Here is a 46,301-nt window from a genome sequence, read left to right as displayed (position 1 = left end):
GTTCAATTATCAATGTTCCTTTTGCTTGTCGCTCTCGCGACAGCCATATTACTATATCATAGTTATTTGGCTTTGTCAACAACTTTTTTAACTTTTTTTAAAAACTTTGTTGTTTGTGTCACATCTCAGTGACAGCTTGTATATACTATCATATACTTTATTGTTTGTCAACAACTTTTTTAACTTTTTTTTTAAAAACTTTGTTGTTCGTTTGTCGTTTCTTAGCGACAACTCGTATATACTAACATATGCATTATTGTTTGTCAACAGTTTTTTAAACTTTTTTTTGATTTTGCAAAATTGCATATTTTAGAGATAAATATAACTCCACTTAACCAATAGTGGAGTTATATTTATTAACGGAGAAGGAGGGATTTGAACCCTCGCGCCGCGCAAACGACCTACACCCTTAGCAGGGGCGCCTCTTCAGCCACTTGAGTACTTCTCCATGCCTGAATATAATACATATTCAATTACACTTTTACAGTGCATTAGTTATTATAATATAGTAAGTTTTATTTGTCAAATACATTTTTTCATTATGATAGCTTTTCTTCTATTGTCTTAACTATCATTGATTTAACAAGCTCTGCTATCTCCGTTGTTTTCATATCTTTATAATCTTCATAATATAAAGGCTTTAAATAGTGTATCTGAACTTTAACTGTTTTAGTATCCTTTATATCAAATGGTTTAAAAGAATCTATTAATGCCACCGGAACTATTGGTGCTTTTGCTTTGTACGCACTTTTAAATGATCCCCCTTTAAAGTTTCCCGGTACGTTTCCGTTTTTACTTCTGGTACCTTCAGGGAATATTATATAATTACGCCCCTGTTTAATCCCCTCTGTCATTTCTTTTATAATTTGCATTCCCTGTCTTGGGTCATCTCTATCTATTGCTTTTGCGTCTAATGCCTTTATTGTTTGTTTAAGTAACGGAACATTTGCTAAATCATTTCGTATTACAAATGACGTAGGATTTTTATGAGTATCACAAATTAACAGCACGTCAAACAATCCCTGATGATTTGGCGTAAGTATATAGCCATTTTCATTAGGTATGTTTTCAAGCCCTGAACACTCAATTTCAACATGGGCATATCTGTTTACCTTTTTACACACGTTTCTTACTATATTATATCTTTCTTCTATTGTATATTTATTTTCATTTCCTGCTTTTCCTATTTCGTGAAATAACCATGGAACTTTATAGAATCTCCTTGTAAAAAGATAAGCTATTCTATTCATTTTCATTATATTATTACCTCTTAGATATGTTTTATTCCTTATATTTTTCTATAGCTGTTTCATATAAGTTGTTTCCTTCGCTGTCAATTACAACTATTACAGGAAAATCTTCTACATATAATTTTCTAATAGCTTCTGTTCCTAAATCATCATATGCTATTACTTCACTTTTCTTTATACATTTTGATAATATTGCTCCGGCTCCTCCTATGGCAGCAAAATATACACTTCCATTTCTTACTATGGCGTCTCTGACTGCCTGAGATCTTTTTCCTTTTCCTATCATTCCCTTTAATCCTAAATCTAACAGTTTTGGAGCATATTTATCCATTCTGCTGGCAGTAGTCGGTCCTGCTGAACCTATTGGTCTGCCTTCCCTGGCAGGGGATGGTCCCATATAGTATATTATATTGTTAGCCATTTCTATTGGTAATTGCTGATTTTTTTCTAATGCCTCATACATCCTTTTATGGGCAGCATCTCTTGCAGTGTATATTGTTCCTGTTATATAAACATAATCTCCTGCTCTTAATGATTTTGCATCTTCATTGCTTATTGGAGCCTGTATTTTCTTATCCATATTATCTCCTTATATCTATATATTGTGATTTGTTATTAGTTTCTTCCTATTATAATGTGTAATTACATTATTCTATATATTGTGCTTTTGTTATAATGTTCTTGATACATGTCTGTTTACATGACAACATATATTTACTGCTACAGGAAGACCTGCAATATGGGTAGGATAGGTTTCCACATTAACTGCCAAAGCTGTCTGGGTACCACCTAATCCTCCCGGTCCTATTCCTAATTTATTTATTTTTTCTAACAATTCTTCCTCCATATCCTTTACATATGGTATGTGGGAAGATGAATCTGCAGGACGTGCTAATGCTTTTTTGGCTAAAATAGCACATTTTTCAAATGTTCCACCTATTCCTACACCTACAACCATAGGAGGGCAGGCGTTCGGTCCTGCATCCTTTACAGCTGTAATTACAGCATCCTTTACACCTTCTATTCCATCAGCAGGTTTTAACATAAACACACGGCTCATGTTTTCACTTCCAAATCCCTTTGGTGCCAATGTTATTTTTATATTTTCTCCGGGAACAATGCTGTAATGTATTACTGCCGGTGTATTATCTTTAGTATTTTCTCTTATTATAGGGTCGCTTACTACTGATTTTCTTAAATACCCATCTACATAGCCTCGTCTTACACCTTCATTTATGGCATCTTCTAAATTTTCACCTTCTATATGTACATCCTGTCCTATTTCCATAAAAACCACAGCCATTCCCGTATCCTGACATATAGGTATCATATCCTCTGCAGCTATTTTCAGATTTTCATCTAACTGTTCTAAAATCTGACTTCCAAGAGGCGATTTTTCATTTTTTCGTGCATTATTAAATACATTTAACATATCCGGTGCAAGATAATGATTTGCTTCTATACACATTTCTTTTATATTATTGATTATTTCATCAGTATTTATAATTCTCATATATATTCCTCTCTTTTTAACGCATTAAAGGCGACTTATTTCAGCCGCCTTTTTTTAATAATTTTCAGAATCTTCTTCTGTCTGTTCACTTTCTTCTGATTCTTCGAGCATTGCTGCCTGTGCGTCAGCTTCAGTTACACTTTCTTTTACCTTTGTAATGCTTGCTACAACAATATCATTGTCATTTCCCGTATTCATAAGTTTTACTCCTAATGTAACCCTTCCAAGTATGGAAATATCGTCAACAAACATTCTTATGATAATACCTTCATTGGTAATCATCATAATTTCATTTCCGTTATTTACTGCTTTTGCACCTATTACCTCACCGGTTTTTTCGGTAATCTTATAGCATTTTACACCTTTTCCGCCACGGTTTTGAAGTTTAAAATCACTAAACGGTGTACGTTTACCCATTCCGTTTGCAGATACAATTAATATACATTCGCCCTGCGATTCAAGCTGCATAGATATAACTTCATCGCCTAAATTTAATTCTATGCCTCTTACACCCATTGCAGAACGTCCTGTTTCACGGACATCTGTTTCACGGAATTTTATCCCCTGACCATTCTTAGTTATTAACATAATATTGTCAGAATTATCAGATATCATCACATCTATTAACTCATCATCTTCTCTTAGTGTAATTGCCTGAATTCCGCTCTTTCTAATATTGGTATATGCGCTTACAGGTGTCTTTTTAACAATACCATTTTTTGTTGCCATTATAAGGTACTTGTCCTCTTCAAATTCACGCATCTGAACCATAGCCGATATTTTTTCTCCAGGCTGTAGCTGTAAAAGATTGACAATTGCCATTCCTCTTGCAGTTCTTCCTGCTTCAGGTATTTCGTAGCATTTAAGCTTGTAAATACGTCCTGTATTGGTAAGGAATAATATATAATCATGGGTTGAAACCATAAACATATCTTTCATGAAATCATTGTCTATAGTCTGCATTCCCTTTATACCTTTTCCACCACGGTTCTGTGACTTAAAGTTATCTACAGTCATTCTCTTTATATAACCTAAGTTAGTCATGGCTACTACTGTATCTTCTTCCGGAATTAAGTCTTCATCAGATAAATCTCCCACATTAATTCCTATTTTTGTTCTTCTTTCATCACCAAATTTATCTCTTACAATTTCCATTTCTTCTTTTATTACTGTAAGAAGCTTGTTTTCATCTGCAAGAATAGATTTTAAATAATCAATCTTTGCCATTAATTCAGCATATTCTGCTTCAAGGTCTTCTCTTGCCAAACCTGTCAACTGGCGAAGTCTCATATCCACAATAGCCTGTGACTGTGCATCTGAAAGACCAAATCTTTCAATTAAGTTATTTTTAGCATCAGCAGTTGTTCTTGAACCTCTGATTATTTTTATTACTTCATCAATATTATCAAGGGCAATTAATAAACCTTTAATAATGTGTGCTCTTTCTTCTGCCTTGTTTAATTCGAACTTTGTTCTTCTTGTTACAACATCCTTCTGATGTTTCAAATATTCATCTAACATCTGAAGAAGGTTTAATACTTTTGGTTCTCCGTCAACTAATGCTAACATAATTACACCAAAAGAATCCTGTAACTGTGTATGTTTATAAAGCTGATTTAAAATAACATTGGCATTGGCATCACGTCTAACTTCAATTACAACACGTGTACCGTCCTGGTCGGACTCATCTCTTAAATCTGTTATTCCATCAACTTTCTTTTCTTTTACAAGACTTGCAATTTTTTCTACTAATTTTGCTTTATTAACCATGTATGGAAGTTCAGTTACAATTATTCTGCTTTTTCCATTGTCCATAGTTTCAATCTCAGAAACTGCACGTGTTTTTATTTTTCCACGGCCTGTTCTGTAAGCCTGCTCAATATCTTTTCTACCTAAGATTGTAGCACCTGTAGGAAAATCAGGCCCCTTAATAATTTCCATAATTTCTTCTATGGTTGTGTCTCTGTTTTCCTGTACTTTATTGTCAATTATTTTTATAATTGCATTTATTGTTTCTGTTAAGTTATGTGGTGGTATGTTTGTAGCCATACCTACGGCAATACCGCTGGTTCCGTTTACTAAAAGATTAGGATATCTTGATGGAAGAACTGATGGTTCTTTTTCTGTTTCATCAAAGTTTGGCGTAAATTCCACAGTATCCTTGTTAATGTCTGCAACCATTTCCATGGATATTTTGCTAAGACGTGCTTCAGTGTAACGCATTGCGGCAGCACCGTCGCCATCTTCTGAGCCAAAGTTTCCGTGACCGTCAACTAAAGGATATCTTGTATTCCATTCCTGAGCCATATTAACTAAGGCACCGTAAATAGAACTGTCACCATGTGGATGATATTTACCCATGGTATCACCGACAATACGGGCACATTTTCTGTGTGGCTTGTCGGGTCCGTTATTAAGTTCAACCATTGAGTAAAGTACTCTACGCTGAACCGGCTTTAAACCATCTCTTACATCAGGTAATGCTCTTGATGCAATTACGCTCATGGCATAATCTATATAAGAGGTTTCCATAGTTTCTTTTAAGTCTACTTCATGAATTTTGTCAAATATCTTATCGTCCACTTATATTTTCCTCCTATATATCTAAGTTTTTAACAAATTTAGCATTTGCCTCAATAAATTCTCTTCTTGGCTCTACATCATCACCCATAAGAGTTGTAAATGTCTGATCCATTTCTGATAATTTTTCTTCGTCTATTTTTACCTGCTTTAAAATTCTGGTATTAGGATCCATTGTTGTTTCCCATAACTGGCTTGCATCCATTTCTCCTAAACCTTTGTAACGCTGAATTTTATTCTGATTATCACGACCGATTTCAGTAAGTATTTTATTTAACTCTTCATCACTGTACGCATAGTAATTCTTCTTATTTCTTGTAACCTGATAAAGTGGTGGCATTGCAAGGTATACATGGCCGTCCTTAATTAACTCAGGCATGAATCTGTAGAAGAATGTAAGCATAAGTGTATCAATGTGAGCACCATCTACATCGGCATCAGTCATAATAATAATCTTGTTGTATCTAAGTTTTGTTATGTCAAAATCTTCCTGTATTCCTGTACCAAAAGCTGTAATCATTGTTCTGATTTCTGCATTGTCCATAATCTTATCAATACGGGCTTTTTCCACATTAAGAATCTTACCTCTAAGTGGAAGTATAGCCTGAGTTGCTCTTGTTCTTGCCTTTTTAGCTGAGCCGCCGGCTGAATCTCCCTCCACTATGAATATTTCACAGTTTTCAGGATTCTTATCTGAACAGTCTGCAAGTTTTCCCGGAAGAGCAGCCACTGATAATGCAGTTTTTCTTGTTGCTTCTCTTGCTTTTCTTGCAGCATCTCTTGCTCTCTTTGCCAAAGCAGCCTTTTCGCATATCATTTTTGCAATAGTTGGATTCTGTTCAAGATAATAAGTTAACTGTTCACTCATTACACCTTCAACTGCAGCTCTTGCCTCACTGTTTCCAAGTTTCTGTTTTGTCTGACCTTCAAACTGCGGGTCTTCAATTTTTACACTAATAATAGCTGTAAGACCTTCTCTAAAGTCATCACCTGAAAGATTTTCTTCATTTTCTTTTAAAATCTTATTCTGTTTTGCATAGTTGTTAAATGTTTTTGTAATTGCTCTCTTAAATCCTTCAACCTGTGTACCACCTTCAGGTGTATTAATATTGTTTACAAAGCTTAAAGAATTTTCTGTATATGCATCATTATGCTGCATTGCAACTTCAACATAAACATTATTTACCGTTCCTTCACAATAAATAACATCATCATATAAAGGTGTTTTTCCTTTGTTTAAGTATGTTACAAATTCCTTTATTCCACCTTCATAATGGAAAGTTTTCTCTATTTCATCTTCTTCTCTTATATCTCTTAAAACAATTCTTAAATTTTTAGTAAGGAAAGCCGTTTCCCTAAGTCTTATTTCAAGAGTTTTATAATCATATAGTGTTTCCTCAAATATTGAATCATCAGGAAGGAATGTTACTTCTGTTCCTGTAAAATTTTCGTCACAATCTCCTATGATTTTTAATGGTTCAACTACCTTACCATATTCATAACGCTGATAATGAACTTTACCATTTCTGCAAACCTTAACTTCAAGCCATTTTGATAATGCATTTACAACTGACGCACCTACTCCGTGAAGACCACCGGATACCTTGTATCCTCCTCCACCAAACTTACCTCCGGCATGTAAAACAGTAAATACAACTTCAACAGCCGGTTTACCTGTCTTTGTGTTAATATCAGTAGGTATTCCTCTACCATCATCTCTTACTGTAATTGAATTGTCCTTATTAATCTGGACATCAATAGTATCACAGTAACCTGCCAAAGCTTCATCTACAGCATTATCCACTATTTCATAAACTAAGTGATGTAATCCTCTTGAAGATGTTGAACCGATATACATACCAGGTCTTTTTCTAACTGCCTCAAGTCCCTCTAAAACCTGAATCTGATCAGCTCCATATTCATTTTCAACGTTTGTGTTGTTACCCATTAGTAACTCCTTTCCGTTTAACTATTTTTTTAAACCATTTTTTCAGATACAGTACCTTCCGTAACCTGAAAAACCTTATTAATTTTGAATCTGTTCTCTATAAATTCATCAAGTCCCGTGCATGTAATAATAGTCTGAATATTATCAAGGCTTTTAAGAAGATGATTTTGTCTTTTTGAATCTAATTCTGATAAAACATCATCTAAAAGCAACACAGGTGTATCATTTATCAATGATTTTACTAACTCTATCTCCGCTAATTTAAGTGATAGGGCTATTGTTCTTTTTTGTCCCTGACTTCCGTAAGTTCTAATATTTTTTCCTCTGTTAAAAAACAAGACATCATCTCTGTGTGGACCAACGGAAGTGTTTTTATACTTTATGTCTTTTTCTCTATTTGTCACTATTTTCTCATATAAATCATCTGTTTCACAATTTTTCTCATATATAATTTCTATATCTTCCTGATTATCCGTCAGTTCATTGTGAATGGGTATAAGAATATTACTTATTTCTTTTATAAATTCTTCTCTTCTTTTTATAATTTCGCCACCATATTTTGCTAACTGCATATCCCAGACATCTAAGGTCTGCTTTAGTTCCGGTTTGAAATATAAATCTTTAAGAAGTTGATTTCTATGGCTTAAAACTTTGTTGTAATTTACAAGATTATACACATATATCTTGTCTAACTGACAAAGCTCCATATCTATAAACTTTCTTCTTTCAGAAGGACCGTTTTTTATGATATTTAAATCTTCAGGTGAAAAAATAATTACATTAAAAACGCCAAATAGCTCACTTGCCTTTTTTATGGGAATACCATTTATGGCAATTCCCTTTGACTTATTTTTTCTTAAATGAATATCTATCCGCTGTTCTCTTCCATTTTTGTTAATGTGAAGTTTTATGTGACCTTCATCACTGTCAAAATTAATTAACTCAAAATCCTTGTTGCTTCTATGAGATTTTGTTGTGCTACACATATATATAGCTTCTAGTATATTCGTCTTTCCCTGAGCATTGTTACCATATAAAATATTTGTCTGCTTATCTAAATCCAGCTCTAATAATTTATAATTTCTAAAATTACTTAGTTCTAATTTTGTAACTATCATTATTTTACTGTAACCAATGTTCCTTCAAATTCAAAATTATCACCGGAGTAAAGCTTCTTTCCTCTTCTGGTATCTACCTCTCCATTAACCTTAACCTGTCCATCCTGAATTACAAACTTTGCATCAACTCCTGAACCTACAAGACCTGCAAGTTTAAGAGCCTGTCCTAATTTTATATATTCATCCTTAATAGTTATTTCCATTTTAATCTTCCTTTCCGCTACTGTACAACAGGAAGCACGATATAAATGTAGCTGTTTTCCTCATCTCTAATAAAGCATGGTGCTTTAGGATTAGTAAAGAATATGCTTACCTGTTCCTGGTCTAAAACCTTCAATATATCTATAAGGAATTTAGGATTAAAACTAATCATTATATCTGAACCTTCTTTAGATATAGGAATACTTTCATCCATGGAACCTATAAATGTATTAATGGATAATTCCATTTCAGTATCTTTAATTGTTAAAAATACCGGTTTCTTGTCACCTTCTTTTATAAGAAGTGTGGCTCTGTCAATACAGTCAGCCATTTCTTTTTTATTTATGTTGATCTTTGTTTTATAATCGTTACTAATCATTTTATCAGTGTCAAAATAATTAGTTGCCTCTATTAATCTTGAAACTACAATTGTATCATCAAACTCAAACAAAATATGGTTATTTGTGAAGTATATATTAACATCATCATCAACTCCACCGTTTAATATTTTACTAATTTCATTTAATGATTTTCCCGGAACTAAAACCTTAAAATCACCGTACTCTTCTTTTAACTCAATATTTCTAATGGCAATACGGAATTTATCAAGAGCTACAACTTTTAATTTATTTCCATGAACTTCAAATAACTCACCTGTAAGGAGTTTATTTTTTTCAGCATCATTTATAGCAAAACTTGTCTGTCTGATTACTTCTTTAAGAGAAAACTGTGAAATTGTGATTTTGTTATTCTTTTCAATAACAGGAAGATACGAAAAATCCTCTGCAGATTTTACAAGAATATTAAATTTAGCATTTTCACAGGTTATATTAGCCTTTATTTCATCATTTACTTCTATTAATACATCATTATCAGGAAGCTTTCTTACAATTTCTGAAAAAATCTTTGCATCAATAGCAATACTTCCTGCTTCAATAATTTCTCCTAATACCTTTGTTTCAATACCAAGCTCCATATCGTTGGCTGTCATTTTAATTTCACCTTCAGTAGCATCAATCAAAATACATTCTAATATAGACATGGTTGTTTTAGATGATACGGCTTTCATTACAATATTAATACCTGATATCAAATCTGATTTTTTACAAACTAACTTCATAAGTACTCTCCTTCATTTAGAAAATTTAGCTATAAATATATAAATAATATTTTAATAATAATAATAAGCTGTGTTAATATGTTAAAAACTTTAGAAGTTCCTTTATAATAAAGGGAAAAACAAAATAATAACATGTTAATAACTTGAAAATAATTAACAAGATATTAACAATAACCCATGGTTTAAATGTTAAGTAATTATCATCCGTAAAAAGTTATTATCACGTTATTAACATGCTATAATCACTGTTATTAACGTAAAAACGCGAGTTATTAACAAAGTTATTAACATTAATTTGGGTTAATTTTCTTTTTAAGAACATCAATCATGTTTCTAACGTTATCATCTTCCTCAATTTCGTTCTTAATCTTTTCGTATCCAAAACTAACGGTAGCGTGATTATTCTTTTTAAGGGCTGCAGCTATAGTTGATAATTTCTCATCAGTATAAACTCTGCACAGATACATACATACCTGACGTGGATATGCAATTTCCTTGCTTTTCTTCTTAGAACAAATGTCCGCAGGAGAAATCTGGAAATGCTCTGCTACAATATTTATAATGTAATCACATGTTATTTTGTTTTCTTTATTTTCAACCTTTAATGTTTCAGCTGCAAATTCCGCAGTTATTTCAGAATCATTGTTAATCTTAGAAAAAGCTATAACATTATTAAGGGAACCTTCAAGTTCACGGACATTTGATACAAAGTGTGTGGCAATGTAATCAAGTGCCTTTAAGAAATTAACACTGAAAGTATCATCCTTGTCATCTGTAAGAATATATCCCCTTGATTCAGCATGCTTTCTAAGAATTGCCATACGGGTTTCATAGTCAGGACTTTGCATATCTACTGTAAGTCCCTGCTGGAAACGACTTTTTAGTCTGTCAGCAATATCTTCTATTTCTTCAGGTCTTCTATCTGATGTTATAACTATCTGTTTATGCTTTAAAAAGAGATTGTTAAAAATGTTAAATATCTCTTCCTGGGTTCTGTCTTTTTTTGAAATAAACTGAATATCATCTATAAGCAAAACATCAACGTTACGATATTTATTTCTGAATTCAATAATTTCTTCCTGACTTGTCTGTTTAGCACGAAGTAAATCAATAACTTCGTTGGTAAAGGATTCAGTATCTGTGTACAAAACCTTTGCTTTTTTATCCTGCTTCAAAATATAGTTTCCTATAGACTGAAGAAGGTGGGTTTTTCCAAGACCTACACCTCCGTAGATAAAAAGGGGATTATATACTTCTCCCGGAGAATCTGCAACGGCAAGGGATGTAACCTGAGCGGCTGCATTGTTACCAACTACAAAAGAATCAAAAGTATACTTTGAATCTAAGTGAGCTTCGTGTATTCTCTTTTCAAGTACTAAATCCTCATCATTTACTGCAGGAATAGATGAAACTTTCTTTTCTTCATCATCTCCCGGCAATACAATTTGTAATTCGATGTCTTCTTCAAGAACCACGGAAATGGAAATCTGAAGAAAATCGAAATATTTTTTATTAATATATTGAAGACTTGCGCTTCCGCTTCTTCCGGTAAAAACAAGAGTCACGACATTGTTTTCAAAAGATTTTACTTTTAGTGGTAAAATAAACGTTTTGAAAGAAATATCCTGTATATCATACTCCTGTTTGAAAAAATCCAATATTTCAGGCCATTTTTGTTGTAAAATGTCTATCATAAAGACCTCCTAAAATGATAAAAAGGCTCAAAAGCCCATACAGTAATATAATACACCAAAAAAGGTTCATTTTCAATAGATATAAATAATAGGAAGAAAGAAAAAAAGAAGGATATAATAGTCATATTTAACAATTAACAATTTGAGGATTATTTAATGTGATTTACATAAAATTATTTTGAATTTACATAATATCGACAGTTATCGACAAAATAAATTAAAAGTTATTAACATTAAAAAATGAAAAATCAGAAAAAATGGGCATAAAAGTTGAAAAAATCGGCAAGTTATTAACATTCTATTAACATCGCGTTGATAACTTATGTTAAGTAGAGGTAAAATTATGTAAATCAAATGTAAAATTAAATAAAATCAAAGAATTATAAAAAATCGGGGATATTGGGTAAAAGTGTGAAAAAGGGTTGAAATTAATGGAGAAATGTGGTTTAATTAATGCTTGACTACGAATATTCTTACATTTATAATTGTAATGATGTTTTACTATAGAACAGAAAAGGAGGTGCCGGATTATGAAGATGACATTTCAGCCAAAGAAAAGACAGAGATCAAAAGTTCATGGATTTAGAAAAAGAATGAGCACAGCAGGTGGTAGAAAAGTTCTTGCCAGCAGAAGAGCAAAGGGAAGAAAGAAATTATCAGCTTAGGTCGCATTCAATGTGACCTTTTTTCTTTGCCATTTAACAGGAGAAAATTATTATGAATAGTTTAAAAAAGAATTATGATTCCTTAAAAAAAAATAGTGATTTTCAAAATGTTTACGCAAACGGAAAGTCAATGGCAAATAAGTATTTAGTTATGTATGTTTTATCTAACGATTTAAGCATTAACAGATTAGGTATTTCAGTAAGTAAAAAAGTAGGAAATAGTGTAGTGAGACATCACCTGACCCGCTTAATCAGAGAAAGCTACAGATTAAATAGCAGTATGTTCAATAGTGGTTTGGACATAGTCGTGGTAGTGAGAAATACTGCCAGGGACAAATCTTATAAAGAAATCGAAAGTGCACTAATGCACTTAGGAAAAATTCAGAAGATTTTAAATAACATTTAAATTGATTATTTGAAATTAAATTTGTAACTAATTTGAAAACAGGCTTTTGACTGCATAATTTAATTGATTAGAGGATTTAATATGAAGATTTTTAAATTAATATCTAAGGCAATCAATTATACATTAATAGGAATGATAAAGTTTTACAGAAAATATTTATCTCCCATGAAGAGAACATGCCATTGCAGGTATATTCCCACATGCTCCCAGTATGCAGTAGAGGCTTTACAAAAATATGGACCATTAAAGGGGTCATATCTCGCCATTAAAAGGATACTCAGATGTAATCCTTTACATAAGGGTGGGTACGATCCAGTTCCTTAAAAGGTAGGAGGATTAATTGGATAATTTAATATTAGCTACACAGACAGGTGGTATTTTAAAACCTTTTGCATGGATTTTAGGTAAAATACTTGAAATTATTTATGATTTGTTTTCAACAATGGGAATTTATAATATTGGTTTTTGTATTATATTATTTACTATTGTTGTAAGAATGCTTATGCTTCCAATGCAGATTAAGCAGCAGAAGTTTTCAAAGCTTAATTCAGTAATGACACCTGAAATTCAGAAAATCCAGAAGAAGTATCAGGGAAAGAAAGACCAGCAATCCCAGTTGGCACAGCAGGAAGAAATTAAAGCAGTATATGATAAGTATGGAACATCTCCTACAGGAAGCTGTTTACAGTTATTAATACAGATGCCTATTCTTTTTGCACTTTACAGAGTTATTATGAACGTTCCGGCATATGTTAAGCCGGTTAAGGATTTATATTTACAGGTTCTTAACGGATTAAATGCTACACAGATGAAGCAGTTTTTCGGAATTGATGGTTTAGCATCCGGTTTATCTCAGGATAAGATAAACGGTTGTATTGATGCAATGTCAGGTTATACAAGTTCAGGTAGTGGAGTTAAACTTTCAGATGGTGTTACATTAAGTAAAATCTTAGAGGTTGCCGACAAAGGGGTAGCAGATAAGATAGAAGGAATTAATAATTTCTTTGGATTGAATTTAAGTATGTCACCTAGTGGAATGTTTAATGCAGGAATGATTTCAATTATTGTTGCACTTATTATTCCTATTTTATCAGGTTTATTCCAGTTTTTAAGTGTTCAGCTTTCACAGAAGCTTAATGGAGCTGCTATGGATTCAGCAGATAATCCAATGGCAAGTTCAATGAAGATAATGAACATTATGATGCCACTTATGTCAATATATATGTGCTGGATTTTATCAGCAGGTATTGGTCTTTACTGGATGGCAGGTTCACTTATTATGATGTTACAACAGATATTTATTAATATCCACATGAAAAAAGTAGATGTTAATGATATTATTGAGGCAAATAAGGAAAAGGCAGCTGCAAAGGCTGAAAAGCGTAAGCAGAAAGAAGGAATTTACAGAGATAAGGTTCTTGAAGCTTCAAAAACAAATACAAAGAATATTTCCGGTAATTCTAAGATAAGTGCTTCTGAGAAAGAAGAAAAAATCAGAAAAGCAAAGGAAGCTGCAGCAAATAAGCCAAATTCTATGGCATCTAAAGTGAATATGGTTAATGAGTATAATAAACGCAATGAAAAATAGAGGTAAAAATAATGGAATTTAAAGAATATAATGGAAAAAATGTTGACGAGGCAGTCACAAAAGCATGTGTAGACCTTGGTGTACCAACAGAAAAGTTACAATATGAAGTTATAGAAAAGGGAAGTAACGGATTTTTAGGAATTGGTAGTAAACCTGCTGTAATAAAGGCAAGAAAGAATGCTTCTACAGAAGGTATTATCAGAGAATTTCTTGGCAAAGTATTCGAGGCAATGGAACTTACAGTTAAGGTTGACATTGACATAAAGGAAGAAGAAAAAGAAAACATTGCAAATATTAATGTTATTGGTGATGATGTTGGAATCCTTATTGGAAAAAGAGGACAGACTCTTGATTCATTACAGTATCTTGTAAGTTTAGTTGTAAATAAAGAAAGTGACAAGTTTATAAGAGTTAAGCTTGACACAGAAAATTACAGAGAAAGAAGAAAAGCAACCCTTGAAAATCTTGCAAAGAACATTGCAATTAAGGTTAAGAGAATAAGAAAACCGGTTGCTTTAGAGCCAATGAATCCATATGAAAGAAGAATCATTCATTCAGCTCTTCAGAATGACAGATATTGTACAACAAGAAGTGAGGGAGAAGAACCTTACAGACACGTAGTTGTTGTTTTGAAAAAATAATAACATGGAATTTTAAATGCTCTTCACATAAAGTGGAGGGCATTTTTCTTTTACTAAATTGTATATATGTGATATACTTTAAATTTAGTGAAGTTTAATTTAGAAAAGGTGTATTATGAAGATAACAGAGACTATTGCAGCGATATCTTCATCTGCCGGAAATTCAGGAATAGGTATAATAAGAATTAGCGGTGATGAGGCAATAGAAGTTGCAGACAGAGTTTTTAAATCCCATAAAAATATTAGGTTAAAGGATGTAGATTCACATACGGTTCATTATGGACATATTGTTGATGGAGATAAAATTATAGATCAGGTTTTAGTTATTGTTTTAAAAAATCCACATTCTTATACCGGGGAAGATACGGTGGAAATTGATTGCCACGGCGGAATGCTTATACTTAAAAAGGTATTAGAACTGGTATTAAAGAACGGTGCTAAAGCTGCAGAACCGGGAGAATTCACAAAGAGAGCTTTTTTAAATGGAAAGCTGGATTTGTCTCAGGCAGAAGCAGTTATGGATTTAATAAATTCAAAGAATGATTTTGCCCTTGACAGTTCCATTAATCAGTTAAGGGGAAATATATCTGAGGAAATAAAGGAATTAAGAAGCAGCATAATATATCATATTGCTTTTATTGAGTCAGCATTAGATGATCCGGAGCATATCAGTTTAGATGGATATGAGGATGAAATAAATGAAATGTTAAATGATAATATTTTAAGAATAAAGAAGATGATTAAGTCCTTTGATAACGGAAAAATAATGAAGGAAGGAGTTAAAACTGTTATTCTTGGGAAGCCCAATGCAGGAAAATCATCACTTCTTAATTTAATGCTTGGTGAGGAAAGGGCTATTGTAACGGATATTGAGGGAACTACCCGTGATACTTTAGAGGAAAATATTAACCTTGGAGGAATAAGTCTTAAGATAATAGATACTGCAGGAATTAGAAATACTGATGATAAGGTGGAACAAATAGGTGTTAACAAAGCAAAGGATATGGCTAAGGATGCAGACCTTATTATTTTTGTGGCAGATGGTTCTAAAGAGTTAGATGATAATGACAGGGATATTATTAACATTATTGAAGATAAACCGGCTATTATATTAATAAATAAGTCAGATATTAACACGGTTATTGACATAGATGACTTAAAAGAAAGTTCAAAAAGGGATGTAATACTTTTTTCAGCAAAGGAAGGTCATGGAATTGATGTACTTGAAGATAAAATTGAAAAGATGTTTTACTCAGGAAAAGTAACATACAATGACCAAATTTATATAACTAATGCAAGACATAAAGAAGCACTGGATAATGCATATGATAGTTTGTGTCGTGTAAAGGAATCAGTTGACGCAGGTATGCCGGAGGATTTTTATTCAATTGATTTAATGGATGCTTACGAAAGCTTGGGACTAATAATAGGGGAAAGTGTGGAAGATGACCTTGTAAATGAAATTTTTTCTAAATTTTGTATGGGAAAATAATTATTGGAGATAAAAAAATGCCGAATGTAGTTGAAAATTATGATGTTGTAATAATTGGTGCAGGTCATGCAGGATGTGAAGCGGCCTTAGCTTCAGCAAGACTTGGACTTAATACTATTGTTTTTACTGTAAGTGTTGACAGTATTGCTTTAATGCCATGTAATCCTAACATTGGAGGAACATCTAAAGGACATCTGGTAAGAGAACTGGATGCTTTAGGTGGTGAAATGGGTAAAAATATTGACAAGACTTTTATACAGTCAAAGATGCTTAATAAATCAAAGGGACCAGCAGTTCATTCACTTAGAGCCCAGGCTGATAAGCAGGATTATACAAGAGAAATGCGCAAAACTCTTGAAAATACTGACAATTTAACAGTGCGACAAGGTGAAGTTGCGGAAATTATAGTGGAAGATGGTGTAATAAAGGGCGTAAAGACTGTATCAGGTGCAACTTATTACGCTAGATCAGTAGTTTTGGCTACAGGAGTTTATTTAAAAGCTAAGTGTATTTATGGGGATGTGTTCCAGTACACCGGCCCTAACGGACTTATGGCAGCTAATCATTTAACAGATTCTTTGATTAAGAATGGAATTAAAATGAGAAGATTTAAAACGGGAACCCCTGCAAGAGTGGATAAAAGAACTGTTGATTTTTCAAAAATGGAAGAGCAGTTTGGGGATGAAAGGGTAGTGCCGTTTTCATTTTCAACAGACCCTGAAAGTGTGCAAAAGGAACAGGTTTCGTGTTGGCTTACTTACACTAATGAGGAAACTCATAAAATTATAAAAGAAAATATTAACCGTTCACCGTTATTTTCAGGAATGATAGAGGGTACCGGCCCAAGATATTGTCCATCAATTGAGGATAAAGTAGTTAAATTTGCAGATAAAAACAGACATCAGGTATTTATAGAGCCAGAGGGACTGTATACAAATGAAATGTACTTAGGTGGAATGTCATCGTCACTGCCTGAGGATGTTCAATATGCAATGTATCATACAGTTCCCGGACTTGAAAATGCAAAAATAGTTAGAAATGCCTATGCAATAGAGTACGATTGTATAGAATATGGACAGTTGTTACCTAATTTGGAGTTTAAAAATATTAAGGGATTGTTTAGTGCAGGACAGTTTAACGGAAGTTCGGGATATGAGGAGGCAGCTGCTCAGGGAATTATTGCGGGAATTAATGCTGCACGTTTTGTTCAGAACAAGGAATCAATTATTTTGGACAGATCTCAGGCGTATATTGGAGTTTTAATTGATGATTTGGTAACTAAAGAGAGCCATGAACCTTATAGAATGATGACTTCCAGAGCAGAATACAGGTTATTGTTAAGACAGGACAATGCTGATTTGAGACTTACAAAGATTGGTTATGAAGTCGGATTGGTTTCTGAGGAAAGATATAAGTATGTTTGTGAGAAAGAAAAGTTAATTGAAGAAGAAGTTAAACGTTTGGAAAATTATAAGGTAGGTGCAGCAAGAGAAAATCAGGAGATATTAGAGAAACTTGGAACTACACCTCTTAAGACAGCTACAACTTTAGGGGAATTAATAAGAAGACCTGAGTTAAATTATGATTTAATAAAAGAGTTGGATAAAGATAGAAAAGAATTGCCTTATGATGTAATAGAACAGGTTAACATAAATATTAAATATAATGGTTATATTGAGAGACAAAAGAAGCAGGTAAAGAATTTTAAAAAATTGGAAAATAAAAAGATACCTGAAGATTTTGATTATAAAAAGGTAAAAAGTCTGCGCATAGAAGCCGTACAAAAGCTGGAGTTTTATAGACCTGTTAATATAGGACAGGCATCAAGAATTTCCGGAGTTTCACCGGCAGATATTTCGGTTTTGCTGATTTATATGGAACAAATGAACAGAAAACACTAAAATATTATGTAAACCGTAACTGTTTAATAAAAATAAAGTTATGTAAACTAATATAATTTAATGAAAATTAATGGAGGAATAGATGATTCAGGGGCGTAAATTGCTTGAACAGGGATTAAGTCAATTAAATATTCAATTTACTGATAAACAGATTGAACAATTTATGAAATATTATGACTTGTTAATAGAAAAAAATAAGGTAATGAATCTTACTGCAATTACAGATTTAAATGAAGTAATGACAAAACATTTTTTAGACAGTGTTTTAATTTCAAATGTTTTAAATATGTCTGATTTTTATACATTAGTGGATGTGGGAACAGGTGCAGGTTTTCCAGGAATCCCTATTAAAATATTATTTCCTCATTTAAAAGTTACTTTAATTGATTCTCTTAACAAAAGATTGAAATTTTTAGATGATGTTATAAGTGAACTGGAACTTGATGGAATTGAAACTGTACATGGACGTGCTGAAGATTTAGGAAATAATGATTTATACAGAGAAAAATATGATTTATGTGTTTCAAGAGCAGTGGCTAATTTATCTACTTTAAGTGAATATTGTATTCCTTTTATTAAGAAAGATGGTGTTTTTGCCAGTTATAAGGCATCAGACAGTGAAGAAGAAATAAATAATTCAAAAAACGCCATTAAAATATTAGGTGGAAGTATTAGTAAGGTATGTGAAACTGCTTTACCTGGTACAGAGGTAAAGAGAAATATAGTAATTATTAAAAAGGATAAATGTACATCAAAGAAATATCCAAGAAAAGCAGGTACTCCATCTAAGGAGCCATTATAATTGACTTATTTCTTTAATAAATGGAGGATATATGTTAGAAGAATATTTAAATAGTAGAAAACAAATGATGCTTGATAAAATAAATGAATATTCTGAATTGCTGGAACATAATAAAATTGAAAAAGAGGAAGCTTATAATAAGATAGATGAATTAAATTCTCTTATAGATGAGGCATCAGAAATATTTTCTTCAAAAGCCAGAATTGATAGTGAACATAAAAACAATGAAGTTAATAAAATTAAAGAAAAGATAGAATTAATAGAATGTGAAAATAATAATTTGAAAATTGAGATGGCAAAAGCATCAAAAGAATTAGTTGATATTCAAAATAGTATTAATGAATTCAAAAGTGATTATGTTTCACGTGAAACAAAGTATAAAAGAAGAAGACCTACAATTAAGAAGGAGGTTATGGATAAATTAAAACTTTGCAAGGACATTGTTTCTGTGGATAGCAAAAGAGCAGCAGTTGAATTAGATGAAATATTAAAATTATTATCATAAGTACATAAAATACTGAGGATATGCCCTAGGGCATATCCTTTTTTGATAATAATCCTTGTGTTATTATGTTTCACGTGAAACACAAATAAGAACAACATTTAGGTTAATATATGGCAAAATAGGCATATTTAAGGATTGTTTCACGTGAAACATTAAAAATAAGAAATATTTAGCACAAATTTGGAGATATGTTATGGAAAATCCTATTTACATATGATAAAATATATCAGCAGGAAACATAAGGAATACTAAAATTAATGAAAGGATAGAAGTCAATAGAAAATTGTGCAAATTTATTGGCTTTATATAGAGATAGGTAGGTTATATGGGTAGAATTATAGCTATTGCCAACCAAAAAGGTGGAGTTGGAAAAACAACGACATCTATTAATTTGTCTTCTTGTTTAGCAGATTTAGGAAAGAAAGTATTACTGGTTGATATTGATCCTCAGGGAAATGCAACAAGTGGGGTTGGAATTATTAAACAAAATTTAGAAAATACAGTTTATGAATTATTTCTTGATGAATGTACCATATCAGAGTGTTTAACAAAAAGCGTTGTGGATAATTTAAATGTACTTCCGTCAAATGTAAATTTGTCAGGTGCAGAAATTGATTTAATTGGAGTTGAAAACAGAGAATATATTTTGAAGAATGTTCTAGACCAGATAAAGGACTTGTATGATTATATTATAATTGATTGTCCTCCTTCATTAAATATATTAACAGTTAATGCCATGACTGCAGCTGATTCGGTAATTGTCCCTATTCAGTGTGAATATTATGCGTTAGAGGGACTGTCTCAGTTAATTCATACAATTAACCTGATTCAGGACAGACTTAATAATGACTTGGAAATTGACGGAATTGTATTTACAATGTATGATTCAAGAACAAATTTATCATCAGATGTAGTTGAAAATGTAAAAAGTAATGTACATATAAATATATATGATACAGTTATTCCAAGAAATGTAAGATTAGCAGAGGCACCAAGCTTTGGTCTTCCAATACATATGTATGATGGAAAGTCAGCAGGAGCTGTTGCATACAAGAATCTTGCTAAGGAAATAATAAAATAAAAATATTAATTATAAAGTTAAAATGATATTAATATATAAAAATCACAATAAAATTATCAAATATATATTATTATTATTATAACTAAAATGTAAAGGAAAAAGTATGGCAGTAAAAAAGAAAAGTTTAGGAAGAGGAATTGATTCGTTAATTCCTCAGACAGATACAGGTAATAAAAAAGAAAAGGTTAAGGAAAAGCCGGTTGTTAAAGAAGTAATAAAAGAGGTTGTAAAGGAAGTAAAGGTTCCTGTTCCGGCTGAAACTATGATGAAAATTTCAGATATTGAGCCTAATAGAGATCAGCCACGTAAAAATTTTGACAAAGAGGCATTAGATGAACTGGCAGATTCTATCAGACAGTTTGGAATTATTCAGCCTATAGTTGTTCAGAAAAAGGATGATTATTATGAAATAATTGCAGGAGAAAGACGATGGAGAGCTGCAAAGCTGGCTAAAATAAAGGAAGTTCCCGTTATTGTAAAGGAGTATACTCCTCAGGAGGTAATGGAAATCGCCCTTATTGAAAATATTCAGAGAAGGGATTTAAATCCTATTGAAGAGGCACTTGCATATAGGAGTCTTATTAATGAATATAATCTTAAACAGGATGAACTGGCTAAAAGAGTTTCAAAGTCAAGAGCAGCTATAGCAAATTCCATGAGATTACTTAGATTAGCTGAACCGGTTCAAAATATGCTGGTGGAAGGTCAGATTTCAATGGGACATGCAAGGGCATTGCTAGCATTAGAATTAGAGGATTTACAGGTTGATGCTGCAAATACAATTATGGAAAGAGGCTTAAGCGTAAGAGATACAGAGAAGCTTGTAAAGTCAATTTTGAATCCAAAACAGTCAAAACTTCCAATTCCTAGCAGTGAAGAGGCTATATATTCAAAACTTTCCGATAAATTAAAGGAAATTATGGGTACAAAGGTTTCAATTAATCACAAAAAAGGCGGAAAAGGTAAGATTGAGATAGAATATTACTCTCAGGAAGAATTAGAGAGATTATTGGAATTATTTAATGGTATACAAAACTAAATTAATGTTATAAACTATAACTAATCTATAATCAGAAAAGGAGTTAGAAATGAACGATTATATATATATGGGAATAATAGTCGCAATGTTTGTAATATTTATTATTCTTCATATTAAACAAAATAACAAAATAAAGAGACTTATGAACAGATATGAGAAATTTATGAAAGGAAAAAATGCTGAAAATCTTGCAGATGCAATAGAAGAGAATTTTCAGCAAATGGATAAACTGGAAATATCACATCAGAAAAATGAATTAAAGATGGAGCAGGCTCTTCAAAATATAACAACAACATTTCATAAGTTGGGAATTGTTAAGTATGATGCCTTTAAGGAAATGGGTGGTAATTTAAGTTTTGCTCTTTGTTTGTTAGATGATACAAACACCGGATTTATTTTAAACACCATGCATGGACGTGACAGTAGTTACAGTTACATAAAGGAAATTATAAAAGGTGAGGCGTACGCAACACTAGGTGAAGAAGAAAAGGAAGCTTTAGAAAAAGCAATTAATTCATAATTTAAACAAGAATGTGGTACAAAAATGCTACATTCTTTTTTTATTTTATAAAAAGTTGTAATTATATGAAAAGTGGGATGTTCAGACTATATATTATGAGAAAAAAATAATAGTAATGAACATAGACAATAAGTTTATAGGATATATTGAATAACCTCTCATAATTGGGAGATAGGGGAGTTGAAGTGTAGAAGAAAATTTTTTTAAAAAAAATGAAACTTTTTGGTACTTTGAATAGTCTAAATATTATAAAGAATAAAGGAGATAAAATTGAAAGAGAAAAAAGAAGATATAATTAGTAAACTTCTTATAAATAATTATGACAAATATTATCACATAGCATATAGTTATACACAAAATAAAAATGATGCACAGGATATAGTACAAGAAGGAGCATATAAGGCTATATATAATTCGGAAAAATTGCGTCAGGTAAAATATGCAGATACATGGATATGTAAAATTATTATAAATGAAGCAATTAGTTATATCAAAAAAAACAGGTTTAATTGGGATAAAGATATTGTAAGTGAAATGAAAGATGAAAAAGATATGTTTAAAATTGAAGACGATAAGATTGAATTGAAACAGGCGTTGGACAAATTAACAGATAAAGAAAGGGCTGTAATTGTATTAAGATATTTTGAAGAAATGAGTTTAAATGATGTTGCGTACATTTTAGGTGAAAACTTAAGTACAGTAAAAAGTAGAATATATAGGGCACTTGAAAAGTTAAAAGAGTATATGATAGTTAAATAGATTGTGATATGAAGGAGAAATTAAGATGGTAAATGATGAAATGTTAAAAAAACTAAAAGATCAATATATTGGAGTTGAAGTTCCTGATGATGAAAAAAATAAATTAAATGAAATTTTAGAGTATGCTAAGATAGATAGAAAAAGAAAAAGAAAAAAAGTTATAATTACAAGATGGATGATTTCTGTTGCTGCATTGTTGTTAGTTGTAATTATGCCAAATACAAATGAAACATTAGCATCATCTTTAAAAAATATACCTTTGGTGGGAAATATTTTTAGTGTAATAACAGTTAGAAAATATGATGAAGACAAAAATATCAAAATTAATATGGCAAAAATAGATTCTAATGGAGATATTAAAAATAAAAAAACAGTTGAAAAGTTAAACAATGATATAAAAAAATATACAAACAAGATAGTAAATCAATATAAAGTTGATTTAGGTTCAAGTGGATTTAGTGATTTATATATGGATTATAAAATTGTTATTAATAATGATAAGTGGTTTACAATAGCATTTACAATAAACGAAACCAGAGCAAGTGGATATGAATTTCATAGATATTACAATATAGATAAATCAAGTGGAAAAATTGTTAGTCTAAAAGATATATTTAAGGAAAAATCTGATTATATAAAGATTATAAGTAATGATATAAAACGACAAATGAAACAGCAAATGTTGACTAAAGACGTTGTATATTTTATTAAAGATAATGGTATTTCTACAGGATTTAAAGAAATCTCAGGTAATCAAAACTATTATATAAATAATGAGGGAAATATAGTAATAGCATTTGATGAGTACGAAGTAGGACCAGGATGTACAGGGGCACCTAAGTTTGTAATATCAAAAGATATAGTAAACAATATTTTAAATAATTAAGAAACATAAATATAAATGATGGAGATGAATAAGATGACAAGAAATGAAAAAAAACAAAGGAGAATAAGACAACTTAAAATACGTGTAATATCCACGTTATTAATATTGTGTTTAGTAATTGTAGCAGGTGGTTGCGCTTTAATAGAAAAAAATAAAGAGAGTAAAAAAGTTGTCAGAGTTAATGGTGGAGTTGTTGAAAAAACAAAGAATGTTGCAGATAACAGTGAAAATACTTCAACTGAAACAAAGGAAGAAACCAGTAAAACTGAAGAGGAAACAACAAAAGATAATAAAAGAGTAATTGATCCTAATAAACCTATGATTGCTTTAACCTTTGATGACGGACCGGGGGAGAGAACCCTGGAATTGTTGGAAACATTGGAAAAATACAATGTGAGAGCTTCATTTTTTATGTGTGGCACAAGTCTTTCCAGAAACGATATAAAGGTGGAAGAAATTTTAAAGAAAATGGATGAATTAGGATGTGACATGGGAAATCATACAATGGATCATCAGTCATTGCCAACATTATCCTCTAAAAAAATTAAATGGGAAGTGGAAGGGGTTAATGATTTAATTAAGAAACATGTAGGACATGGAGCTAAATTTGTGAGACCACCTTACGGAGCAGGAATCAGAGATAAGAAGGTAAGCAAATATGTAAAGGCACCTATGGTTTGCTGGTCTGTGGATACATTGGATTGGAAGACAAAAAGTAAAAAGGAAACAATAAGGTCTGTTATGAATGATGCTCATGATGGAGATATAGTGTTAATGCATGACATTCATGGATGGACAGTAGATGCAGTAAAAAAGATTATTCCAAAACTACTAAAAAAGGGATATCAGTTAGTTACAGTGTCTGAAATGGCAGAGGCTAAAGGCTGTAAACTGGAAAATGGAAAGCCATATTTTGAATTCTAATAGATATAAGAACCGTTATGTTAAATTAAAAACTTAGCATGGCGGTTTTTATATGCAAAAAATCAACCTGTCACAGGAGATAATTAACCTGTTGCCTAAATACTATTTACATTTATATAGTAATAAAATAAAATTCTAATTAGAAACAGAGAGGTTTAATTAGTAGGAAAGTTATATGAAGGTTATCATTGATATTGATGAAAATTGCATAGAAAACCAGGTAATAATAAAGTGTTCAAAATTTGACGAAAAAATTGCCATGCTTCAAAGAAATATAAGCAATAGTTTATCTGAAAACATTAAACTTGAGCTATATAAGGATCAGAAGGATTATTATATTGATATTGAGGACATTTTGTTTTTCCAGACAGAAGGAGACATGGTTAAGGCACATACAAGGGATGATATTTTTGACACAGGTTACAGACTTTATGAACTTGAGAAAATATTGCCATGGACATATTGCAGAATTTCAAAGTCTGCAATATTAAACGTAAAAAAGGTATATGCAATTACTAAAAATATAACTGCTTCAAGTGAAATAGAATTTAAAGACAGTCATAAACACGTATTTGTTTCACGAGGATATTTTAAACCTTTAAAAAGTAAATTAGATGAAATAAGGAGTAAAGAATAATGAAAAGAAAAAATATTTTCTGGGGAATGGCACTTATAGCTATTGCGGTAATATGGATAATTACCAAATTAGATATATTTCCCGGTGTGCAATTTGGAAAAATAGCGTTTACATTGCTGTGGGCAGCATGGCTTGTAAAGGGAATTTTAGATAGAGGGTTTTTCTCTATTTTTATGAGTATTGCCTTTCTTGGAATTGTATGGCAACATGAATTAAAAATAGAAAGTATCACTCCATGGCCGGTTGTAGGCTCGGCAATATTGTTAAGTATAGGATTTTCACTTATATTCGGAAACAAGGAAAGACGTAACTGGAAAAAGGCATGTAAAAAGGGATATGACGAAAAAGACGGATATGGAAATTTTACCTCAAGTCATGCAGAGGGAGAAAATATAGTTCACGTAACTAAATTTTCAGGAGCTGAAAAGTATATTGACTCTAAGAATTTAAAAAGTGTGGAAATTATAAATAAGTTTGGTGGTTGTGAAATTTATATGGATAAGGCAGTTCCGGCGGGCAATGAGGTTTACGTGAGAGTTGAATGTATGTGTGGCGGAGTTGAAATATATATTCCAAAAAGCTGGAAGGTTAAAAATCTTACAACAGCGACTTTAGGGGCACTGGATGAAACCGGGCACTATGAAGGAGATGCAGTAAATGATACTGTTGTTGTTTTATCAGGTACTATTAAATTAGGAGCAGTGGAAATAGTAAGGGTATAAAATCAGATGATTTTTGGTATAGAAAAAGCAGGGTTTCTACAAACTCTGCTTTTTTCAATGAAAATTTTAATATTCCACAACTGATATGAAACTTTTTAATATTTTTATTTCTTCAGGATTATTTTTTGCAATTCTTGCTGCGGCAACAATAGGAATCCAGTTTTGAACGTAACGCTTGCTTGTGCTTGTTGCTTCGCAGAATTTATCCAGATATGATTCTGCCAAATCAGGCATATTAATTTTCATCCACAAATATGTTCTGGCAACATCGGCACTGGCGTTTCCCTGGGATGCATGATTCCAGTCAAGAACACAAGCCTCACCTTCATTAATAATAATATTATGAGGTGTTAAATTACCGTGGCACAATTTCCTATGACGTGGACAGGTGTTTAACATGTCAATAAGGTCTATTTTAAGATTTTTATCCAAGTTGGAAAACTTAATATAATCTGCAAATTTTTCCTTTTGGAATGGCAGTTTATCAAGTCTGTTTTTATGAATTGATGTTTGAATTTCAATCATTTTATCTAAATATTTATCTGAATTATCAGGGTCTGACTGTATCATGGAAAACAAAGTAGTGCCCTTTATAATAGAAGATTTAAAATACCATTTTCCATCCATAACAGATACTTCTTCTATAGAAGGAACATTGATGCCTGTTGTTTCAACCATGGATGTAATAAAAGATTCCAAAAATACATCAGTTTTCTTATAATTTTTATTAAAAATCTTATAAGTATTATTTCCATCAGTATAAATACTGTTATTTCGTCTTTCGTTTACTAATTCAAGATTCATATGTTTTACCTTCTCCTAAATAAAATGTATTATTATAATGAAATTAAGAATAGTATAACATATATTGACGATGTTTGCCATAATCCTTGCAAAAATAGGAGGTTAGGGGTATAATCGAAATACCGTGAAAAGATTGTTAATAAGAGTCATTCCGTGTTAATAACACAAATAGAGAAGTGACTCGTAGGAGGAGAAATGTTAGATATAAAGTTATTGAGAAATAATTTTGATGAAGTTGCAAAGGCTTTATCTACAAGAAACGAAGATTTTGATTTAAGTCTTTTTAAGGACCTTGATGAAAAGAGAAGAAATCTTTTAAGTGAGGTTGAAGCATTAAAGGCTAAGCAGAATACTACATCTAAGTTGATTCCACAGTATAAGAAAGAGGGAAAAGATGTTGCACCTATTATGGCAGAAATGAAAGAAATTTCAGATAAGGTTAAGACATTAAACGCTGATTTAAGTAAAGCAGAAGAAGACTTAAACAACTATATGCTTACAATACCTAATATTCCTCATCCTTCTGTTCCGGCAGGAATGACAGATGAAGATAATGTAGAAATAAGAAAGTTCGGTGAGCCTACTCATTTTGATTTTGAGCCAAAGGCACATTGGGATTTAGGTGCGGATTTAGGAATACTTGATCCGGAAACAGCAGCTAAAATAAGCGGTTCAAGATTTACAGTATACAGAGATTTAGGTGCAAGACTTGAAAGAGCCATTGTAAACTTCTTCCTTGATACACACACATCAAAGCATGGTTATACAGAAGTATTTCCACCATTTATGGTTAGCCGTGAGAGCATGACAGGTACAGGACAGCTCCCTAAGTTTGAGGAAGATGCATATAAGGTACAGGGAGATGGAAAGGAATATTTCTTAGTTCCTACAGCAGAAGTTCCTGTAACTAATATGTATAGAAACCAGATTTTAGATGGCTCACAGCTTCCAATTAAGCACTGTGCATATACAGCATGTTTCAGAGCTGAAGCAGGTTCAGCAGGTAGAGACACAAGAGGACTTATAAGACAGCATCAGTTTAACAAGGTTGAGTTAGTTAAGTTCTGCAAGCCGGAAGATTCATATGATGAATTAGAGAAACTTACAAGAGATGCAGAAGATGTATTGCAGATGCTTGGACTTCCGTACAGAGTAGTTAAGATTTGTATTGGAGATTTAGGATTCACAGCTGCAATGAAGTACGATATTGAAGTTTGGATGCCAAGCTACGGCAGATATGTTGAAATTTCAAGTTGCAGTAACTTTGAAACATTCCAGGCAAGACGTGCAAACATTAAGTATAAGGATAATGCAGGTGATAAAGCTGAATTTGTTCATACATTAAACGGAAGTGGCGTTGCAGCCGGAAGAACAACAGCAGCTATTTTGGAAAATTATCAGCAGGCAGATGGAAGTATTGTAATTCCTGAAGTTTTAAGACCTTACATGGGTGGACTTGAAAAAATAGAAGCAAAATAGTATTATATATACTGGTTAAAAAATAAAATGCCGGTTATGGATTACGGGTTTTTCCATAGTCTTAAGCCGGCACTTGTTCTCATAGTTAAATGGATATAACAAGTGCCTCCTAAGCACTAGTTGTGGGTTCGATTCCCGCTGGGAACATTATAAAATGCAGCAATGGTTGTAGATTCATTGCTGCATTTTATGTTAATACATTTGTATGGAAGATAATTTCTCTGCATATTAATATACTTTTCCATTTGGACTACAAAAATTAAGATTAATTTGGAGAGGTGAAACATGATTTATGATTTTAATTTTGAAATATTAATTTGTTTAATAATTTTATCGTTGATTTTAGCTGTATTGTGTAAAAAAATATTTAATAAGAATTTTAAAGAAATAATTGCTTTATTATTAATATGCTTTTATTTTATTTTGATAATTTATAAAACTCAGTTTCCAATCTTTATTAATAATGATGTTATGGAAACTGAATTAGGTGGAATAAAATTGGGCAGGGATGTTAATTTGATTCCTTTTAAGGATTTTGCTCATATGACAAGTTTATTGAATATTGTTATGTTTATTCCGATAGGATTTTTGCAGGGATTTGTAGTAAAGAATAATTGGAAAAAGACTATTATTGTGGGATTTATTTTAAGTCTTGTAGTCGAGAGTTCACAGCTGTTAGTGAATATGTTAATAGGATATAATTTTAGAACCTTTGATGTTAATGATTTAATTTTTAATACTATTGGAGCTTTAATAGGGTACTTAATATTATTTGGAATAATATCCTTGTTGAAAAAATTCAAAAGTAGTGACAATAGAATTGTTGAGTACATTAAATCAAGAGAATAAAACACAAAATCCACAATTATACCCAGAATCTCCGCAAGTTGAAATATTACTACAATCGTAGTATAATTATCTGATATAAAACTAAATATGGAGATTGATAATGGACTATATTGTAATGGATTTAGAGTGGAATCAAAATCCATATGGAAAAAGTAATTATTATCCGGACCTGCCATTTGAAATCATAGAAATTGGTGCAGTGAGAGTTAGTGAGGACAGAGAGATACTGGATTCTTACCAACAGGTTATAAGACCAAGAGTATATAAGAAACTTCATTATAAAATTCGGGAAATAACTCATTTTACTGAAGAAGAATTGAAGGAAGGAAAGGATTTCAAGAGAGCAATTATTGAATTTCTTGACTGGTGCGGAGATGATTATATGTTCTGTACATGGGGTTCTATGGATTTAACGGAGCTCCAGAAGAATATGAAACATTACAGGTTAGAGAGAGTGCTGGATTTCCCATTATTTTTTGTGGATTTGCAGAAAATGTTTAGTTTGCGATATGACGATGGACATATGAAACGAACTCTCACAAGTGCTGTTGAATATTTGGAAATTGATGAGGATCATGAATTCCACCGGGCTTTGAGCGATGCCTATTACACGGCCAGAGTTATGCAGACTATGGACTTTGACAAATATAAGAACCGATTATCTATTGATACATTTTATTCACCTAGAATTAAGGAAGAAGAGATTTTCGTTAGGTTTGATGAGTATACCAAGTTAGTAACAAGGGAATTCCTTTCTAAAGAAGAAATGTTCGAAGATAAAGATGTAAGCGACATGAAATGTAATAAATGTGGCAAATATTTGAAAAAGGAACTGGATTGGTTTTCCGACTGTGGAAAGACTTATTATTGCTTAGGAAAATGTGCCGTGCATGGTTATGTCAGAGGAAAGATTAAGATAAAGAAAGTGGAAGATGACAGTTTCTTTGCAATTAAAATTATGAAATCCACTGACGAAGAAGGGGCGAAAAGTATTTACGACAAACAGGAATCTATTAGGGAAAAGAGACGTGAGAGAAGACAGAGGTCTCTGGATAAAGAAATCGTCATAGATGAGTTATGGGATGAAAATGAGGATGAAAATGAGGATGACGATTAAATAAAAAAGTAGCTGTATATCCGAAAAGGATAAGCAGCTACTTTTTTGTTTATTATTTAGTTTCCTTATAATTCTCCATAAGAGCTTCAAGTTCTGTTAAAAGACAATCAACTTTACCATAGAATGAATCGTTGTTCATAGGATCGTCGAATTTGTCACGGATTTCAGTTACCGCATCAATAACAGCATTAAGACGTTTCTTACCACTACCATTTAAGTAAAGCATATAACGGCTCTTTTCATTTTCCTGTGGAGTCATTTTCTTTAAAACAACCTGCATATTAGGTTTTTCTCCAATAAAACGGTATGTGATAGATGGAGAAGCATGGTTAAATAAATTCTGAAGATAGTAAATATCTCCTGTTTCATTGTAATATTTCCATGCAAATGTTTTTCTCATGGTCTGAGCTCCAATAGAGTTAAGTCCGATGCTATGTCCGGCTGCACGAAGAACTCTGTATGCCTGTTCTCTTGAAAGAGGCTTGTTAGAATTGTTATGTCCTAATATTAAGTAAGAATCCGGATCCTTACCTTCTGTGAAAGTATGGATTGTTTTCTTTAAATCTTCCGGAACTTTAAAAATGTTCTTAATGTTCTTTGTTCCAATTTCAACAGTTATTTCATCTTTGTCTCTTACATCCTTAACCTTAAATGAAAGAATGTCCTGAAGCTGAAGTCCCGTGCCCACACCAACTTCAAACATGATGTAGTACTTATAGTCAACTTCTTTAAGTGCGTTGCCAAATAGACGAAGTGTGTCTTCGTCCTTAATAGGTGCTACCCAATTCATAATATTAATACCTCCTAAATTAATAATCAGCGATTTCTATTTCGTTTATTCGCTCTTATTTTATTTAATCTTCTATGCTGCATAACAATGATTAATATTAAAATAACAACAATTACGATACCAATAATAATAGGCAGTAGAATTTTTGGTACCTTGAAGTTAGATTTCTTTGAATTATCACTGTTTGCGGCTGCAGTTTTATTTTCAGTGTCTAAAGCGGTTTTGCTTTGTACACTTTCTGAACTTAAGTTTGTGGTTCCACTTTCAGCAACAGAAGTTGTAGATGACTCGTTTGGGGTATCTGCAACGGTATTAGTGTATTTAATACCAGCTGTTCCTACAGATTTTGAACCATATTTGTAAGTAATAGTTGCAAATTTATCATTAGAAATTCCAAAGGATATTTCAGATGTTAAATCTGCAAACTTTGCTTTTTTAGGAATAACCACACAGGCGGAATCATCTATGGAAATGCTGCTATTGTCGTTACAGAAAGGTGATTTCAAAGTAACACTTTCTGTATTTTTGAAACGGGAATCGTTTTGGGCAACATTAACCTTGTGAAAATTGTCAAAGCCGTAATCAAGCAAAGCCTTGGTGTCATAGTAAACATTGTTACCATTTGAGTTAAGCACAACTGTAATAAGAGTCATGCCGTTTCTCTCGGCAGAGGTAACAAGGGTTGTCCCAGACTGATTAGTAAATCCGGTTTTTCCACCAATAATTCCATCGTAGTAAAATCCGCTGTAGCGTCTAACCATTTTATGACGCTGGTAAGAATTAAAATTTTCTTTTCTTTTGTTATTCTTTTTAATTGTATATTCTGATGTGTTAATAATGTCTCTGAAAGTCTGATATTTAAGAGCATCACGCATTATCATAGCCATGCCATATGCCGTAACATAGTGATTTGGGTCATGAAGACCGTTGGCATTGGCAAAATGAACTCCTGTGGCACCGGCTTTTTTGGCACGCTCATTCATCATTTCAGCAAATTCCTTTGTGGAGCCGGCAATGTGTTCGCCAAGTGCGGTGGCAACTTCATTGGCGGATGTAAGCATTAATGCATATAAGCAGTCCTTAACAGATAACTTTTCACCAATTTGACAACCGGCATTGGCATCACCATATTCTAATCCGTTAATGGCATTTTTTGAAAAAACTACTGTTTCATCTAATTTGCAATTCTCTATTGTTAAAAGTGCCGTCATTATTTTTGTAATGCTGGCAGGATACATTTTTTTGTTACACTTTTTATCATATAAAATAGTATCTGTGGATGCATCAATTAATATAGCAGATTCACCGTGCAAAGTAGGTGCCTTAGGCCAACTGGTGCTTGTCTTCTTAGGGGCTGCAGAAACATCTGCAATTCCTAATCCTGTGTTGGAATCAGTAATTGGGATAAAAATATTTCCCAGTACCAGCATCATAATAAGCAATGCTGATAAAACTTTTTTAAATCTATATGTAATCATTGTAATCTCCAAAATATAATCATATAAAATATATTTTACATAAAATAAAGGCAAAATGCAATTAATTTACAAAATATTTTTGATAAATCATATATTGAATAAAAAAATAATGATAAAAAAGTAGTGGAAATAAATAGTTGTATGTATATAATATTAACGTAGTAAAGGATAAACTATAGTATAAGAATAATAAAAAACAGTAACTAATGAACAGTTAATATTGTCCAATGGTTACTGTTTTTTTATTTAACCCTTGATTTTATAACCTTAAGTCTTGTAAATTCCTCACGTTCCTTTTCTTCCAAAGCATTTTCAATGGTTTTTACTAATGCTTCATAGCTTGGAATGGTTATATTCTTAAGGGCGTTGGCACGCTTTTGGGTTTTCTTGATATTGTAAGCAAGACGATAAGCGGCATTTTCAATCATGGAAAGTCTGATGGTTAAATCCTTAACCTTCTCAAAACAGGATTTTGCCATATCAAGGGATTCCGTAGTGCCATAAAAAGAATATACGGGGTTTCGGATTTCTTCCTTATGCCTTACAAGAGGGATTTCCGTACCCATAACACTTCTTGATTTTATCCTTATGTCATTCTCAGGAGTAACGTTAAAAGCAAAAGTTTCCACGTTTTTAATTCCCAGTTCAATGTTTGCCTTTTCAAGAGCGCTATAGGCTTCCTTAAAGGTCATGTCAATTTCTGTTTGAATACCTTTTGCTTTTTCGTTAAGATCCATTATTTCACGAATGAGAATATTTCTTTTTTTGTCCATTAGCTCAAATCCCTGTTTTGCAAGGGTAAGGGAACTTTTTGTGGACATCAAATTACCTTTTGTAGGTACTGTGTTTAAATTCATAATAAACCCACTCCTATTTTAGTAAGTGTATAATTACCAAAAGTGGTGTAATCACATTTAGCAATTTAATTGGAAAAACTTTAATTTTCTCCAAATGCATCATAGTATTTATCCAGTATCTTTGTGTCAATTCTATCAAGTTCTTCTTTAGGAAGAATATGAAGAAGCTTCCAGCCAAGATTTAATGTTTCAATAATATTTCTGTTTACTCCAAGACCCTGACCTACAAATTCAGTCTCAAAGGCTTTACCAAATTCAAGGTATTTCTTATCTGTTGGAGATAATTCATCTTCACCGATAACTGAAGCAAGAGCTCTGGCATCACCTACTTTGGCGTAAGCCGAAAACAGCTGGTTTGCAACATCCTGATGATCATCCCTTGTAAATCCTTCACCGATACCGTCCTTCATAAGTCTTGAAAGAGACGGAAGAACATTAATAGGAGGATAAATTCCCTGGCCATTTAATGAACGGTCTAAAGTAATCTGACCTTCCGTAATATATCCTGTAAGGTCAGAAATTGGATGAGTAATATCATCATTTGGCATTGTAAGAATCGGAATCTGGGTTACGGAACCTTTGGCACCTTTAATAATGCCGGCACGTTCATAAATTGTAGCAAGTTCACTGTACAAATATCCCGGATAACCTTTTCTTGAAGGAATTTCCCCTTTAGAAGAAGATACCTCACGCATGGCTTCTGCATAGGTTGTCATATCAGTAAGAATTACAAGAATATGCATATCTTTTTCGTAGGCAAGATATTCTGCAACTGTCAGGGCAACCTTAGGGGTAATAAGACGTTCTACAACAGGGTCATTCGCCATGTTAAGGAACATAACGGTATGTTCTAAGGCACCGGATTCCTCAAAAGACTTTTTGAAAAAGTCAGCAACGTCATTTTTTACGCCCATGGCAGCAAACACAATGGCAAACTTTTCATCACTGTCTCCTAAGGAAGACTGATTTACCAATTGGGCTGCAAGCTGGTCATGTGGAAGTCCGTTGCCGGAAAAAATAGGCAGCTTCTGTCCACGAATCAATGTGGTAAGTCCGTCTATGGCGGAAATACCGGTTCTTATATAGTTTCTGGGATATTCACGGCTTACCGGATTTAAAGGTTTGCCGTTTACATCACGCTTTTCGCCATTGATAGGTGAAAGACCGTCAATAGGGCGGCCAATACCGTTAAAAGTACGTCCTAAAATGTCAGGAGAGAGGGCAATTTCCATAGGGTGTCCTGTAAGCTTGGTATGGGTATTGGTAAGAGACATACCCTCCGAGCCTTCAAAAACCTGAATTATTGCCTTATCCTCATATATTTCAATAATACGTCCAAGACGTTTTTCCTCACCATCATTAATGGAAAATTCAACAATTTCGTCAAAAGCCGCATCCTTTACACCTTCTAATGCAACAAGCGGTCCATTAATTTCACTTAATCCTAAATATTCTATAGCCATATGGTACCCTCCTTATGCATTCTCTTCCATTATTTCTGAATAGAAGTTATTAATAGCGGTTGTATAATCATCAAACATACCTAATTTATCATTAGGAACATCATATTTTATGGCAATGACTTTTTCAAAAATCTTATTTTCCTTTAAAACTGACATTGGTATGCCGTATGAAATAAGACTTGATGCCTTGTCATATAAATAAAGTATGGTTTTCATCATAAGTAGCTGTTTTTTCAGCGGAACGCAGGTATCCTGGTCATGAAATGCATTCTGCTGTAAAAATCCCAGTCTTATAACTCTTGCAATTTCCAAAGTAAGCTTCTGGTCGTCCGGCAAAACGTCACTACCAATAAGCTTTACAATTTCCATTAAAGAACTTTCCTGATTAAGCAGGGCAAGTATTTTAGCTCTGCATTCGGTAAAATCAGGGCCTACATTTGTGTTGTACCAGTTGGCAAGTTCATCCACATATTCACTGTAGCTTGTAAGCCAGTGAATGGCCGGGAAATGTCTTGCGTAGGCAAGGGATTTGTCAAGACCCCAGAAACAACGTACGAAACGTTTGGTATTTTGTGTAACCGGTTCCGAAAAATCACCACCCTGAGGTGAAACTGCGCCAATAATACTAATGGAACCTTCAGTTCCGTTAAGGTTTTCCATATAACCGGCTCTTTCGTAGAATGCCGAAAGACGGCTGGCAAGATATGCCGGGAAACCTTCCTCAGCAGGCATTTCCTCCAAACGTCCTGATAACTCACGGAGAGCCTCAGCCCATCTGGATGTGGAATCAGCCATAATTGCAACGTGATATCCCATATCCCTGTAATATTCTGCAAGAGTAATACCTGTATAAATAGAAGCCTCTCTGGCTGCAACAGGCATATTACTTGTATTTGCAATAAGTGTTGTTCTATCCATTAAAGGATTGCCGGATTTCGGGTCGGTAAGTTCTGAAAATTCCTCAAGAACCTGAGTCATTTCATTACCACGCTCACCGCATCCGATATAAATAATAATATCTGCATCAGCCCACTTGGCAATCTGATGCTGGTTCATGGTTTTTCCGGTACCAAAACCTCCCGGAATGGCAGCAGTACCGCCTTTTGCCAATGGGAATAATGTGTCCATAATTCTCTGACCTGTAACAAGAGGCTGTGTTGTTCCATAGCGCTTTGCAATAGGTCGTGGCTGTCTGATAGGCCATTTCTGGGTAAGAGAAAGGTCTACAATAGTTCCATTTTCTTTCTTTATAGTAACGATGGTGTCGTTAATGGTATATTCACCATCTTCAGCCACATCAATAACTGTTCCTTCTATGTATGGAGGAACCATTGATTTGTGGACAATAGCCCGGGTTTCCTGAGTTTCCGCAATGATTGTACCGCCGGAAACATATTCTCCCACGGAAACCTTAATCTGAACCTTCCATTTCTTTTTAGTATCAAGGGAATCTACACTGACACCTCTTGAAATAAAGGCTCCTGACTGTTTTTCTATTTCACTTAAAGGTCTTTCAATACCATCAAAAATATTATCAAGTATGCCGGGAGCCAGTGTAACGAAAATAGCACTGTCAGTACCATACACCAATTCTCCGGGTTTAAGACCACTGGTTTCTTCGTATACCTGAATTGTAGTCATTTCTGAAGTAAGTCCGATTACCTCACCAACTAATCTTTCAGAACTAACGTAAACCATTTCGCCCATTTTAAAGTCTGTTTTTCCTTTAATATAAACGACAGGCCCGTTAATGCCATATATAATACCTGTTTTTTCCAATTGGCTGCCTCCTACAATGTAATTGCGAATTTTTCCTGTTCTTCCATAAGCTTTGTCTTAAAAGAATAGTCTATCAGAATATTTTTATCAGGAATAATGCTTCTTGTGCCTCCAAGAAAATCCTTATCATAAACCTGTATATTGCAGTTAAAATCTGATTTTAATTCATCAAGTAAAGCTGAGTCATTTGAATCAATATAAACCGTAAGCTCAGAATCACCATATTCATCTAAAACAGACTGTATCTGATGCTTAATGTTTGCAATGTATTCAGGAGTAGTTCTGTAATCAGCAATTTTTTTACGGACAATGTCAAAAACTTTAACTTTAATTTCAGACTGTTTTTTTGTTAAATCCTTTTTTATTGCCATTTGGGAAGATGCAAGCTGCTTTTTGTAATCAGACTTAACCTGATTAATTCTTGCACGCTTTGATTCCTCTGCAAGTCGTTTAGAATTGTCCTTATAGACCTCTAAATCATCGTCTAAGGATTTTTTGTAGCTGCTTAATGATTCAGCACTTTGATTATTGGCACTTTCAAGAGAAATCATTCTGAAGTGCTCCATCTTTTCTTCTATAGTCATTGGCGCCACATCCTTTCTAAAGTTTTATTCCAATAGCTTCATTAATGTAATTGGTAATGAAGTTCGGTTGTCTTCCTGAACCGTGACGGTCAGGAATTTCCACTAATAGAGGGCGTTTCCTGTTAAGCTTGATATCATCAATTATTTCAGGAATTTCAAAACTTAATTTTTCCGTAATAAGCAGAATACCGAGATGTTTGTCTTCTAAAATCTTTTCAACTGCCTGTTTTGTCTCTTTGCGACCATGTACAACTTCACCTTCAACACCGGCAAGGCGCATGCCTGTTAAAGTGTCCACATTATCGCTAATTAAATACATTTTCATATACGCCTCCAAAAACGTTATTTATGCAACGTGTGTTAAAATAAGGAAAGCAACGATAAATCCCCAAAGAGCAATACCTTCTGCAAGGGCTACAAAGATAAGGGCTTTACCGAAAATGCTTGAATCTTCGCTTAATGCACCAAGAGCTGCACTGGCTGAGCTTGCAACGGCATAACCTGAACCTATACATGAAAGTCCAATGGCAAGGCCGGCAGCAATAAGGCCGATACCACTTGAAATAGTAGAATCTGAAGCTACTTTAGCACTGGCAGTGTTTGTGAATAAGAAAACAGTTGCAAAAAGAAATACGCTAAAGAATGTAATGCAGTTAGTAAGCATTGTTCTTTTAAAACGACCTTTACTCTGCTCACCTACAAAATAAACAATAATTGGAAGTACAATTGTAAGTACTAAAGCTACTAAAAATAAAATACTAATTAACATGTTAATTTCCTCCTGGTTTTTATGTTTTTATTTATTATTCTTCCTAAATGGAACAAATTCACGTCCGCTTCCATCATAAAAACGTCCGAAAATTTCATAATATTCAAGACGGAGTACCTGTATTCCAACAACAAGTCCCTCCATACCTAAAACAATAATGTTTCCAATAATGACTACAAATATATTTGGCATGCCACCATTTTCCGCACCGGCTAAGGTCATAACAACCTCCATCATGGCTGCGTGGCTTATGGCAAAAACTCCGATACGCAAAAAGGATAGAGCATTTGACAAATAAGTTATAAGGTAGTCAAACAATTCAAAAAACGCTGTTGCCGCAAAAATTCCTGCCGATTCATCTATAGGCTTTTTCTTTGCAATTAAATTCTTAAGAGGTTCCTCAAAGAATATTAAAGCAAGGGGAACAACAAACATTATTATAAGCAACACTGTTCCCGGCAACGGCTTTCCTGTCATGTAAAGTAAAATAACTGCTATAACGCTGGCGTAAAAGATAAAACCGGTTACGGCATTAGGCCCAAACAATGCCTTGCCAAGGTTTTTCTGCTTTATAGCATTGGCAATATTAAGCACCATGGTGGTTAATATAACAAATGAACCAAAGAGAAATGCTGCTACAAGAACAATATTAATTTCTCCTAAAAACGGTAGTGTTACCATGGATTTAAGAGGGCTTATGACGGAATCAAACTCAAATCCGAAAAAGCTTCCAAACAGGGCACCGAATATACAGGAGCTTACTCCTGCGGCACAGACAATTCCTGCCAAATCCATTTTTTTAACTTTGTATAAAATAGCTCCACCAATAAAAAGGCATAGACCCTGACCTAAATCACCAAACATTATGCCGAAAATAAAGGCATAGGTTATGGTTAAAAATAAAGTAGGGTCAAATTCGTTGTAAGCCGGAAGTCCGTACATTTTTACAAACAATTCAAAAGGCTTTACAATTTTTAAATTCTTTAATTTTGTTGGTGGCTTGGTTTTATGCTCCGTGACATCATCGCTGACAATGCACACAACGTTTACATCGTCGTCGGTTTCCTTCTGGAGTTTTTTTGCCTCCTTAGTTGCCATCCATCCACATAAAACCTGAAAATTCACACCGGATTCCCTTGTGACCGCTGATAATTTCCTTACGTCAAAATTACTATATGCAGTTTCTATTCGTCTGATAGCGGAAACAAGTTTAGTTTTGCTTTCTTCAATAACGTCGTTTATGGAATCTTCCTTTGCCTGAACCTGCTTTTGCAAATCTTCTTTCTGACTTAAAATATTTTCACATTCCTTGTCAGGAAAATCCTTATATTTTTTTGCAATGGCAATTTCATCAAAATTTATGTTCTTAAAATCTTTTGCAACTTCTTCAAAATATTCATTAGGTGCAAAAAATACCCCGTAAACATACTCCGTCTCTGCTAAAGTAGTAATAAAAATTGCGTTAATATCAGGGTCAAGGTACGACTCAAACTTATCAAAATTGACTTTTGGAATTTTGCCAAAACGGTATTTGAAAAAATCCATATCATAAATTCCCTTTAATGTGTAATTAAGCCCTTTAAATGGGGCAAGGGAGTTGAAGTCGGCATCAAGAGCCTGAATCTGAGTATTAAGCTTTGAAATCTCATCCTCTATGTCTGAAAGCCTGTCATCAATTTTATCTATAAAGCCTTCAGCACTTTTAATACTGATATTTTCAATTTTTACCTTTTCAGGGTTCTTCACAAGTCCCATAAGTTCGTGACTTTTGTTAAGGGCATCCTTAAAAGGATTTTCCTCGTTGTAAGTGGTGAACTGGTCGGAAGAACTAAATTCTGCCAAAGCATTTTCTAAATGAATATCATGCTTACTTAAATAGTGGGTTACGAGATAATCGATTTCATTTTTGGGACCGGCTAAAGTCACAAAACTCATTTTTTCAATCATTACAAAACCCCTTTCTTTTGATTAATGTATCGGGTAATGACTTCCGGAGAATATCCGTATCTTATGCACTCCATTGCCGTTACTACCTTTGCAACCTCCAAATTTTTTAGGTGGAAGTATGCATTTATAGCTGCTAAGGAGTATGGAGCAGTTCGGAAATCTTCCATATATATAGTATTTAAAATTCCACCAAACTGGGATTCCATTGATTCTCCCGGCTCAAACCCGTAAGTACGTCCGTAATAGCTCTTGTTTACTAACTCAAAAAATACCTCGTTATTTTCAGCTTCTACCATGGCTTTTATGTCATTTCTCTCAATATTGTGATAAATGGGTATCAGAAACGAATAAATCTGGGAATCTGTTACCGTGTAGTATTTTTTGCAGCGGTAAATCCAGAGAATGTTTAACAAATCCACCTGAGAACCGAAGGAATCCAGGAAGTATTTGCATTCACCCTTTGGAATAAATTTATTTTTGTTGTCCCACACATAATTGAAAAAGAAAAGGTCTAAGGACATTTCGTAATCAAAAAGTGTAGGGCTGTCAAGTTCGTAAACCTTTCTAATTGTTTTTTCATAAACAGAGCCTGAAAGATTGTTTACAAATTCCTCCATGTTGGAGGAGTTTATAAGATTATCCATGTCAAGCTTTGAATGTCGCTTGAAATGTTTATCAACAAGGACAGGAATAGTTGAATTTCTGCTGTCCATAATATTTCGCATGGATGCCTTTAAAGTGGCAATTTCGTACTTCATAAAATAAAATTCCAAATATCGTTTTTGCATGTTTCCGGCAAAATGGAATATCTTAGAAAAATCATAGTATGTTGAAAAGGTCATGCGGCTTTCCACATCTCCACGATGGGCTGTGGAAGCATCTAAATCCGACAAAACATCTGCATATGATGGAAAGGTTTGCAGATAACTGATTAAATCAGGAACAGTTTTTAAGTTTGCAATCTCATCATATTCAGACTGGGAAATAAGACCTTTTTTCATTGCCCTTATTTTGGTAGTCATGCCACTGTAAGCCACTAATTTTCCGTTTCTCATAGGCTCACTCCTTTATAATGTTGTTAAATATACCTTCCGCTAAGGCTTCACCCTTTGATGCAAAGAGATTGTTTAACTTTTCTATATCCTTTAAACATTCCTTTTGGCATTTATCTATTTCTATTTCGTTTTCTTTATTTAACTGTTCTTTATATTCATTAACACAGGAGTCCACATCCATTTGAAGTTCCCGGTCGTATTGCTTTTTTTGCTGATTAATATAATCTGCATACTTTGCTTTTTCATTAAGCGATTGTTGCATAATTTTAGCTGAAGCTGAATCAATTTCTGCCAATTCGTTTATGATTTTGTTAATATCCTGACTCATGTGCAGCCTCCTTCATTTTAAGTTATATTGTTTTATGTCATATAATCTTATACCATATGTTTTTATGTTGTGAGATTTTTATATCATATGGTTTTGGGCATAAAACAGAGTGGCACTAAAAATACATTTGCCCCTCTATTATACTATTATCCTTAAATAATAATTAATAATACATTAAACAAAATATGTAGTAAAGATGATAGACAAAAAGCCCCGGTGACAATCTTACCGAGACTTACACATCAAGGGCAGATTTGCTCAAATACCCTTTCTTAGACTTTAAGTCTACTTTAACACTTTTTGTAAAAATTACAATAAAAACTTGAAAAAATTAATGAAACCAATTAGAATTTTTCATTATAATAAGTGATTAGTTAATATCTATATCAGGCAAATAAATTTATGTATTTTACAGATTGGAGACAGGCATGAGATTAAGAAATGTACCGGGATCAAGGGAAGCTATTGCAGAAAGCAATTTAGCAATAAATGAACCACAGGTTTTAAAAGGAAAATGGAATGAAGAGTTTGGAAATAATAATCCCATAAGAATAGAAATAGGAATGGGCAAGGGTAGGTTTATTACACAGTTAGCCCTTGAAAATCCGGATATTAATTATGTAGGAATTGAGAAGTATTCCAGCGTTTTGATTAGAGCAATTGAAAAGTGCCAGGATATAGAGGTACCAAATCTCCGTTTTATAAGAATGGAGGCGGAGTATATTTGTGATGTATTTAATAAGGAAGAAGTTGATAGAATATATCTGAACTTTTCAGATCCGTGGCCGAAGGACAGACATGCAAAAAGAAGACTTACGTCAAAGCAGTTTTTCGAGAGATATGATAATATTCTAAAAAAAGACGGAGTGGTGGAATTTAAGACAGATAATGATTTGCTTTTCCAGTTTTCCTTAGAGCAGGTGCCGGAGGCAGGATGGAATCTGGTAGCACAGACATGGGATCTTCATAATGATAGCGAAATGGTTAAAGGAAATGTAATGACGGAATATGAAAGCAAGTTTTCTCAAATGGGAAATCCTATACACAAGCTGGTGGCTAATAGGTAGACGGGCAAGCCGGTGGCTAATGGGTAGAAAGGGGAAATGGCAGAAAATAGGGGAATTAGGCTAAATGGAAGCTGGTTGGAAATTAGGCGTGGGTGGTTGGAAAGTGTGAATTGAGGAAATAACTGTACACAAATCATTTGGATGCTGTGAGAGAAATATAATCTGAAAATAAACCAGGAAAAGATTGATTACATAGGGAATTCCCGGTAGGAATTATGCCTTCACCGGCTGAAAGAGATGAAATAAACCGGGAAAAGATTGATTTCATAAGAAATTCCCGGTAGGAAAGAGAGACTCTAAATTAAGCTTGATGCTGGCAGATTAATAACCTTCACCTACAACCACCCAGTTGTTATTTTTCTGTTTTAGAGTTATTCTACGGTATGCATTACTTTTAGTATCTCTACCTTTAAAGATGATTTTTTTACCATCAATTTTGTCAAAGTAAAGCTTTTTGACTTTTTGTGTGGTGGTTTTATAATAACTGTTTGCTACATTCAGTGCATTTTGAATATCTGAATCGCTGAAATTATTTTCTGTTGCTGTTAGTTGAGTAGTTGAATTTATTTTTGAATTCGTGACTGATTTAGATGATGAAGTAGTAGTAATAACTGAAGTTGAAATCTGTGTAGTGGTTTTGACTTCAGTTTTTTTATCTTGAGAAATATTTGAATTCCCACAGGCTGAAAAAAATAATGTTGATGCAAAAATGCAACTTATAATGACTGCTTTATTCATAGAAAAACCTCCGAATATATATTGATATTAATAATATTCGGAATATGTATCTTTTTTGTATAATGTTTTATACTAAAATAGATATGAAAAAATATATGGAAAAGGGCTGCTACATTAACAGTGTGATGTCTCTATTTAGATAGTTCACTTATCTATCTGAAAAAGAACTCATTAGTTAATATAACAGCACCATTATATTAAGCATAGATTAAATAATTTGAATTGTAAAAAAATCACAATCCAACTGCCACAATCTACAAGTTCACAATCTACCAAGTCTTACATCCCCCGGCTTCTTGTATCATTATCTGTATTTTAATCTTCCGATTTAGTTTCTTCCTTATTATTGTTCTTGTTCTTATCCTTATCCTTCCCTTTGCGGACCTTTTCATTTTTAATAACCGGCAAATTAATATTTTTCTCGGCAAGTTTCTCGTTTACATGGTCTTCCATTAATCCGGTAATAACGGCAACACAAGGAACACCAAGCAACATACCGGGAACACCTGCAAGCCATCCACCTAAAGTAATGGCAAATATTATCCACAGCGGACGCATACCTGTGGAATCTCCCAGAATTTTTGGACCAATAACATTTCCGTCAAGCTGCTGAATAACAATAATCAGTATGCCAAATATGAGACCGCTTTGAAGAGAGTAAATGCACAAAAGAAGGGCACTTGGAATTCCCCCAAGGAAAGGGCCAAAGTATGGAATCATATTGGTAATGCACACAATGATACTTACTAAAAGGGCACACTCGGCAAAACCGGAAACATTAAAAAGGCTGATTATTATCATGCTAATAAAAGTTAAAATTCCGATAATAAGGGAATCAATCATTTTGCCATCAAAAAAGTCCATGAAAATTCTTAGAGACCTTTTAATAATATTCCATATCTTGTTGGCACGCTCATATTTAAAAGTAGCAAAAACAATACGTTTAATTCCACGTATCTGCATTTTCTTATCAATAAGAAGATAGCAAGAAACGATAATTGCAACAATAAGATTAAATACAAATTTAATAACAGTAACACCGGTTACAACAATGGTAGTGGTGATATTTTTTATAAAATCACTAAGAAAACTTTGTAGAGTTGAATCGGCACTGGTTATGGTATCCTGTATATATTTAAGATCCAAATCCGGGTACTTTTCCGATAGTCTGTTTAAAAAGTCCATAATGGAATTAGCCCATGAAGGCATTTTCTCCAAAAGCTGGTTCAAACTGTCAATTAATTCAGGAATAAGAACAGTAAGTCCCAAAGCTGTTGCGCTTAAAACAATGCCATAAGATACAAAAATTGCCAACATTCTGTTTAAAGCATCATTTTTTATATGGAAAAACTTTTTGAATACCTTTTTTCGCATCCAGGAAACTAACGGATTAATAAGGAAAGCAATAAGTATTCCTATTAAAAAAGGTGACATGGCAGATAAGAAGGCGTTGAGAGTGGCTGAAGTTGACTCCCAAAAGAAAACGGCACGCACTAAAACTGCCATAATAAATACAGATACGATGCAGTAAATTGCAATGGTAAAATATCTGCTGTTGACTTCAAATTTATTTTTTTTATTGTCCATAAAACTTTTTCTCCTAAAAGCATAAATTCATAATTATAAGTGCCTATTTGAACATTATAAATAGTATAAAAATAAAAAACAATAATTATAGGAAGAAATATTTGCAAAGAAATAAAAAAACTTAAAAAATTCGTAAAAGTAAGACGATTAAATTTTAAGGAGACACACGTGTGTACCTATGAAGGAATATAATTAGGGCATAAAATCAAAGGAGGAAAGAAATAATGAAAAAATGTCCAAAATGTGGAAAGGAAGTAATGGATAACATTAACGTGTGTACAGCTTGCGGAGCAAAAATAACAGAAAGCAAAGTTAAGGTGGAAAAGAAGGAGGCAGCTCCGGCTTACGGTGTTATCACGGGGGTTTTAGCCATAGCAGGCATTTACCTGATAGCAAATGTATGGTCACTTTTAGGAGCGTTGGTGTATTTTGTGGGCTTTGGGATGGCATTATCAGAAATTAAAAGAGACAAGGATTTTTCAGATAAGAATTTCGGAGATTTTGCAAAAAAAAGTTTTAAAAAACAGAACATTCTGAAAAAAGGAATCCCTGCAATAGTGGTTGTAATAATGCCATTGGTAGTAGCTTATGGAATTTACGGATGGATTATATTGGATTCCGTAAGAACAGCACAGCATATAACAGATTTGATAATGTAGGGAAGGTGAAAAAATGGGATTGTTTGGAAATGACAAAATAGATGGAATGTTTGAAAAAGCCAAGGAAACATTAAAAGACACTACCGACAAAACAAAGAAAGCCTTTGCGGAATCCTCGGAGCAGATGAAACAGCATAATGCAGAGAGTAAAAACATGAAGGCACCTGTGGAGGGAGCAATAATCCGCTATGGCGTTACATATAATGGAGGTTTGGCAAAATATCCTAAGGCTCAGTCAGGGGAGATAGGGTTAAATGTTTTGGAGGACTGTTTTTATTTGAAACCTACAATGACAACGGTGGAGTGGTTTGAGGAAATGGCAATTCCATACGAAAAAATAAAAAAACTTGAAATTGTAGAAAGAAAAATAAGCAATGCAGAATGGCTTTTAAGTAGTTCACGTTCTGATATGAAAGCCATGGAGCAAAAAAATAACATTGAAATATCCTACATAGACAGCGATAACAAGAATCAGTTAATACGTTTGGAAATGCTAACGGGAGTAAGTATATACGGACAGGCTGGAAAATGCGTGGAATTTATGGACGTGCTAAGGCAAAACGACATTCCGGACAAATTCATAAAGGAAACAACCCAAAATACCACGGAAGCACAGGTGGATGTACTAGGGCAGATAGAAAAATTATCTGAATTAAAAGAAAAGGGAATATTAAGTGATGAAGAATTTAATAGCAAGAAGGAGGAATTGTTGAAAAAGCTGTAATAACCGTTAAAAAATTGGAAATAATAACTGCTAAATGAGAAAATAACAGTGATTTTTTGTGGCAAATCACAAAAAAGAAAATAAAATGAAGAAAATGTAAAAAATTACTTGAAATTATTAAAAAACTGTTATATAATAGCATTCGTTCCGTTAAAGAACAAAGACATAGGTTTTGCGCCTCTAGCTCATTTGGTAGAGCACCTGACTCTTAATCAGGGTGTGCAGGGTTCGAGCC

The 46,301-nt window shown here is 33.1% G+C and carries 47 protein-coding genes and 2 tRNA genes; 24 read left to right on the top strand and 25 right to left on the bottom strand.

The window, feature by feature from the left end; all coding sequences use genetic code 11:
• Positions 1–360: 360 nt before the first annotated feature.
• The 10 genes from Q5O73_RS01640 to dnaA all read right to left on the bottom strand — a co-directional run bounded on the left by Q5O73_RS01640 (position 361) and on the right by dnaA (position 11,424).
• Positions 361–448 (bottom strand) — tRNA-Ser (locus Q5O73_RS01640).
• A 91-nt stretch (positions 449–539) separates the two neighbouring features.
• The gene (locus Q5O73_RS01635) at positions 540–1,256 is read right to left on the bottom strand and encodes a lysophospholipid acyltransferase family protein (protein ID WP_368076726.1); all 717 of its coding nucleotides are present in this window, start codon (positions 1,254–1,256) and stop codon (positions 540–542) included.
• A gap of 25 nt (positions 1,257–1,281) precedes the next feature.
• On the bottom strand, positions 1,282–1,830 hold the full coding sequence (locus tag Q5O73_RS01630) for a Fe-S-containing hydro-lyase (protein ID WP_302668895.1): 549 nt from the start codon (positions 1,828–1,830) through the stop codon (positions 1,282–1,284).
• A gap of 90 nt (positions 1,831–1,920) precedes the next feature.
• On the bottom strand, positions 1,921–2,763 hold the full coding sequence (locus Q5O73_RS01625) for a fumarate hydratase (RefSeq protein ID WP_021953621.1): 843 nt from the start codon (positions 2,761–2,763) through the stop codon (positions 1,921–1,923).
• A gap of 54 nt (positions 2,764–2,817) precedes the next feature.
• Positions 2,818–5,346 carry a DNA gyrase subunit A gene (gene gyrA, locus Q5O73_RS01620; protein WP_302668894.1) on the bottom strand — a complete coding sequence of 843 codons (2,529 nt, stop codon included), beginning with the start codon at positions 5,344–5,346 and terminating at the stop codon, positions 2,818–2,820.
• Between the two features lie 13 nt (positions 5,347–5,359).
• Positions 5,360–7,291: a DNA topoisomerase (ATP-hydrolyzing) subunit B gene (gene gyrB / locus Q5O73_RS01615; RefSeq protein ID WP_021953619.1), complete on the bottom strand. Its 1,932-nt coding sequence runs from the start codon at positions 7,289–7,291 to the stop codon at positions 5,360–5,362.
• Positions 7,292–7,320: 29 nt separating this feature from the next.
• Positions 7,321–8,409, bottom strand: coding sequence for a DNA replication/repair protein RecF (gene recF / locus Q5O73_RS01610; RefSeq protein ID WP_302668893.1), 1,089 nt, complete (start codon positions 8,407–8,409; stop codon positions 7,321–7,323).
• Complete coding sequence (locus Q5O73_RS01605; protein WP_021953617.1) at positions 8,409–8,612, bottom strand: RNA-binding S4 domain-containing protein; 204 nt, start codon at positions 8,610–8,612, stop codon at positions 8,409–8,411. The genes recF and Q5O73_RS01605 overlap by 1 nt, the downstream gene beginning before the upstream one ends.
• Positions 8,613–8,629: 17 nt before the next feature.
• Complete coding sequence (gene dnaN / locus Q5O73_RS01600; RefSeq protein ID WP_302668892.1) at positions 8,630–9,730, bottom strand: DNA polymerase III subunit beta; 1,101 nt, start codon at positions 9,728–9,730, stop codon at positions 8,630–8,632.
• 290 nt (positions 9,731–10,020) lie between these two features.
• A complete protein-coding gene (gene dnaA, locus Q5O73_RS01595) occupies positions 10,021–11,424 on the bottom strand; it encodes a chromosomal replication initiator protein DnaA (protein ID WP_302624752.1) in 1,404 nt (467 codons plus the stop codon).
• A 530-nt stretch (positions 11,425–11,954) separates the two neighbouring features.
• Between dnaA and rpmH the strand changes: the two genes are divergently transcribed.
• The 17 genes from rpmH (at position 11,955) to Q5O73_RS01510 (ending at position 25,992) form a co-directional block, all read left to right on the top strand.
• The gene (gene rpmH / locus Q5O73_RS01590) at positions 11,955–12,089 is read left to right on the top strand and encodes a 50S ribosomal protein L34 (protein WP_021953614.1); all 135 of its coding nucleotides are present in this window, start codon (positions 11,955–11,957) and stop codon (positions 12,087–12,089) included.
• Positions 12,090–12,141: 52 nt separating this feature from the next.
• A complete protein-coding gene (gene rnpA / locus Q5O73_RS01585; RefSeq protein ID WP_021953613.1) occupies positions 12,142–12,495 on the top strand; it encodes a ribonuclease P protein component in 354 nt (117 codons plus the stop codon).
• A gap of 81 nt (positions 12,496–12,576) precedes the next feature.
• Complete coding sequence (gene yidD / locus Q5O73_RS01580; protein ID WP_021953612.1) at positions 12,577–12,819, top strand: membrane protein insertion efficiency factor YidD; 243 nt, start codon at positions 12,577–12,579, stop codon at positions 12,817–12,819.
• A 16-nt stretch (positions 12,820–12,835) separates the two neighbouring features.
• Complete coding sequence (locus Q5O73_RS01575; protein ID WP_021953611.1) at positions 12,836–14,083, top strand: YidC/Oxa1 family membrane protein insertase; 1,248 nt, start codon at positions 12,836–12,838, stop codon at positions 14,081–14,083.
• An 11-nt stretch (positions 14,084–14,094) separates the two neighbouring features.
• Positions 14,095–14,724: an RNA-binding cell elongation regulator Jag/EloR gene (gene jag / locus Q5O73_RS01570; RefSeq protein ID WP_021953610.1), complete on the top strand. Its 630-nt coding sequence runs from the start codon at positions 14,095–14,097 to the stop codon at positions 14,722–14,724.
• A 115-nt stretch (positions 14,725–14,839) separates the two neighbouring features.
• Positions 14,840–16,216 carry a tRNA uridine-5-carboxymethylaminomethyl(34) synthesis GTPase MnmE gene (gene mnmE / locus Q5O73_RS01565; RefSeq protein ID WP_302668891.1) on the top strand — a complete coding sequence of 459 codons (1,377 nt, stop codon included), beginning with the start codon at positions 14,840–14,842 and terminating at the stop codon, positions 16,214–16,216.
• Between the two features lie 17 nt (positions 16,217–16,233).
• Positions 16,234–18,117, top strand: coding sequence for a tRNA uridine-5-carboxymethylaminomethyl(34) synthesis enzyme MnmG (mnmG, locus tag Q5O73_RS01560; RefSeq protein WP_021953608.1), 1,884 nt, complete (start codon positions 16,234–16,236; stop codon positions 18,115–18,117).
• 82 nt (positions 18,118–18,199) lie between these two features.
• The gene (gene rsmG, locus Q5O73_RS01555; RefSeq protein ID WP_302668890.1) at positions 18,200–18,919 is read left to right on the top strand and encodes a 16S rRNA (guanine(527)-N(7))-methyltransferase RsmG; all 720 of its coding nucleotides are present in this window, start codon (positions 18,200–18,202) and stop codon (positions 18,917–18,919) included.
• 31 nt (positions 18,920–18,950) lie between these two features.
• Positions 18,951–19,424 (top strand): hypothetical protein, encoded by a 474-nt coding sequence (locus Q5O73_RS01550; protein WP_302668889.1) that lies wholly within the window; start codon positions 18,951–18,953, stop codon positions 19,422–19,424.
• A 325-nt stretch (positions 19,425–19,749) separates the two neighbouring features.
• Positions 19,750–20,505 (top strand): ParA family protein, encoded by a 756-nt coding sequence (locus tag Q5O73_RS01545; protein ID WP_021953605.1) that lies wholly within the window; start codon positions 19,750–19,752, stop codon positions 20,503–20,505.
• 103 nt (positions 20,506–20,608) lie between these two features.
• On the top strand, positions 20,609–21,544 hold the full coding sequence (locus tag Q5O73_RS01540) for a ParB/RepB/Spo0J family partition protein (RefSeq protein ID WP_302668888.1): 936 nt from the start codon (positions 20,609–20,611) through the stop codon (positions 21,542–21,544).
• Positions 21,545–21,593: 49 nt separating this feature from the next.
• On the top strand, positions 21,594–22,064 hold the full coding sequence (locus Q5O73_RS01535) for a DUF4446 family protein (RefSeq protein WP_021953603.1): 471 nt from the start codon (positions 21,594–21,596) through the stop codon (positions 22,062–22,064).
• A 270-nt stretch (positions 22,065–22,334) separates the two neighbouring features.
• Positions 22,335–22,823 carry an RNA polymerase sigma factor gene (locus Q5O73_RS01530; RefSeq protein ID WP_021953602.1) on the top strand — a complete coding sequence of 163 codons (489 nt, stop codon included), beginning with the start codon at positions 22,335–22,337 and terminating at the stop codon, positions 22,821–22,823.
• Positions 22,824–22,848: 25 nt separating this feature from the next.
• Positions 22,849–23,709 carry an RsiV family protein gene (locus tag Q5O73_RS01525; protein ID WP_302624452.1) on the top strand — a complete coding sequence of 287 codons (861 nt, stop codon included), beginning with the start codon at positions 22,849–22,851 and terminating at the stop codon, positions 23,707–23,709.
• 33 nt (positions 23,710–23,742) lie between these two features.
• Complete coding sequence (locus tag Q5O73_RS01520) at positions 23,743–24,633, top strand: polysaccharide deacetylase family protein (protein ID WP_021953600.1); 891 nt, start codon at positions 23,743–23,745, stop codon at positions 24,631–24,633.
• A gap of 175 nt (positions 24,634–24,808) precedes the next feature.
• Complete coding sequence (locus Q5O73_RS01515; RefSeq protein ID WP_021953599.1) at positions 24,809–25,270, top strand: LytTR family DNA-binding domain-containing protein; 462 nt, start codon at positions 24,809–24,811, stop codon at positions 25,268–25,270.
• Complete coding sequence (locus Q5O73_RS01510; protein ID WP_302668887.1) at positions 25,270–25,992, top strand: LiaF domain-containing protein; 723 nt, start codon at positions 25,270–25,272, stop codon at positions 25,990–25,992. The genes Q5O73_RS01515 and Q5O73_RS01510 overlap by 1 nt, the downstream gene beginning before the upstream one ends.
• Positions 25,993–26,058: 66 nt before the next feature.
• Here Q5O73_RS01510 and Q5O73_RS01505 read toward each other — a convergent pair whose 3' ends face one another.
• A complete protein-coding gene (locus Q5O73_RS01505) occupies positions 26,059–26,796 on the bottom strand; it encodes a phosphotransferase (protein WP_302668886.1) in 738 nt (245 codons plus the stop codon).
• Between the two features lie 195 nt (positions 26,797–26,991).
• Between Q5O73_RS01505 and serS the strand changes: the two genes are divergently transcribed.
• Complete coding sequence (gene serS, locus Q5O73_RS01500) at positions 26,992–28,275, top strand: serine--tRNA ligase (protein WP_118590194.1); 1,284 nt, start codon at positions 26,992–26,994, stop codon at positions 28,273–28,275.
• Between the two features lie 75 nt (positions 28,276–28,350).
• Positions 28,351–28,422, top strand: a tRNA-Arg gene (locus tag Q5O73_RS01495).
• On the opposite strand, the gene Q5O73_RS01490 is transcribed toward Q5O73_RS01495, so the two are convergent.
• Positions 28,392–28,520 (bottom strand): hypothetical protein, encoded by a 129-nt coding sequence (locus Q5O73_RS01490; RefSeq protein ID WP_302668885.1) that lies wholly within the window; start codon positions 28,518–28,520, stop codon positions 28,392–28,394. The genes Q5O73_RS01495 and Q5O73_RS01490 overlap by 31 nt on opposite strands.
• Before the next feature lie 40 nt (positions 28,521–28,560).
• On the opposite strand from Q5O73_RS01490, the gene Q5O73_RS01485 reads away from it, so the two are divergent.
• Complete coding sequence (locus tag Q5O73_RS01485) at positions 28,561–29,124, top strand: VanZ family protein (protein WP_302668884.1); 564 nt, start codon at positions 28,561–28,563, stop codon at positions 29,122–29,124.
• 100 nt (positions 29,125–29,224) lie between these two features.
• Positions 29,225–30,241, top strand: coding sequence for a 3'-5' exonuclease (locus Q5O73_RS01480; RefSeq protein ID WP_021953594.1), 1,017 nt, complete (start codon positions 29,225–29,227; stop codon positions 30,239–30,241).
• A 52-nt stretch (positions 30,242–30,293) separates the two neighbouring features.
• Here the strand turns inward: Q5O73_RS01480 and Q5O73_RS01475 are convergent, their stop codons facing one another.
• From Q5O73_RS01475 to Q5O73_RS01425, 11 genes are all read right to left on the bottom strand, one after another.
• On the bottom strand, positions 30,294–31,031 hold the full coding sequence (locus tag Q5O73_RS01475) for a tyrosine-type recombinase/integrase (RefSeq protein WP_021953593.1): 738 nt from the start codon (positions 31,029–31,031) through the stop codon (positions 30,294–30,296).
• A gap of 26 nt (positions 31,032–31,057) precedes the next feature.
• Entirely contained in the window at positions 31,058–32,509 is a 1,452-nt protein-coding gene (locus Q5O73_RS01470) for a D-alanyl-D-alanine carboxypeptidase family protein (protein WP_302668883.1), read from the bottom strand.
• A gap of 242 nt (positions 32,510–32,751) precedes the next feature.
• Positions 32,752–33,366, bottom strand: coding sequence for a V-type ATP synthase subunit D (locus Q5O73_RS01465; RefSeq protein ID WP_021953591.1), 615 nt, complete (start codon positions 33,364–33,366; stop codon positions 32,752–32,754).
• An 80-nt stretch (positions 33,367–33,446) separates the two neighbouring features.
• Positions 33,447–34,829, bottom strand: a complete 1,383-nt coding sequence (locus Q5O73_RS01460) for a V-type ATP synthase subunit B (RefSeq protein ID WP_302668882.1) — start codon at positions 34,827–34,829, stop codon at positions 33,447–33,449.
• A gap of 12 nt (positions 34,830–34,841) precedes the next feature.
• Positions 34,842–36,608 (bottom strand): V-type ATP synthase subunit A, encoded by a 1,767-nt coding sequence (locus Q5O73_RS01455; RefSeq protein ID WP_021953589.1) that lies wholly within the window; start codon positions 36,606–36,608, stop codon positions 34,842–34,844.
• Between the two features lie 11 nt (positions 36,609–36,619).
• Positions 36,620–37,192 carry a V-type ATP synthase subunit E gene (locus Q5O73_RS01450; RefSeq protein WP_021953588.1) on the bottom strand — a complete coding sequence of 191 codons (573 nt, stop codon included), beginning with the start codon at positions 37,190–37,192 and terminating at the stop codon, positions 36,620–36,622.
• A gap of 16 nt (positions 37,193–37,208) precedes the next feature.
• Positions 37,209–37,517 carry a V-type ATP synthase subunit F gene (locus tag Q5O73_RS01445; RefSeq protein WP_021953587.1) on the bottom strand — a complete coding sequence of 103 codons (309 nt, stop codon included), beginning with the start codon at positions 37,515–37,517 and terminating at the stop codon, positions 37,209–37,211.
• 21 nt (positions 37,518–37,538) lie between these two features.
• Positions 37,539–37,961 carry an ATP synthase subunit C gene (locus tag Q5O73_RS01440; protein WP_021953586.1) on the bottom strand — a complete coding sequence of 141 codons (423 nt, stop codon included), beginning with the start codon at positions 37,959–37,961 and terminating at the stop codon, positions 37,539–37,541.
• A gap of 27 nt (positions 37,962–37,988) precedes the next feature.
• Positions 37,989–39,908 carry a V-type ATP synthase subunit I gene (locus Q5O73_RS01435; protein WP_302668881.1) on the bottom strand — a complete coding sequence of 640 codons (1,920 nt, stop codon included), beginning with the start codon at positions 39,906–39,908 and terminating at the stop codon, positions 37,989–37,991.
• The gene (locus tag Q5O73_RS01430; protein ID WP_302668880.1) at positions 39,908–40,963 is read right to left on the bottom strand and encodes a V-type ATPase subunit; all 1,056 of its coding nucleotides are present in this window, start codon (positions 40,961–40,963) and stop codon (positions 39,908–39,910) included. The genes Q5O73_RS01435 and Q5O73_RS01430 overlap by 1 nt, the downstream gene beginning before the upstream one ends.
• Positions 40,964–40,967: 4 nt before the next feature.
• The gene (locus tag Q5O73_RS01425; protein ID WP_021953583.1) at positions 40,968–41,291 is read right to left on the bottom strand and encodes a hypothetical protein; all 324 of its coding nucleotides are present in this window, start codon (positions 41,289–41,291) and stop codon (positions 40,968–40,970) included.
• Positions 41,292–41,719: 428 nt separating this feature from the next.
• Here Q5O73_RS01425 and trmB point away from each other — a divergent pair, with 428 nt between their 5' ends.
• Positions 41,720–42,358: a tRNA (guanosine(46)-N7)-methyltransferase TrmB gene (gene trmB / locus Q5O73_RS01420; RefSeq protein ID WP_021953582.1), complete on the top strand. Its 639-nt coding sequence runs from the start codon at positions 41,720–41,722 to the stop codon at positions 42,356–42,358.
• Positions 42,359–42,679: 321 nt separating this feature from the next.
• Here the strand turns inward: trmB and Q5O73_RS01415 are convergent, their stop codons facing one another.
• Complete coding sequence (locus Q5O73_RS01415; RefSeq protein WP_302629104.1) at positions 42,680–43,096, bottom strand: hypothetical protein; 417 nt, start codon at positions 43,094–43,096, stop codon at positions 42,680–42,682.
• Positions 43,097–43,411: 315 nt separating this feature from the next.
• Positions 43,412–44,683 carry an AI-2E family transporter gene (locus Q5O73_RS01410; protein WP_186840351.1) on the bottom strand — a complete coding sequence of 424 codons (1,272 nt, stop codon included), beginning with the start codon at positions 44,681–44,683 and terminating at the stop codon, positions 43,412–43,414.
• Positions 44,684–44,907: 224 nt separating this feature from the next.
• Here Q5O73_RS01410 and Q5O73_RS01405 point away from each other — a divergent pair, with 224 nt between their 5' ends.
• On the top strand, positions 44,908–45,342 hold the full coding sequence (locus Q5O73_RS01405) for a zinc-ribbon domain-containing protein (protein ID WP_021953579.1): 435 nt from the start codon (positions 44,908–44,910) through the stop codon (positions 45,340–45,342).
• Positions 45,343–45,355: 13 nt separating this feature from the next.
• Positions 45,356–46,066 carry an SHOCT domain-containing protein gene (locus Q5O73_RS01400; RefSeq protein ID WP_021953578.1) on the top strand — a complete coding sequence of 237 codons (711 nt, stop codon included), beginning with the start codon at positions 45,356–45,358 and terminating at the stop codon, positions 46,064–46,066.
• The last annotated feature ends 235 nt before the right edge of the window (positions 46,067–46,301 follow it).

The organism is Eubacterium sp. AF15-50 (assembly GCF_934835595.1).
GTDB lineage: Bacteria > Bacillota > Clostridia > Lachnospirales > Lachnospiraceae > Eubacterium_G > Eubacterium_G segne.
Note: the sequence above shows the minus strand (reverse complement) of the source record. Positions and strands in the feature narration are given on the sequence as shown.

Coding starts and splice junctions, on each gene's coding strand:
- Q5O73_RS01430 (WP_302668880.1), bottom strand. CDS start 40,963: ATGAGAAACGGAAAATTAGTGGCTTACAGTGGCATGACTACCAAAATA.
- jag (WP_021953610.1), top strand. CDS start 14,095: ATGGAATTTAAAGAATATAATGGAAAAAATGTTGACGAGGCAGTCACA.
- Q5O73_RS01475 (WP_021953593.1), bottom strand. CDS start 31,031: ATGAATTGGGTAGCACCTATTAAGGACGAAGACACACTTCGTCTATTT.
- Q5O73_RS01405 (WP_021953579.1), top strand. CDS start 44,908: ATGAAAAAATGTCCAAAATGTGGAAAGGAAGTAATGGATAACATTAAC.
- Q5O73_RS01625 (WP_021953621.1), bottom strand. CDS start 2,763: ATGAGAATTATAAATACTGATGAAATAATCAATAATATAAAAGAAATG.
- Q5O73_RS01435 (WP_302668881.1), bottom strand. CDS start 39,908: ATGATTGAAAAAATGAGTTTTGTGACTTTAGCCGGTCCCAAAAATGAA.
- rnpA (WP_021953613.1), top strand. CDS start 12,142: ATGAATAGTTTAAAAAAGAATTATGATTCCTTAAAAAAAAATAGTGAT.
- Q5O73_RS01485 (WP_302668884.1), top strand. CDS start 28,561: ATGATTTATGATTTTAATTTTGAAATATTAATTTGTTTAATAATTTTA.
- yidD (WP_021953612.1), top strand. CDS start 12,577: ATGAAGATTTTTAAATTAATATCTAAGGCAATCAATTATACATTAATA.
- Q5O73_RS01550 (WP_302668889.1), top strand. CDS start 18,951: ATGTTAGAAGAATATTTAAATAGTAGAAAACAAATGATGCTTGATAAA.
- Q5O73_RS01415 (WP_302629104.1), bottom strand. CDS start 43,096: ATGAATAAAGCAGTCATTATAAGTTGCATTTTTGCATCAACATTATTT.
- Q5O73_RS01520 (WP_021953600.1), top strand. CDS start 23,743: ATGACAAGAAATGAAAAAAAACAAAGGAGAATAAGACAACTTAAAATA.
- Q5O73_RS01450 (WP_021953588.1), bottom strand. CDS start 37,192: ATGACTATAGAAGAAAAGATGGAGCACTTCAGAATGATTTCTCTTGAA.
- mnmE (WP_302668891.1), top strand. CDS start 14,840: ATGAAGATAACAGAGACTATTGCAGCGATATCTTCATCTGCCGGAAAT.
- serS (WP_118590194.1), top strand. CDS start 26,992: ATGTTAGATATAAAGTTATTGAGAAATAATTTTGATGAAGTTGCAAAG.
- Q5O73_RS01525 (WP_302624452.1), top strand. CDS start 22,849: ATGGTAAATGATGAAATGTTAAAAAAACTAAAAGATCAATATATTGGA.
- Q5O73_RS01410 (WP_186840351.1), bottom strand. CDS start 44,683: ATGGACAATAAAAAAAATAAATTTGAAGTCAACAGCAGATATTTTACC.
- Q5O73_RS01540 (WP_302668888.1), top strand. CDS start 20,609: ATGGCAGTAAAAAAGAAAAGTTTAGGAAGAGGAATTGATTCGTTAATT.
- Q5O73_RS01635 (WP_368076726.1), bottom strand. CDS start 1,256: ATGAAAATGAATAGAATAGCTTATCTTTTTACAAGGAGATTCTATAAA.
- mnmG (WP_021953608.1), top strand. CDS start 16,234: ATGCCGAATGTAGTTGAAAATTATGATGTTGTAATAATTGGTGCAGGT.
- Q5O73_RS01630 (WP_302668895.1), bottom strand. CDS start 1,830: ATGGATAAGAAAATACAGGCTCCAATAAGCAATGAAGATGCAAAATCA.
- Q5O73_RS01490 (WP_302668885.1), bottom strand. CDS start 28,520: ATGGAAAAGTATATTAATATGCAGAGAAATTATCTTCCATACAAATGT.
- Q5O73_RS01460 (WP_302668882.1), bottom strand. CDS start 34,829: ATGGCTATAGAATATTTAGGATTAAGTGAAATTAATGGACCGCTTGTT.
- Q5O73_RS01515 (WP_021953599.1), top strand. CDS start 24,809: ATGAAGGTTATCATTGATATTGATGAAAATTGCATAGAAAACCAGGTA.
- Q5O73_RS01445 (WP_021953587.1), bottom strand. CDS start 37,517: ATGAAAATGTATTTAATTAGCGATAATGTGGACACTTTAACAGGCATG.
- trmB (WP_021953582.1), top strand. CDS start 41,720: ATGAGATTAAGAAATGTACCGGGATCAAGGGAAGCTATTGCAGAAAGC.
- Q5O73_RS01425 (WP_021953583.1), bottom strand. CDS start 41,291: ATGAGTCAGGATATTAACAAAATCATAAACGAATTGGCAGAAATTGAT.
- recF (WP_302668893.1), bottom strand. CDS start 8,409: ATGATAGTTACAAAATTAGAACTAAGTAATTTTAGAAATTATAAATTA.
- Q5O73_RS01465 (WP_021953591.1), bottom strand. CDS start 33,366: ATGAATTTAAACACAGTACCTACAAAAGGTAATTTGATGTCCACAAAA.
- Q5O73_RS01505 (WP_302668886.1), bottom strand. CDS start 26,796: ATGAATCTTGAATTAGTAAACGAAAGACGAAATAACAGTATTTATACT.
- Q5O73_RS01510 (WP_302668887.1), top strand. CDS start 25,270: ATGAAAAGAAAAAATATTTTCTGGGGAATGGCACTTATAGCTATTGCG.
- dnaA (WP_302624752.1), bottom strand. CDS start 11,424: ATGATAGACATTTTACAACAAAAATGGCCTGAAATATTGGATTTTTTC.
- rpmH (WP_021953614.1), top strand. CDS start 11,955: ATGAAGATGACATTTCAGCCAAAGAAAAGACAGAGATCAAAAGTTCAT.
- Q5O73_RS01470 (WP_302668883.1), bottom strand. CDS start 32,509: ATGATTACATATAGATTTAAAAAAGTTTTATCAGCATTGCTTATTATG.
- dnaN (WP_302668892.1), bottom strand. CDS start 9,730: ATGAAGTTAGTTTGTAAAAAATCAGATTTGATATCAGGTATTAATATT.
- Q5O73_RS01545 (WP_021953605.1), top strand. CDS start 19,750: ATGGGTAGAATTATAGCTATTGCCAACCAAAAAGGTGGAGTTGGAAAA.
- Q5O73_RS01480 (WP_021953594.1), top strand. CDS start 29,225: ATGGACTATATTGTAATGGATTTAGAGTGGAATCAAAATCCATATGGA.
- Q5O73_RS01605 (WP_021953617.1), bottom strand. CDS start 8,612: ATGGAAATAACTATTAAGGATGAATATATAAAATTAGGACAGGCTCTT.
- gyrB (WP_021953619.1), bottom strand. CDS start 7,291: ATGGGTAACAACACAAACGTTGAAAATGAATATGGAGCTGATCAGATT.
- rsmG (WP_302668890.1), top strand. CDS start 18,200: ATGATTCAGGGGCGTAAATTGCTTGAACAGGGATTAAGTCAATTAAAT.
- Q5O73_RS01440 (WP_021953586.1), bottom strand. CDS start 37,961: ATGTTAATTAGTATTTTATTTTTAGTAGCTTTAGTACTTACAATTGTA.
- Q5O73_RS01400 (WP_021953578.1), top strand. CDS start 45,356: ATGGGATTGTTTGGAAATGACAAAATAGATGGAATGTTTGAAAAAGCC.
- Q5O73_RS01535 (WP_021953603.1), top strand. CDS start 21,594: ATGAACGATTATATATATATGGGAATAATAGTCGCAATGTTTGTAATA.